The following is a 55,453-nucleotide window of genomic DNA, read 5'->3' on the forward strand; positions in this document are numbered from 1 at the left end:
GCGGCAGCGCGGGTGCGATCTCGGTTGGCGCTTTCGTTGGCGCCGCGGTTGCCGTCGGCGGTGACGGCGGACCGGGTCGTGACGCCATGGAGGTCGATGTCACCCACGCCGGCGACATCACGGTCAGCGGCATGGGCGCCAAGGGCATCATCGCGCAGGCCGTCGGCGGCGGCGGCGGCAATGGCGGCAAGGCTGTCGCCGGCGCCTTCAGCGCCGGTCTTTATGCTTCGGCGGCGGTTGCGGTCACGCTTGGCGGCGACGGTGGTAATGGCGGCTCGGGCGGTGTGGTCAGTCTCAAGGCCGACGGAAAGATCATCTCGCTGACGGCGGCCGACGGCTCAGGCGGCATCGTGGCGCAGTCTATCGGGGGCGGCGGCGGCAATGGCGGCCGCGCCACGTCAATCGCGGGCGCGGTCAGCGACGAAGTCACGATAAACCTCGGCGTTGCCGTTGGCGGCAGCGGCGGCAATGGCGGACAAGGCAAGACCGTTACCGTGGAGACCGGTCTCGTCAGTGGCGGGCAGATCGTGACCCATGGGTTCCAGGCGGTCGGCATCCTTGCGCAGTCGATCGGCGGCGGCGGCGGCAATGGCGGCGACACGTTTGGCGGCGCGGGCGGCTATGGCAACAGCGTTACAATCAGCGCCTCGGTGACGATCGGCGGCAAGGGTGGCGGCTGTATTGGCAATGACCCGACCCAGTGCAACAGCGCCGGCGACGTTCATGTCACCAATGCGATGACGGTCTCCACCGATGGGGATTCCTCGAGCGCTATCGTGGCGCAGTCGATCGGCGGCGGCGGCGGTAATGGCGGCACCAGCACCGGCGGGACCGCGAATGTCGGCGGCGGCGATGGCGTCAACATCGCGGCCAATTTCGCCATGGGCGGCGGCGGCGGCAAGGGCGGTTTCGGCAATACGGTCGACGTCATCAATTCGGGCAACCTGACCACGACCGGCGCTTTCTCCTCGGGCATCATGGCCCAGTCGATCGGCGGCGGCGGCGGCATTGGCGGCTCCAGCACGGCAAAATCCTACAATATCGGCGGCACCAGCCAGACGAGCGTCAGCGTCAATATGGGCCTGGGCGGCTCGGGCGGCGGCGCCGCCGACGCGATGAAGGTGACCGTCAACAACACCGGCATAATCATGACGTCGGGCTTCGGTTCTTCCGGCATCGTCGCCATGTCGGTCGGCGGCGGCGGCGGCGCGGCGGGTGCCGCATCGGCTTCCGATGAGGATGTCGGCGACAGCGGCGGCAGCGGCGCCGGCGACGATGGGGCCACGACGGTGTCGATCGGCGTCGCCTTGGCACTGCCGGGCGGCACGGCCGGCAATGGCGGTGCGGTATCGGTCACCAACAACAACTGGATCATCACCGACGGCGCCTTCTCCTATGGCATCAGTGCCAGCTCGATCGGCGGTGGCGGCGGCGTCGGCGGCTCGGCTTCAGCCGGCGCCAAGGCCGAATACGCCATTGGCGGCGGCATCGGCGGAGCCGGCGGCAGCGCCGGCAATGGCGCCCTGGTCGAAGTCACCAATGAAGGAAATGGCTTCATCTGGACCAAGCGCGAGAACTCCATCGGCATCTTCGCGCAGTCGGTCGGCGGCGGCGGCGGCTCCGGCGGCGCGGGCAAGAGCACGGGCAGCGATGGCGGCACCGTGGACGTCAAGTTCTCGATGGGTGGCCTGGGCGCCGGCGGCGGCAATGGTGGCGAGGTGCATGTCACCAATGACGGCGTTATCTGGACGGACATGGCCAATTCGCATGGCATCATGGCGCAATCGATCGGCGGCAGCGGCGGCGTCGGTGGCGCGGCCGCATCCACGTCCGCGGACGCCAAGGTCTCTATCTCGGCAGCTCTTGGCGGACTGGGCGGCGATGGTGGCTACGGACAGTTCGTCCATGTCACGAACAACCTGACCGGAAGCATCATCACCAAGGGCGACAATTCGTACGGCATCTTCGCCCAGTCGATCGGCGGCGGCGGCGGCGCGGCCGGCAGCGGCTCGACCGAAACTGGCAAGGCCGAGGATGTCGCTGTCAATCTATCGATCGGCGGCATAGGCGGCTCGGGCAATCGCGGCGGCGATGTGACGGTGGACAATCACGGCGAGATCACGACCTACGGCTATCTGTCGCACGGCATCTTCGCCCAGTCGGTCGGCGGCGGCGGCGGCGCTTCTGGCGCCGCGGCAAGCGCTTCAGAGGCCGACATGAGTATCGGCGGCGCCGTGTCGGCCCCGGCCGGCGATGGCGCCAATGGCGGTCATGTCATCGTCAACAATGACGGCAAGATCATAACCAACAAGGACGGTGCGATCGGCATCTTCGCGCAGTCGATCGGCGGCGGCGGCGGCTATGGCGGCACGGTCTCGGCCGATACCGCCGGAGACAGCTCCTTTGCGCTGCAGATCGGCGGATTTGGCGGCAGGGGCGGCAATGGCGGCGACGTCGACGTCACCGTGTCCGGTTCGATCGAGACGTTCGGAGCGCGCGCGCATGGCGTCGTGGCGCAATCGATCGGCGGCGGCGGCGGTTATGGCGGCGACGCCAGCGGCAAGACGTCGAACGCCCTGGCCATTGGCGGCCTCGGCGGCAATGGCGGCGATGGCGGCAATGTCACGGTCATCCGTACGGGGACGATCACGACGCACGGCAAGGATTCCATCGCCATCTTTGCACAATCGATCGGCGGCGGCGGCGGTTTCGGCGGCGCGGGTTTCGGCCGCTTCGGCGCCGATGATGACGGCGGCGGCCCGAATGCGATCGGCTTCAACACGCCCGGCGGAACGAAGGGCACGGGCGGCATCGTCAAGATCGTCCAGTCCGGCGCCATCGAAACAGATGGCGACCGCGCGCACGGTATCGTCGCCCAGGCGGTGGGCGGCGGCGGCGGTGCCGGCGGCACCGACTCGCTGACCATGGGCAGTTCGGCGGCCGGTTCGCAGGGCGGCATCGGCGACGCCGACGCGGCGTCGGCAAGCACCGACAGCCAGGTCTGGGTCAAGGGCGCAAGCTCCTACGCCATGTTCGGCCAGAGCGCGACCGGCGACGGCAACGCGCATGCGGTCGATCTGACGGCGGGCGACAGCCTGTTCGCGCAGGGCGCGGATTCGGTGGCCGTCTACGGCGAAAGCACGGCCGAGCACGGCAAAGGCAACATCACCATCGACCTCAATGGCAAGTATACGATCGGCGGGTCCGGAACAGGCGTGGCCGCCATGCTGGTCGGCGGCGCGGACAATACGCTGACCAACCACAGCCTGCTCTACGCGATGGGAGCGAATCCGACATTCCAGATCCAGGCGTCGCAGTTCCAGGCGTTCCAGGCCTTCCTGCTGGCGCCGGGGCCGGTGGTGCCGACGAACGCGATCCTGGAATCGCTGCTGGACCAGTTCAGTCCGTTTGCCATCACCGGCACGTCGGGCGACGATCATGTCGACAATTCGCCGACCGCCGATACGCTCGGCCGAGTCATCGGCAACATCGACCTCGGCGGCGGCAACAACAGCTTCCACAATTTCGCTGATTCCTCGATGGTCGCGCTCAAGACCATCGACCTCGGCGGGGGGCTGTTCACCAATGACGGTCTTTACACCAACCAGGGCATCGGCGTGGTCGCGACAGTGAACCTGACCGGCGGCTTTACCTAGGACAATACCGGCAAGTTCGTTACCGATATCGATCTCAACAATCAGATCACCGACCAGTTGATCTTGACTGGCGCGGGCAATTTCAATGGCACGGCGCCGCTCAATTTCCTGTCCATCGACAAGTTGTTCACGCAATATGTGCTGGCGACGGGTTCCTCGATGGTCGACAATTATCTGGCGCCGACGACGCTGCATCCCTATGTCGGCTTCAATTTCCTGACCAAGGTCGACGGCAAGGACCTCGTCCTCTACACCGACAACAAGACCTTCCTCCAGCTGGCGCAGGATCCAGGTTCCGGCACCACTGATCCCGGCGTGTTTCAGATGGCGCAGTATCTCGACGACGTCGAGGCTTCGTCCACTCCGGACAATCCGATGGCTCGCCTGATCAACATGTTGCGCTTCCTGCCGAACGAACAGGAATTGGGCGCGGCATTGACACGGCTGACACCGCACTACGCCGTCCACACGTTCGACATGATCAACCGTGAGGCGGACATGATGCTGGACGCGGCGCGTGAATGCACTGGCGTGCCGGCCTACAAGAACCCCGACGGCCGCTGCATCTGGGCCTCGATCAACCCGCAGGCCGAGTACAGCCGCGACGCGGGCGCGGGAACGACAAGCCGAGACGACGTCCTGAAGACGATGTCGCTCGGCGGCATCAGCGAGATCGGCCAGAACTGGTCGCTCGGCGCGACGATCGGCCGGACCGAGTTCGATTCGACGATCGCGTTCAACGGCGCTCAGCTTTCTGAAACGACAGGCGAGGCCTGGCAGGCCTATGCGCTGGCGAAATACGCCGACAAGAATTATTTCGTCGATTTCGCGCTCGGCGGCGGCACCGGCTCGTTCAAGGGCGAGCGCGACACGCATATCGATCAGGTCGGCTTCATCCCGGGCGAAACGCTCGTCGGCGACTACCTTGACGAAGAACTTCTGCCCGGCATCGGCAACAGCGTCACCTATTCGCAGAAGACGGCAATGTTCGGCGGTTCGGCCCGTCTTGGCTTCACTCAGGAGATGGGGGCGTTCTACCTGCAGCCGACACTGCAACTCGATGCCCGCTGGCTGCGTGTTTCCGGCCAGGAGGAAGGCTCGGTCGCAGCCTTCACCTTCAATGGAAGCGCCAACACCTATTATTCGGCGACGCCTGCTCTCGAGGCTGGCGCCGACATCGCGCTCAGCGACATCGCCAGTCTCCGCGTCTACGGAAAGGCGGGGGTGGAGTTCTCGAACAAGGAGTGGGAGATCGAAGGTCAGTTCACCGCGGCGCAGAATTTACCCGGCAACCCGGCATTGCACTTGACGGAGGCGGTCGATTCGCCGCTCTATCGGGTTGGCGCCGGGCTTGAGTTGAATGGCGTCAACGGCGTCGGCCTGTCGGTCAGGTACAACGGCGCCTTCGGCGAAACGGTAAAACAGAACGCAGTCAGCGCGTCGCTCAAGGTCAGTTTCTAGCTGGCTCGAGGCGGAGCCGGGCGGGAGGGGTCTTGATGAGGAAGTACGTGTATTTCGCGGCGATGCTGGGTGCGGCCTGCATCGCAGGGTTGCCGGCTGTTGCCGCGCAGACCAAGGGCGACAAGGTGGCGGCAACGCCTCCGGCCGCGGCGGACGCTCCACAACTGCCCGGCGGCGCATCGGCCTTGTCCGAAACCCATGGCGACTGGACGGTCAATTGCCAGATATCGGGCACGGCCAAGGTCTGCAGCCTGTCGCATCAGCAATTCAACAAGCAGAACAACCAGCGCCTGCTGGCAATCGAGCTGTCGAGCAAGACCGGCGAGGATGCCAGTGGAACGCTTGCCCTGCCGTTCGGGCTTGCTCTCGCCAAGGGTGTCACCCTGACGATCGACGACCAGAAGCTCGACGGCAGCCTGCCGTTCAACACCTGCCAGGTCGTCGGCTGCCTGGTGCCGGTGGCCTTCGACGCGAATGTCACGCCTTTGCTCAAGGCGGGCACGACCCTGAAGATCGATGCCTTCGCGGCGGATACGGGGCAGCAGGTGAGCTTTTCCATTCCGCTCAACGGCTTCAGCGGCGCGCTCACCCGTACCGCCGAGCTGTTGGCCAACTGACCGGCAAGCCACCGGATTTCTGAAAATGGGTAGCGCCTGCCCGATGGAATGGCAGGCGCTACGCTCCTTCAAACGCAGCCTGGAGCTGCGTCGAGATGTCAGACGACGGTTGTCTTGAGCCGCTCGGCAATGAGCGCGGCAAGCCGCGTCGCGACCTCGTCCTTGGTCATTTCGGGCCATTCCTCGACGCCGGCCTTCGACACGATCCGCACCCGGTTGCGATCGCCGCCCATCACGCCCGAAGGACCGATGCCACTCTCGTGCGAGACATCGTTGGCGACGATGAGATCGGCGCCTTTCTTAATCAGTTTCGCTTCGGCGTTGCGCAGAAGATCCTGCGTCTCGGCGGCAAAGCCGACCACGAGGCTGGGCCGCTGCCTGTGATGGCCGACCCCGGCGAGGATGTCGGGATTCTCGACCATCCGAAGCGTCGGCGGACCTTCGCCGGCCACCTTCTTGATCTTCTCCCCGGCTGAAGTCTCGCTGCGCCAGTCGGCGACGGCGGCAACGAAGACCGCCGCGTCGGCGGGCAGGAGCTGCTCGACCGCGTCGCGCATCTGGCGCGCGCTTTCGACATGGACGGTTGTCACGCCGGCGGGATCGACGATGGTCACCGGTCCGGAAACCAGGTGCACATCGGCGCCGAGCCGCGCCAGGGCGGCCGCAATGGCATGCCCCTGCTTGCCGGACGAGCGGTTGGCGATATAGCGCACGGGATCGATCGGCTCGTGTGTCGGGCCGGAGGTGACGATGATCCTGCGGCCCGACAGCGGTTTGGGGCCGGCATCGAGCAACGCTCCGATGGCTGCAACGATCTCCAGCGGTTCGGCCATGCGGCCTTCGCCGGCCTCGTTGCTTTCGGCCATCTCGCCCTTGGTCGGACCGACGAAGGTGACGCCATCCTTGCCCAGCGTCGCGCGGTTGCGGCGCGTCGCCGGATGGATCCACATGCTGGGGTTCATGGCAGGCGCCATCAGCACCGGCTTGTTCGTTGCCAGGAGCACCGCCGAGGCGAGGTCATTGGCGTGGCCGTTGGCGGCCTTTGCCATGAGGTCGGCGGTGGCGGGAGCGACGACGAGCAAATCGGCCTCGCGCGACAGCCTGATATGGCCGACATCGTGCTCGTCATTGCGATCGAACAGTTCGGTAAAGACATGGTCGGCCGAAAGCGCGCCGGCCGACAGGGGGGTGATGAACTCGCGGGCGCCGGCCGTCATCACCACGCGCACCGCCGCACCGCGCTCGCGCAGCCGGCGGATCAGGTCGAGCGCCTTGTAGGCGGCGATGCCGCCGCCGATGATGAGCAGGATGCGCTTGCCGGAGAGGCTCATGCCTGAGACCTGTTCTTGTCCAGTGTCATGCCGGCTTCAGCGCCGGTTCGATATCGGTATGGATGAAATCATCGCCCTTGAAAAGCAGCGGCACGTTTCGGGTCTTGGCCAAGGCGTAGGCGAAACAATCGCCCATGTTGAGGTCAGCACGATGGCTGGACCCACGACCATATCGAGAGTAGGCGAGCCGCGCGGCTTCCAGCTGCGCCAAGTCAAAAGGGACCACCGTCAGCTCGAGACGGTCGATGAGCGTTTGGAACTCGCCAGCGTTGACACCACCGCTCGACCTGGTGGCGACACAGTGCGCCTCCAGCAAGGTGGCAGTGCTTATCAGTGCGGCGGGTGAGGTGCCGAAAACATCGACGAATGCAGCTGCATCCGGTTCTGCACCTAGGATTGCGATCAACGCCGAGGTGTCGACTGCGACTGTCACAGCAGTCCCTCGTCCCACATGTGATCGGTGATCGCCTTGAGATCAAACGGACGCTCCAGCTTCCGTCCGAGAGCCAGGATTTCTTCGCGGGATGCCTTCAGCCGCCACGCCCCGTTCTCAAGCCTGGTTCTTGGCATCGCCATCTCACGCAAGGAATCCCGCACTTCCTGCTCCATGGAGACGCCGCGCGCGGCGGCGCGTTCGCGAAGCACCTGCTTCACGCTGTCATCAAGATTACGGATCGTTATCGTGCTCATGGCCTCGCTCCTTGCCTCATAATATAGGCCAGAGGTTGAGTGACTGCAATGACAGCACTGCTGTCATTGCAGTCACTCAGAGCAACTTCCACGCGATGTACACCAGCGTCAGTGCGATCACCCACAGCGCCACGCGACCGGAGCGGCTGTAGCGTGCCTCGGCCTTGCCGATGGCCCGCGCCGTGGTCTCGTCGAAGCGCAGGCCGTGCTCGGCCATCAGGTCGATCTCTCGCGACAGCCGGTCGGTGCGCGCGGCAAGCTCGGGCGCCTGGCGGGCAAGCGTCAAAAGCGCCTTGGCGCCATCGCGTGCGTCCAGCATCATGCCGCGCGGGCCGAGGTTTCCGGCGATCCAGCCGCCGACCACGGGTTCGGCGGTCTTCCACATGTTGAAGGCAGGATCGAGCGTGCGCGCCACGCCCTCGACCACGACCATGGTCTTCTGCAACAGGATCAGTTCAGGGCGCGTCGCCATGTCGAAGAGTTCGGTCACCTCGAACAGCAGCGTCAGAAGCTTGGCCATCGAAATCGTCTCGGCCGGCTGGCCGTGGATCGGTTCGCCGATCGCCCGGATCGCCTGCGCGAAGGCCGCGACATTGTGCTGGCGGGGCACGTAGCCGGCCTCGAAATGCACCTCGGCGACACGCAGATAGTCGCGCTGGATGAAGCCGTAGAGAATCTCTGCCAGGAAGCGACGTTCCTTCTTGCCGAGCCGGCCGGCGATGCCGAGATCGACGGCGACGATGGTGCCGTTGGCCTCGACGAACAGATTGCCCGGATGCATGTCGGCATGGAAGAAGCCGTCGCGCAGCGTGTGGCGCAGGAACGACTGGATGAGGTTGGCGGCGATCGCCTTCAGGTCGTGGCCGGCGGCCTCGAGACCGGCGATGTTGTTCATCTTGACGCCGTCGACCCATTCCATGGTCAGCACGTCACGGCCGGTGCGCTCCCAGTCGACATAGGGCACGCGAAAGCCGGGATCGTCCCTGGTGTTCTCGCCAAGCTCGGAGAGTGCTGCCGCCTCGAGGCGCAGGTCCATCTCGATCTTGGTGGTCTGCGCCAGCGTCTCGGTCACCTCCACCGGCCGCAGCCGGCGCGAGGAGGGGATGTATTTCTCCTGCAGGCGGGCGGCCAGGAAATAGCTTTCGAGGTCCTGGAAGAAGCGGCGGCGTACGCCCGGCCGGATGACCTTGACCGCGACCTTGGTGGCGGCGCCGTCACGGACGGTTTCGGCTGCATGGACCTGGGCGATGGAAGCGGCGGCCACCGGGTCGCCGAATTGCGCATAGAGATCGCCGATCTTGCGCCCTAGCGAAGCCTCGATGGCGGCAACCGCCTCGGCCTTCGGGAAGGTGTGCATCTTGTCCTGCAGCATGGCGAGATCGAGCGCCATGTCGTTGCCGACGACGTCGGGCCGTGTCGCCAGGAACTGGCCAAGCTTGACATAGGACGGGCCGAGCCGGACCACCGCCTTGGCCAGCCGGTCGCTGCGCTCATAGGCGAGCGCGCGGCGGCGGGTGAACAGCCGCGCCAGCCGCCAGCCGAATTTCGGCAGGCCGGACAGTTCCTCGCCTGGCAGGGCTGCAACGACGCCCTCGCGCACCAGCACCCAGCCGGCGCGCACAAGCCGGAATCCCGCGCTGACCGTGCTCATGGCCAGGCCCGCCCTGCCAGCTCGTTGAGGCGGCACAGGTCATGGCGAGGACAGGAAATGCGGCGCAGCCTCAAAGCTTCCAGCCCGAATGAAGCGCGGCAATACCGCCGGAATAGTTGCGGAAGGAAACGCGCCCGAAGCCGGCGCGGGAAATCATCGCCGCGAAATTCTGCTGATTGGGGAATTTCGCGATCGACTCGACGAGATAGGAATAGGGCTCGCCGTCGCCGGTGACCATCTTGCCGATCCTGGGGATGGCGCTGAATGACCAGGCCTCGTAGGCCTTGTCGAGCAGCGGCATTTCAACCTCGGAAAACTCCAGGCACAGGAACCGCCCGCCGGGCTTCAGCACGCGGAAGGCTTCGCCGAGTGCGACATCGATGCGCGGCACGTTTCGGATGCCGAAGGCGATCGTATAGGCGTCGAAAATGCCGTCGGCGAAAGGCAGTTCCTCGGCATTGGCCTCGACGAAGTCGGTGTTGCCGGCCAGCCCCTTCTTTTCAGCCCTGTCGCGGCCGACAGCAAGCATCGAACCATTGATGTCGAGCACCGTGGCATGGGCCTGGCCATGGCTGGCCTCGACGATGCGGAAGGCGATGTCGCCGGTTCCGCCAGCCACGTCCAGCACCTTCCAGCCCGCGCGTTTGGGCGGGTTGAGCCAGGCGACCATGGCATCCTTCCACAGCCGGTGCATGCCGGCCGACATGAGATCGTTCATCAGGTCGTAGCGGTTGGCGACCTTATGGAAAACATCGTTGACCAGGGGCTGCTTCTCGCCTTCCCCCACACGCTTGAAACCATAGGAGGTTTCCATGCCGCCGGCGGCCGTGGTTCTCTCAACTGACATTTTTTTGATCCGTCATAAAACCGGCGGGACCATAGCCGATCGATGGTGCGGGCGCTATTGTTTAAGGCGCGGTGTTCAGCCGCGCTTCCAGGTGGTGGGTTTTTGAAGACCTGGACTGACCGACGGGATGTTTGAATGCCTTTGAAAGCGGAATTGCACTGCCACATTGAGGGGGCAGCGGCGCCCGAGCTCGTCATCCGCCAGGCGCAGAAATATGGCAAGGATGCCTCGCCCTATATCCAGAACGGCTCCTTCGTCTGGCACGATTTCACCTCGTTCCTCGCGGCTTACGATTTTTCCGCCGACCTGTTTCGCACGGAGGAGGATTACGCGCGGCTGGCCGACCACTATCTGACCAGCCTTGCGCGCGACGGAGCGATCTATTCGGAGGTGTTCACCTCGCCGGACCATGCGACGAAGGCCGGCCTGTCGCCCAAGGCCTATACCGACGCGCTCGGTGAAGGCATGGCCCGCGCCAAGGCCAAGACCGGCATCGAGGGGCGCATGATCGTCACCGGGGTGCGCCATGTCGGCGTGGAATCGATCGAACAGGCGGCGCGTTTCGCGGCGCGCTGCGGGCATCCGCTGGTCACCGGCTTCGGCGTTGCCGGCGACGAGCGCATGGGCGAGATGGAAGACTATGTCAGGGCGTTCGAGATCGCGCGCGAGGCCGGGCTCGGCATCACCGTCCATGCCGGCGAACTGACGGGTTGGGAGACGGTCCAGGCCGCTCTCGACCATATCCGTCCCTCGCGCATCGGCCATGGCGTGCGCGCCATCGAAAATCCCGACCTTGTCAGGCGCATCGCGGATGAGGGCGTGGTGCTGGAATGCTGCCCTGGCTCCAACATCGCGCTCAAGGTGTTTGATAGTTTTGCGGACCATCCGTTTCCGGCGCTGCAGGCGGCTGGCTGCAAGGTGACCCTCAATTCCGACGATCCGCCCTATTTCTGGACCTCGCTGAAGCGCGAATATGACATCGCCGCCGAGCATTTCTCGATGAACGAGAAGGCGCTTGCCGCTGTCACCAGGACGGCTATCGAGGCCGCCTTTGTCGACAGGAAGACCAAGACAGCCCTTCTCGCCCGGCTTAACGGTGCGGCGCGCTGATTTCTCCCGACAAAACTGTGGTCGGTGCCGGCCAGGCGGTTCCTTGGCCGGTCCATTGCCGCTAGGGTTCGCGCAAGCAGCTTGAAGTGCGCCAGGTCCGAAAGGATCCATGCGCACAGTTTCGGGCGACACGCATCAGGAGAAGATCATGAAGGGCGTCACCGTCGTCGACCATCCGCTTGTCCAGCACAAGCTGACCATCATGCGCAAGAAGGAGACGTCGACGGCCGGCTTCCGGCGCCTGCTGCGCGAGATATCGCTGCTGCTCGGCTATGAGGTCACGCGCAACCTGGAACTGACCACCACCACCATCGAAACGCCGATCGAGGAGATGGAAGCGCCGACGCTGGAGGGCAAGAAGCTGGTCTTCGCTTCGGTGCTGCGCGCCGGCAACGGCCTGCTCGAGGGCCTGCTCGACCTGGTGCCGGCGGCGCGTGTCGCCCATATCGGCCTCTACCGCGACCATGAGACGCTGGAGGCGGTCGAGTATTTCTTCAAGGCGCCGAGCGATCTCGCCGACCGCCTGATCATCGTCGTCGATCCGATGCTGGCGACGGCCAATTCGGCGATCGCGGCGATCGACAAGCTCAAGGGGCGCGGCGCCACCAACATCCGGTTCCTGTGCCTGCTGGCGGCGCCCGAGGGCATCGAGCGCTTCACCAAGGCGCATCCCGACGTGCCGGTGTTCACGGCGTCCATCGACCGCCAGCTCAACGAGAAGGGCTACATCATGCCCGGCCTTGGCGACGCGGGCGACCGCATGTACGGGACGAAGTAACAGCAGGCAAAGGCGGCTGGCACGATTTACCGAATGTTTACGCAACGGCGGGGTTTTCGAACCCGTTAAAGCGGCAAACACCATGTGGCGCTAAAGGATCGGCACACACAAAGGCCGATCCATGCTGCGCAAACTTCTCATCCTCAGCGTTTTTGCCGGTGCATCGGCATCGATCCCGGTTGTCTACCAGTCGAACCCTGAAGTCTTCGAGCACTTGCTGAAAACGGCGGTGACGGCCAAGCCCGAGGCCGACACCCAACCGCAGATCAACCTGGCCTCCGTTCCAGAAAAGCCCGCGGCGCCGTTGCCCACCGGCCGCAAGGTGGTGGTTGCCGCGGACGGGCGCGGGCATTTCTCGTCGACCTTCAAGCTCAATGGCCGGCAGATCGACGGAATGATCGACACCGGGGCGACGCTGGTCGCCATCAACAGCTCGACGGCGCGCAGGATCGGATTGTCTTTGAATGCGTCCGATTTCAGCCGCGAGGTTAGCACCGCCAACGGCACGATCAAGGCGGCCGTGGCGATGATCGATCGTCTCCAGATCGGCAGCATCACCGTCAACGACGTCCAGGCCATGGTGCTCGACGACAGGGCCCTGCAAACCAACCTGATCGGCATGAGCTTCCTCAGCCGGCTCGGCAAATACCAGGTCGAGAACGGGACATTGCTGCTCGTCCAGTAATTTGAGCATTTCCGGCGTTTCTAGAGCCGTTCAGCGTCTCACGGAATCCACACTTTTCCTGGAATTGCCCTAGCCGCGCGGCAGGATGCGCCGGATGACGGTCTTGTCCGCCGGAGGTTTCGAACCGCCGATCGCATAGGCCGAAAGCACAGTCGCGGCCGCTGCCTCGGCGTCCAGTGGCGACCGGGCGTGTATCAGCGCCAGCGCATCTCCTGCCTGTACTTCCGCCCCGATCGGCAGCAGCCTGGTGATGCCGACGGCCGGGTCGACCTTGTCGTCGGGCCGGGTGCGTCCGCCGCCCAGGCCAACCACGGCAAGGCCAATATCGCGGGTGGCGATGCCGGTGACGAAGCCGTCCGCAGGGGCCTTGACCGCGACCTCCGTCGCCGCCCGAGGCAGATATTTTTCCGGCCGCTCGACAAAATCCGTGGGGCCGCCGAGCACCGCCACCATGCGTGCGAAGGTGGCGGCGGCGCGGCCACTGGCAAGCGTTTCCGTTGCGCGCCGCATGCCGTCCTGGTTGGATGACACCAGGCCGGCCGACTGCAGCATTTCGGCGGCCAGCGCCAGCGTCACATCTTCCAGCCGCCGGTCGCGCAGGCGGCCGGTCAGGAAATCGACGGCGTTGCGCACCTCGACGGCATTGCCGGCGGCGGATGCCAGCGGTTCACTCATGCCGGTGATCAGCGCCGAGACCTTCAGTCCCGCACCGCTCGCGACCTCGACCAGGCTGTTGGCGAGCGCGGTCGCGTCACGCGACTTCTCCATGAAGGCGCCATTGCCGACCTTGACGTCCAGCACAAGCGACTGGAGGCCCGCCGCGAGTTTCTTGGACAGGATCGAGGCGGTGATCAGCGGCACCGATTCCACGGTTCCGGTCACATCGCGAATGCCATAGAGCCGGCGGTCGGCCGGCGCCAGATCGGCGGTCTGGCCGATGATGGCGCAGCCGGTTTCCAGCACCGCCTTGCGGAACAGGGCGATGTCGGGCTGGCTGGCATAGCCTGGTATGGCGTCCATCTTGTCCAGCGTGCCGCCCGTGTGGCCAAGGCCACGGCCCGAGATCATCGGCACGTAGGCGCCACAGGCGGCGACGATCGGGGCCAGCATCAGCGAGACATTGTCGCCGACGCCGCCCGTCGAATGCTTGTCGGTGACCGGACCCGGCAAATCCGACCAGTCGAGCACGTCGCCGGAATCGCGCATGGCCAGCGTCATCGCCACGGCCTCGTCGCGGTTCATGCCGTTGAAGAACACCGCCATGGCGAAAGCCGCGACCTGGCCATCGGTGACGGCACCCGACGTCACGCCCTCGATGAAGGCCGCGATTTCAAAAGCAGGCAGCCTCTGGCCGTCGCGCTTGTGGCGGATGATCTCCTGGGGAAGCATCAGCTTTCCAGCAGCTTGTCGCGGAACACATGCTGCAGGACGGTCGCCAGCCGTGAACCACCCACCGGCGCCATGTCCTTGGTCTCCTGGTGCGAAAGCTCGGCTCCGGTCATGCCGGCCGCCAGATTGGTGATGACCGAGCAGGCGGCGACGCGCAGGCCGAGGAAACGGGCCAGGATGACTTCCGGCACGGTCGACATGCCGACGGCATTGGCACCCATGATGCGCGCCATCCGGATTTCGGCCGGCGTCTCGAAACACGGGCCGGAAAACCACATGTAGACGCCCTTGTGCAGCGCCGTGCCGGTCGCCTTGGCGGCGCGCTCGATCGCCTGGCGGATGCCGGCGTCATAGGCTTCGGTCAGGCCGACGAAGCGCCGGTCGCTAGGCTCACCGATCAGCGGATTGGTGCCGGAAAAATTGATGTGGTCCGTGATCAGCATCACCGAGCCCGGCGGCATCTCGGGATCGACCGAACCTGCGGCATTGGTGAGGATCAGCTTGGTGATGCCGATGCCGGCAAGCACTTCCAGCACCGGGCGCATGGCGGCCGCGTCACCATGCTCATAGTAATGGGCGCGGCCAGACAGCATCAGAACCGGCGTGCCGGAAAACAGGCCGGCCACCACCTCGCCGGCATGGCCGCTGACGCCGCTGCTCGGGAAACCAGGCAGGTCGGCATAGGAGACACGGACGGGATTCTCGATCCGGTCGACCAGGCCGCCGAGCCCTGATCCCAGCACCATCGCGGTCGACGGCGCCAGGCCGTCCAGCCTTTCGATCAGATGGTCAACGGTCTTTTCCGTCATTTCAGCTGCTCTCTATTTGAGAATGTCGCCACGGAACCCGTAGGGCAGCATATCGCCCATTGTCACGGTCTCGGCGACTCCGGTGTTGTCGCAGAGATAGAGTTTTGTGTCGGGGCGGCAGAATTCGGCCAGGCGCTGGCGGCAACCGCCGCAGGGCGAACATTTGGCCATGCGTTCGGCAAGGACCGCGATCTCCACGATCCGGCCGCCGCCGCCCATGATGTAGTGGCCAAGCGCTGTCGTTTCAGCGCACCAGCCTTCGGGGTAAGAAGCGACCTCGATGTTGGCGCCGGTGAAGACGCGTCCGTCCTCGGTGCGCAAAGCGGCGCCGACCGGAAACTTCGAATAGGGCGCATAGGCCTTGGCCATGGCAGCCTTGGCGGCTTCGAACAGATCATGCGACATTCAGCAGTTCTCTCCGATGATCATGTCCAAAACCCGGCGCTCGGTAGTGCCGGATCGAGCATGTCAGCGTTCCTTGACATAGGGCACGCCGCCGGCGCGCGGCGGGATCGCCTTGCCGATGAAACCGGCGAGCAGGATGACGGTGAGCACATAGGGCAGGGCCTGCATGAACTGCGCCGGCACCTTGCCGATGACGGGCAGCGGCGAGCCCTGCAGGCGGATCGAGGCGGCGTCGAGGAAGCCGAACAGCAGGCAGGCGAACATGGCGTTGACCGGTTTCCATTTGGCGAAGATCAGCGCCGCCAGCGCGATATAGCCCTTGCCAGCGGTCATGTCCTTCACGAAGCCGCCATTCTGCACCATCGACAGATAGGCGCCGGCGACGCCGGTCAGGATGCCGGTGCAGATCAGCGCGCGATAGCGCAGCCAGGTGACGGAAATGCCGGCGGTGTCGACGGCGGCCGGATTTTCGCCGACCGCGCGCAGCCGGAGGCCGAAGCGGGTGCGAAACAGCACCCACCAGGTGAACGGCACCATGGCGAAGGCGAAGTAGACGAGGACGGAATGACCCAGCACGAGCTCAGCGAATATCGGGCCGAAGCCGGGAATCCTTGCAAGGGCATCGAACAGCAGCGCCGGAAGATAGAGGATGAGCCCGCGTATCGAGACCAGCAGATCGGCGACGCTTGCGGTGCTGAAACTGTAGGTGGCAAGGAAGTTCGAGATCACGTCCGCCGTTATCGACTCGAACCTTTCGCCCGGCTGCAGTGCCGGCGTGCGCCCGCCCTGCTGGAACCAGGCCTGGCCGAGGATGATGGTGGAGCCGGCGGCGATGAAGTTGATGGCGACGCCGGAGACGATCTGGTTGCCGCGATGGGTGATCGAAGCAAAGCCGTGCACCATGGCGAAGGCGACCGAGATCAGGATGGCCATACCGAGGCCGATGAAGGCGGAATGGAAGACCGAGGCCGCGGCCGCGCCGGCAAAGGCGCCGACCAGCATCTTGCCTTCGAGACCGATGTCGAAGATGCCGGAGCGCTCGGAATAGAGCCCGGCAAGGCAGGCGAGCAGGAGCGGCACCGAGAGGCGGATGGTGGAGTCCAGGACCTGGACGATGGCATTGAGGGTATCCATCTCAGGCGCCCTTTCCCTTGACCGCTTCCATGCCGACGGACCTTGGACTGAAGGAGGCGAACAGCGCCTGGATGTAAGGCCTGAACATGTGTTCGAGCGCGCCCGCGAACAGGATGACCAATCCTTGAATGATGACGATCATGTCGCGGCTGATCGCCGGCATCTCGAAGGCGAGTTCGGCGCCGCCCTGGTAGAGCATCCCGAACAGGATCGCCGCCAGCACGATGCCGACAGGGTGCAAACGACCCATCAGGGCCACGGCGATGCCGACGAAGCCGGCGCCCGAGACAAAGTCGATCGCCACATTGTGCTGGTCGCCCATGACCGGGTTGAGCGCCATCATGCCGGCGAGAGCACCCGATATCATCATCGCGGTGATGATGATGCGGGTTTCGGAAATGCCAGCATAGCGCGCCGCCTTCGGGCTGTGGCCATAGGTGCGCATCTCGTAGCCGAGCCTGGTGCGCCAGATCAGCAGCCAGACCAGGAATGCCATGACCAGCGCCAGCAGGAAGGTGATGTTGAGCGGCGCCGAACGGATCTTGGCACCGAACAGTTCCAGTATCCAGTTGAGCTTCGGCAATTCCGCGCCGGCGAGAAAGTTGCGGGTCTGCGGCGCCTGCGAGGCCGCGGGCTTCAACGGGCCGACCAGCAGGTAGACCATGAGCGAGGCGGCGATGAAGTTGAACATGATGGTGGTGATGACGATGTGCGAGCCGCGCCTGGCCTGGAGATAGGCCGGGATGAGCGCCCAAAGCGCGCCAACCGCCGCCGCCGCGACGATGGCCAGCGGAAAGTTGACCCACCAGGGCAGCACGCTGTCGAAGGACAGGCAGACGATGGCGATGCCTAGGCCGGCAATATAGGCCTGTCCCTCCGTGCCGATGTTGAACAGGCCGCAATGCGCGGCCACCGCCACGGAAAGACCGGTGAAGATGAAAGTGGTGGCATAGAACAGCGTGAAGGCGATGCCGGTGCCCTTGCCGAAGGCGCCCTCGACCAGGATGACGGCGGCGCGCAGCGGGTTTTCGCCCACCAGCATCACGACGAAGCCGGCAACGATGAAGGCCACGGACAGATTGATCAGCGGGATCAGCCCATAGTCGGCCCAGGCCGGCAGTTTGGCGTATGGGGTGCTCATGCCGCGGCCTCCTGCTCGATGCCGGCCATCAGCAGGCCAAGCTCGCCTTCGGTCGCGTCCGGGCCGCGCTCACCGACAATGCGGCCGGCGAACATCACCAGGATGCGGTCGGAGAGCGAACGGATCTCGTCGAGCTCGACCGACACGACAAGCACGGCCTTGCCCTGGTCGCGCATGGCGATCAGGCGCTTGTGGATGAATTCGATGGCGCCCACGTCGACGCCGCGCGTCGGCTGGCCGACGATGAGCACGCCGGGGTCCTGTTCGATTTCGCGGGCCAGCACGATCTTCTGCTGGTTGCCGCCGGAGAAATTGGCGGTCTTGAGCCGCGGATTGCCGGGGCGGATGTCGTATTTCTCGATCTTGTCCGTGGCATCGGCCATGATGGCATCGATGTTGAGGAATGGGCCTTTGAGATAACGCGGGTCGTCATGATAGCCGAGGATCGAGTTCTCGTTCTCCTCGAAGGCCAGCACCAGCCCGACATGGTGACGGTCCTCCGGCACATGCGCCAGCCCGCGGTCGCGCAACTCACCGGGGTCGGCGGCGCCTGTCAGGTCGATCGGCTTGCCGTCGAGCATGACCGAGCCGGAGACGGCACGCCTGATGCCCGATATCGCCTCGAGCAGTTCCGACTGGCCGTTGCCGGCGACGCCGGCGATGCCGACGATCTCGCCGGCACGCAGATCGAACGAAATATCGTCGACCATGGTGACGCCACGGGAATCCTTCACCGTCAGGTTCTTCACCGCAAGCTTGACCGCACCAGCCGCCGCCTCGCCCTTCTCGACCCTTAGAAGCACGCGGCGCCCGACCATCAGTTCGGCCAGTTCCTCGACGGTGGTCTTGCTGGTCTCGCGGGTCGCCACCATCGTGCCCTGGCGCATCACCGACACGGTATCGGTGATGGCCATGATCTCGCGCAGCTTGTGGGTGATCAGCACCACCGTCTTTCCCTGCTCCTTCAACTGCCTGAGGATGCGGAACAGGTGGTCGGCCTCGGCCGGCGTCAGAACGCCCGTCGGCTCGTCGAGGATGAGAATCTCGGCGCCGCGATAGAGCGCCTTGAGGATTTCGACACGCTGCTGCAGGCCGACCGGCAGCTCCTCGATGATCGCGTCGGGATCGACCTCCAGCCCGTACTCGCGCTCCAGGCGGTCGAGTTCGGAACGCGCCTTGGCGATGCTGCTCTTCAAGAGCGCGTTGGTCTCGGCGCCGAGGATGATGTTTTCCAGCACCGTGAAGTTGTCGACCAGCATGAAATGCTGATGCACCATGCCGATGCCGAGCGCGATCGCATCGTTGGATGTCTTGATCGATGCCGGCTTGCCGCCAACGCGGATTTCGCCGCTGTCGGCCTGGTAGAAGCCGTAGAGGATCGACATCAGCGTCGACTTGCCGGCGCCGTTCTCGCCGACGATGCCATGGATGGTGCCGCGCGCGATTTCGAGGTTGATGTCGCGGTTGGCGCGGACGGCGCCAAAACTCTTGTTGATGCCGACCAGTTCGATTGCGGCTTGCGCCATGCAGCCTGTCCCACTCTTATTTTTTTATCGCTTGGTCAAAATGCCTAGCATGACGCTCCGCCCGTGCCAATTGGCCGGAGCGGCCTTCACTCTCGGCAAATCCCGGTGTGCTTGTCAATTTCGAACGTGGCCGAAGCCTTCATATTCGCTAATATGGCCAGGCCGGATGGGTGTTCGGCACAAGACAGGGACCTTCGCATGAGCATGCCCGCCGACCGGTTGACGACGCTGGAAATCCGCGCCGCGGAGCAGGAAAAGACCATTGAGGAGCTGTCCGGCCAGATCGCCGAACAGTGGACGGTGATCGAGCGCATGCAGCGCAAGCTCGACGCGCTGACCGACCGTTTCCTGGCGCTGGAAGAGCAGGCGGCGTCAGACGTGCCGGTGACCAAGCCGCCGCATTGGTGAGGGAAGGGTGCCATGGCCAGTGAAAGCGATCGTATTGCTCGGGCCGGCGACTATGTGCTCGGCCTGATGAACGATGCCGAACGCGAGCGGGCCGAGCGCGACCTGGAAATCGATCCCGCCTTCCGCGACGCGGTGGTGCGGCTCGCGGAACGCATGCATGTTTTCGACCGCGCCGGAAAGCCGGCCGGCCTGCCCGACGAACACTGGAAGCTGGTCACGCAGCGCCTTGGGGAATTGCCGCAGATGCGCAGCGTTGGTCTGGAGGATGCCCGACCAGCGCCCGCTATCCGGAGCCTGTCCCGGCGGCCGCATGTCGTCGGCCTGCATGCACTTGGCGGCCGACGGGGATTTGCCATCGCCCTCGGGCTGATCATTGCCTTTGCGCTGGGCTATCTCACGGCACGGTTGTAGCTCAAAGCAAAACCGCCGGGCTTTCGCCCGGCGGTTCGCAAATGGTGTTGCCGATCAATACGGGCAGGCGTTGTCAGCCGTATAGTCGTGCACCTCGATCTTGCCGGCGATGATGTCGGCCTTGGCCTTTTCGACGGCGGCCTTCATCTCGTCCGTCACCAGCGCCTTGTTGTTGTCGTCCATGGCGTAGTCGACGCCGCCTTCCTTGAGGCCGAGGTTCTGCACGCCGCCCTTGAAGGTGCCGTTCTTGCCGTCCATGAAGGCATTGTAGACGGCAACGTCGACGCGCTTCATCATCGAGGTCAGCACCTTGCCGGGCTGCAGGCCGTTCTGGTTGGAATCGACGCCGATGCCGAGCTTGCCGGCATCCGCCGCAGCCTGCAGCACGCCGACGCCGGTGCCGCCGGCCGCGGCATAGACCACGTCGGAACCCTGGTCGATCTGCGTCTTGGCGATCTCGCCGCCCTTGGCCGGGTCGTTCCAGGCGGCCGGCGTGTCACCGGTCATGTTCTGGATGACTTCGGTCGCACCGGCGGCCTTGGCGCCGCCGACATAGCCGCATTCGAACTTGCGGATCAGCGGGATGTCCATGCCGCCGACGAAGGAAACCTTCTTCGACTTGGAGGCCATCGCGGCCATGATGCCGACGAGGTAGGAGCCTTCGTTTTCCTTGAAGACCAGCGAGCGGACATTGGGCAGGTCGACGGCATCGTCGATGATGGCGAAGTTGAGGTCGGGATATTCGGCAGCGACCTTCTTCAGCGCATCTTCCCAGGCAAAGCCGGCCATGACGATCGGGTTGCGGCCGTCCTCGGCGAAGCGGCGCAGGGCCTGCTCGCGCTGCGAGGCGTTGGACACTTCGAACTCGACATAGGCGACGCCGGTCTCGGTCTTGAATTTCTCGGCGCCGTGATAGGCCGCTTCGTTGAAGGATTTGTCGAACTTGCCGCCCAGATCGTAGAGGATGGCGGGCTGCACATCCGCGGCGAAAGCCGGAAGAACCATGGCGGTTGCGGCCAGGAGGCCGAGAACGATACGTTTCATGTGATCCACACCCTGTCGGTTATTTTTTCCGTTACGCCCCGCCTGCTTGCCCGGTTCTGCGGCAGGCACGCGAGATCAGCCAGGAGCGTATTCCCCTCCCGCTCGGCGGCAATCTGGCACGGCCCGAAACAAAATTCACGCGGAATTTTGACCTTTTGGAAAAGCATGCCACGGCAAGGCCGCGCGGCGATTGCGGCGTGGCGCAAATGTCCGCTTTGCGAGCGGCAGGCGGGCGCCGATCAGGTCGCCGCAAATTTTCCCGCGCGCGGCTGGCGCCGGTAGCCGATCGCATAGAGCAGGAAGGCCAGCACCGCGAAAACGGCAAAGCCGGGCTGGTTCAGAACCCAGGCGATGGCGCCGTCCCACAGCAGCGGGCCGGCCTTGGCGCGGACGAAGGTTTCGAAAGCGGCCCGCGTATCCGGCGAGACGGCAAGCCAGCTGGCGTTGAGCGGGGTCAGCACAAGCGCCGAGGCGGCCACCGTGCGGGTGGTGTCGAGCACCGCCATGATGACGGAAACCGACAGCGCGACCATTGCCGCCAGGCGAAAGATGAAACGCAGCATCAAGGCTCTCCCCGGCGGATCCCGCATGCAGCGGATCCGTGGCACATATCCCGGGACCAGAAATAGAATGGGCGCGGCCTGACCGCAATCGCGATCCGTGAATTTGAGCGCGTGTCCTTCGTCGCCCTATGCGGCTGGCTTACGGCCGCGCCGGTGCACAAGCCACACGGCAAGGATGCCGCCGGCAATGGCGCCCACCACCAGGCCCGCCAAGCCGATGAAGGCGGCGAAATAGCCGCAGCCGCCCTCGAAGCAGCTCACCTGGGCGACGTCGGCGATGACGGAGCCGGCGAGAAAACCGCCAACGGCGCCGACGACGGCGCCAAGGATGATGCCGAGCAGGGCGGCGACGATGGAGACATAAACCGGCGGCGCTTCGGCTTGCGGCTTGGCATAGACATTTTCGGCGCCGGAGCCCCGGCGCAGCAGGTAGATGCAGAGCAGGCCGATGGCGACCTCGGCGCCGCCTATGAGCAGGCTCCTGGGCGTGAAGACGAAGGGTGGCACGGCAAGCACATAGACCTGTCTCGCCAGCACCCAGACGATGAATGCGACCTGCCAGATGATGAACTGGCGCGGGAAGCGCGTGGAGCGGCCCAGGGCGAGGCCGAGCAGATACAGCCCCCATGCGACGATGATGACATTGGCGAAGAGCCCGGCAAGGAAGAAGTAGAAGATCGCGTCGGGCAGGCCGGAATCCCCGAACAGCCAGGAGGCAGACGCCAGTCCGTAGAGCGACCATGCCATGACGAAAATGAGCCAGCCCACGGGGACATAGGACAAGCCGCTGTCGGGCCGTCCGGCCGGTGTTTGCCCAGTGCCTGTCGTCATTGTGCGACGATGCTCCCCCGCAAAGTCCGCCGATCGCTCGGTCACAGGCACTCGACCGCCGTGCCGGGGTGAAGTCAAGCACGCCTGGCCGCCCGGTCCCGGCTTTGCACATCATTCGGCGGCAAAGCTTGCAAAAACGCCACGCCGGCCGGTCAACCGGACCCGGTTCGACAGCTATGTGGAATAGACCGCCGTTATGGCTTGGCATTCGGCGCGGGATCGACTAGATGAGCCCCGCGCCTGTTGCTTCGACGGCTCAGGTGCTGGGAAGGACGTCCGCTGGTTGGACGGCGTCCATGGCGCGGAAATTCCGCATCGCAACCCCAAGGAGATGCATCTCCCCAACCCGCGCGGCGAAACCGGCCGGCGCGAAGGCAAGGACGGAGAGGTGGCCGAGTGGTTGAAGGCGCACGCCTGGAAAGTGTGTTTACGGGAGACCGTAACGCGGGTTCGAATCCCGCTCTCTCCGCCAGTCCCCAATACTCACCACTTCGTGTCCGTCCAGGCAGTTCGTGACGGCAGTTTTCCAGCTATGCTGCGGGCGAGGGGGAAATCATGCCGGAGGTCAGCCGAAGCAAACCCGTGTCCTGGGCGCCTTTCCGGGTGCTGGTGGCCTTGCTCATACTGCCTTTCGTCTGGCGGCTCTGTATTCCGGGCGGCGAATTCGCCAGCCGAGGTGTGGTGTGGCTGGATATCATCCTCAATCTGGGGCTGATTGCCGGCCTCTACGGCACCCGCAAGGCCTTGATGGCAGCCGCCCCGGCCGACGAGCGCTGGAAGGTCGGCGCGCCGCTCTACTGGGCGGCGATGATATCGGGTTTCGGCATGCTGGTCATCCGCATGACCAGCAGCCATGGCTGGTGGACGGGGCACTTGGCGTAGGCGTTCGCGTCATCCCGACGGGCAATTGAAGATCTGTGGAACCTCCCGTCGCGCGGTGCGTTTCCTCGCGTCGAAATCGTGAACCCGCCAGTATCCATCCAGCCTGATATCCATCCGAACCCGCGCCAACAGGAGCCTGCCTCATGCACGACAAGGTGTTTCACTCACCCGTTTGGTTGACCGTCGGCCTCGGCTTCAAGCGCGAGATCTCGTCGCTGGCCGAAATGCACGATTTCCTGACCGACTGGACGACGTCCCGCCGTGGCCCGCTCTACCGCAACGCGGTGGAGGCGTGCGGCCTCGCGCTGGAAGGCTGCATCACAAGGGACGAGGCGCGGCATGCCATGGTCGAGTTCGCCGATGCCACCGGCATCCTCTGGCCGGATATCGAGCCGGTCATCGTGGCGCGGGCCGTCGCGCGCGGCTATGGCGGCTACGCAGCCTGACCAACGTCCTGCCATCGTGGTGACTATCCGTCAGAGTCATCACCGGAAGCCCGGCTCCGCCCTCCCGAGCCGGGCTTTCCCATTTTCAACGGGTTGCCGGCGCGCAACGACGGCTCGATTTCGAGTAAATTGTTCAAAAAGTCGTGGAACCGACTTTCCCGGACGGCGTTAGAGGCCAAATGTGCCACAGCTACGGCATCTTCCTGGGGATTTGCAGACCAGCATGCATCAACCGTCCCGCCGCTTCCTGTTGAGGGAGCGCACATCAGAAGCGCACCGCCGTGTCGACGAACGCGTCGGAAGTTTCGACACCGTCGAATCCTATGGCCACTATCTCACGGGCCTCTACCGGTTCCGGCTTCCCATCGAAAGGGCGCTAGGGAGGGCTTCCCTGCCGGAAAGCCTCTCCAGCTGGCGGCCGACGCTTGTCGGCCCTGACCTGCTCGCGGACATCCTGGCCCTGGGATTGCGCGCGGACGACGTTCCCGATTGGCCAGCCGGCCTGCTGGCGGACGGTTCTTCGCTGTTCGGTTGCCTTTATGTCCTGGAAGGGTCGGCGTTCGGGGCGCGCATCCTGCTCAAGCGGGCGCTCGCCCTCGGGCTGGATCGCGCGCATGGGGCCAGCCACCTCTCGCGTCAGGCTTCGTCCGACAGCTGGAACGAGTTCGTTTCCGCACTCGAAAACGCCGACGGGCTGGACATGGAGCGCGTCGTGTCGGCGGCGATAGACACGTTCGCCGCGGCGGAAAAGGGATTCTCAAGGCTTGAAGATGTTGAATAAGCCGGCAGTGGACCTGACCAATTGCGATCGGGAGCCTATCCATATTCCTGGAAGCATACAGCCGCATGGCTGCCTGATCGCCTGCGATACGAACGCCGCCACGTGCCTGCGCCATTCAGCCAACGCCAACGAGACGCTTGGCTGGAGCGGCGAGATCAATGGCGCGCCCCTGGAAACGATCCTCGGCGACAGGGCCGCCCATGATCTTCGCAACACGCTGGCGACGGTCGGATCAGGATCCCGTCCCGCGCTGCAATTCGGCGTCGAACTGCCATCCGGCAAGGCATTCGACATCGCCGTGCATCGCCACAAATCGAGCACGATCATCGAACTCGAGCCCGCCAGCAGGGAAGCCGAGCAGCCGCTGTCGCTTGCCCGCTCGCTGATTGGCCGCCTCGGCGACATCGCGGACGTCGACCGCCTGATCAATCAGGCGGCGCGGCTTGTACGCGGCCTGCTGAACTACGACAGGGTGATGGTCTATCGCTTCGAGGCGGATGGGGCCGGCAAGGTGGTCAGCGAGGTCAAGCGCGCCGATCTGGAGAGCTTTCTCGGTCAGTATTTCCCGGCCAGCGACATTCCCCAGCAGGCGCGCAGCCTTTACCTGCGCAACACGATCAGGATCATTTCCGACGCCAGCGGCGAGCGGGTGCCGGTCGTTCCGGAACTGGACCCTTCCGGCGAACCGCTGGATCTGTCGTTCGCGCATCTCAGAAGCGTCTCGCCCATCCATTGCGAGTATCTGCGCAACATGGGCGTCGCGGCGTCCATGTCGATATCCGTCATCGTCGATGGCGCGCTCTGGGGACTGATCGCCTGTCATCACTACAGCCCGCGCTCCCTGCCGATGGCGAAGCGGGTCGCCGCCGAGATGTTTGGCGAGTTTTTCTCGCTGCACCTGCAGGCCCTGAAGCAGAAACGGACGCTCGAAACCGCCAGGATCGCGCGCCAGGCCATCGACGGCTTCCTGAAGCTCGCCTCAAGGACCGCCGACCTGGACGCGCTGTTGCGCGACAATCTGCCGGAACTGGCCAAGCTCATGCCATGTGACGGGGTCGGCCTGTGGAAGGACGAGAAATGGACCGCGGTGGGCTCGGCGCCCGCCGGGGATTACCTGCCCGACCTCGCGCGCTTTGTCGGGGTCATGGCCGACGGCAAGGTATGGGCCACGCATTCGCTTTCCCAAGGCTTCGCGGACGCCGAGGATTTCAGCCGCGACGCAGCCGGGGTGCTGGCGGTGCCGCTGTCGCAACGCCCGAGGGACTATCTCTTCTTTTTCCGGAAGGAGTTGGTGCAGACGCTCAATTGGGCCGGAAATCCCGACAAGGTCTATGAGGTCGGTCCGCTCGGAGACCGGCTCACGCCGCGCAAGAGCTTCGCCATCTGGAAAGAAACCGTCCACATGCAGTCGCAGCCTTGGACCGAGGCCGATCGCGAGATTGCCGAAGCCGCGCGCATGGCGCTGGTCGAGATCGTGCTCCATCACAACGAGCTCGTCGCCGAGGAGCGCGACAAAGCCGATGTGCGGCAGCGCATGCTGAACGAGGAACTCAATCACCGCGTCAAGAACATCCTCGCCGTCATCAAATCGCTCGTTGGCCATCCCGTGCAGGAAGGCCGCGGACTGAGCGATTACGTAGAGGCTCTCAAAGGCCGGATCCAGGCGCTTTCCTTCGCGCACGACCAGGTGGTGCGCGGCGACGGCGGAGGCGCGCTTGCCGACCTGCTCAATGCCGAGCTCTCTCCCTATCGCACGCCATCGTCGACACTCGAACTGACCGGGCCAGCCGTCTGGCTCGACGCACGCGCCTTTTCCGTGATGGCGTTGGTGTTGCACGAGATGTCCACCAACGCCGCCAAATATGGCGCCCTGTCGAAGGCGGGAGGCACGGTGAGCATCACCTGGAAGCTGCTCGAAGGCGGCGACTGCGAATTGCTCTGGAGCGAGGCGGGCGGCCCGCGGGTTTCGCCGCCGATGCGGTTCGGATTCGGCACCGCTCTCGTGGACCGCAGCATTCCATACGACCTCGGCGGCGAGAGCCGGGTTGACTACAAGCCGGACGGCATCAATGCCCGGTTCCTGCTTCCTGCCAGACATGTGGCCGCGCCAGCCGAGACAAGGAGACACGAAGACACCGCCGGGCAAGCCTCCTTCGCCAAGGAGACGCCCTTCGCCGACGATCTGCGCGTCCTGCTCGTCGAGGATCAGATGCTGATCGCCATGGACGCGGAAAACATGCTGGCCGACCAGGGAATTTCCAACGTCGCCGTCGCCGCCTCCGCGGCGGATGCCTTGCAGAAACTACGTGCCGGCGCGCCGCATCTGGCGGTCCTCGACATCAATCTGGGGGAGGGAACGTCGCTGCCGGTTGCCGAGGAACTTTCGCGGCGCGGCATTCCGTTCGTGTTCGCCACGGGGTACGGCGACAAGTCGTTGATCCCCTCGGCCTTCGCTGACGTGGCGGTGGTGCGCAAGCCCTACAATGCCGATGCCCTGCGGCGCGCCCTGACAACCGCTCTCCAGTCACGGAACCCGCACATCACGATCTGACTCCGGATTTTCAAGACGTTCCAGATATTGTCACGGGCCGACGTTCACCGCGTGATCGAGATTTCGTGTTTGGCCTGACGGCGGCTTTCCTTTCGCCTCACCGGGCGACGATGATAGCGTCACGGCTCTCACGGGCAGGGGGAAATCATGAAGAAAGTCGCATATTCTATACTGGTGGGTCTCTTTTGCGTCGCACAGGCCAACGCAGGCCAGCAAATCCTGCGCCACGAACCAGGCGCCGGACAATTGCGTACAGGGGAGACTGTCCTTGTTGACGACGGCTCCTGCCCGAAAGGCCAGATCAAGGAGGTCAAGGCCGGGAGCGACCGCAGCGTCAAGACCGGCAACAAAGTGGCCGGACACAAGCGCATCTATCGTTGCATACGGCATCCCTGATCCAGCTGCGCGGGCAGGTCAGTCGCTGGAGGGTGATTTGTGAGGAGCCGTCCCTGGACTGGCCGGAGCGGGTCGGTCAGCCGTTTGCGCGGACAGCCGCAATGCCCTCAGCCTGGCGGTCTTCGCTTCCCGGGCCGCCCGCTCTGCCGCGATGACGATCTCGGATTCCCGCTTGGCGCGCTCGTCGCGCTGCGTATCCACTTTCGCCCGGGTCATTCGTCGCTTCTCCGTTTCATGCACATTTCTACAGAAGTTGCCGAGCCTCTGAGCCATCTGCCTACGAGGCAGGATGCCGGGACAGTTCGGCGCTGACGATTACAAATGATGGTCATTGCCGACTTTCGCGCGGTGCCAGCCGTCAAGCTCGCCATTTAAGGCATATGACCAGGGATGCCTCGAGGACATGGCTTCCGGCCTCGTCGCGGACCTTGACGGCAATGGCAGCGCGATCGTCCTCCAGCATTTCGTCGCGAAGGATGTCCGGCAGGATTCGAACCGCTTCGCGGCGCAGGCGGTCGCGGCTCTCGAAAACCTGGCCTTCCTCGTCCACCGTGAGGCCGTCACTACTGTATAGGTCCAGGTAATATCGCGGCATTTTGCAACTGAATCCGGTTCGCGGCGTTGGCCGAAGATGAATCGTCAATTCCCGGAGTGAGGTGTTGTTCCATCCGTCAGGCATTTGCCGGCGAATAAGCGCCTTCTAACAAATGTTAATGCCCGGCATCGGCCAAGGACATAGTGCTTTCCCAGCCGCCCGATGCTTCCCACCGAACTGTTGGCGATCCGCTCTAAGCCCTTCGCTGGAGGTAGTGGTGCTTGAATCCCTTTATCTGAACCTCGGCCAGCATGATGCGCTATCGGATGCCGAAAAGGCGCTGCTGGTCGGCGCCATGACGTTCGAGAGGCATTTTGCGACCGGCCAGGATATTGTCGCCTCCGGATCGCGGCCGACGTACTCGACGTTGATCCTGGATGGGCTGGCGGCACGCTACAAGGTGCTGGAGAACGGCGGCCGGCAGTTCACCTCGCTTCAGGTGCCCGGCGATTTTGTCGATCTCCATGCCTTTCTTCTGAAGACCATGGACCACGGCATCGTCGCGCTTTCGCCCTGCCATGTCGTCTTCGCCGACCACAGCCGGCTTCGCGCCATAACCGAGGAGGCGCCGCATCTCACCCGCCTGCTCTGGCTGGACACGCTGGTCGACGGCGCCATTCACAGGGAATGGATCGTCGCCATGGGACGCCGCTCCAAGACCTCGCATCTTGCCCATCTGGTCTGCGAACTTTTCGTGCGTTTGCAGGTGGTGCAGCGGACAAACGGCATGAGCTTCCATCTGCCGTTGTCGCAAGCCGAACTCGCCGATGTGATCGGCCTGTCCGTCGTGCACATGAACCGGGTGATCGGCGCCCTGCGCAAGATCGGTGTCGTCAGTTGGGCAAACCACACGGTCACCATCCTGGACTGGCACAAGCTTCAGGAAATCTCCGAGTTCGACCCGACCTACCTCAGCATGGCGCGGGAGCCGCGCTAGACGGGACGCTTCCGGCACGACGCTGTTCCTGATCCGCCAGCCTGCCGGCCCTTCGAGCGATTGGTGCCGATGATCAGCGCCTCCGCAGCCGCCGGCGCAAAACCTTTATAAAATTCCTATTTCTTTCCACTTCGCCCCGTCTCGAACCTTTATGGCGATCGGGTCCATATTCCCTGGGAAAAGATTTCACGCGGCCGCCAATGCGCACGGTCAGCGAAGTCATCGTATTGTTTTGCCCAAGCGATGCAAAACGGCGAAAAACAGACAGGGAAAATTTAACATGGACATCATTGTTGTCGGGATTGGCGTTTTGTTTTTCGCTCTTTCCCTTGCTTACATCAAAGTCTGTGACCGGATTTGATAGGGAGGATCAGACCATGCTTGTCGATTACATCCTCGGTGGCGGCGTGACCTTGTTCCTGCTCGTCTACCTGACCTACGCGCTGGTTCGTCCAGAACGCTTCTGAAGGCACGGAAAGCCATAGCCATGACAATGAACGGTTGGATACAGATCCTGGTCTTTTGCGGGATCGTCATTTTGCTGGTGAAGCCGCTTGGCGGCTACATGCACCGCGTCTTCAGCGGCGACCGCACGCCGCTCTCGCTGATCTTCGGCCCGCTCGAACGCGGGCTCTATCGCATTTGCGGAACCAGCGACCGCGAGGAACAGCACTGGACAAGCTATGCGGTGGCGATGCTGCTCTTCAATCTTGCCGGCTTCCTGGTGCTCTATGTCCTCCAGCGCCTGCAAGGCGGGCTGCCCTACAATCCGGCCAGCATGAGCGCGGTCGATGCAGCCCTTGCCTTCAACACCGCCGCGAGCTTCATGACCAACACCAACTGGCAGAATTATGCCGGCGAAGGCACGATGTCCTACCTCGTGCAGATGGCGGGCCTGACCGTGCAGAACTTCGTTTCGGCCGCCACGGGCATTGCCATCGCCATGGCGCTGATCCGCGGCTTCGCCCGCGCCTCCGGCAAGTCCATCGGCAATTTCTGGGTCGATATGACCCGCGCCACGCTTTATGTGCTCCTGCCGCTCTGTGTCGTGCTGACGCTGGTCTATGTCTGGCTCGGCATGCCGCAGACGCTCGGGCCTTACGTGGATGCCACGACGCTCGAAGGCGCAAAGCAGACGATCGCGCTTGGCCCGGTCGCCTCGCAGGTTGCCATCAAGATGCTCGGCACCAATGGCGGCGGCTTCTTCAACGCCAATGCGGCGCATCCTTTCGAGAATCCCGACGCCATTTCCAACCTGATCCAGATGGTGTCGATCTTCGCCATCGGCGCCGCCTTGACCAACGTCTTCGGCCGCATGGTCGGCAACCAGCGTCAGGGCTGGGCGATCCTCGCCTCCATGGGCGTGCTGTTCATCGCCGGCGTCGCCGTCTGCTACTGGGCGGAAGCCGCGGGCAACCCGCTGGTCCATGCGCTGGGTATCGACGGTGGCAACATGGAGGGCAAGGAGACACGCTTCGGCATCGCCGCGTCGGCGCTGTTCGCGGTCATCACCACGGCCGCTTCCTGCGGGGCGGTCAATGCCATGCATGACAGCTTCACCGCGCTTGGCGGCATGATCCCGCTCATCAACATGCAGCTCGGCGAAGTCATCGTCGGCGGCGTCGGCGCCGGCTTTTACGGCATCCTGATGTTCATCCTGATCGCCGTCTTCGTGGCCGGACTGATGGTCGGCCGCACGCCCGAATATCTGGGCAAGAAGATCGAGGCCAAGGAGGTCAAGATGGCGATGCTGGCGATCCTGTGCCTGCCGCTGGCCATGCTCGTCTTCACGGCGATCTCCGTGGTGCTGCCGAGCGCCGTCGCCTCGATCGGCAATAGCGGCCCGCACGGCTTTTCCGAAATCCTCTACGCCTACACGTCGGCGGCGGCCAACAATGGCTCGGCCTTCGGCGGTCTCAGCGGCAACACGCCCTGGTACAACATCACCATCGGCATCGGCATGCTCATGGGCCGCTTCCTGGTCATCATCCCGGCGCTGGCCATCGCCGGCGCGCTGGCGGCCAAGAAAACCGTGCCCGCCTCGGCCGGCACCTTCCCGACCGACGGTCCGCTGTTCGTCGGTCTGCTGGTCGGCGTCATCATCATCGTCGGTGGCCTGACCTTCTTCCCGGCGCTCGCCGTCGGCCCGATCGTCGAGCACCTGGCGATGATCCATGGACAAACCTTCTGAGACGGCCATGCCCTGGTTCAGCCCCATGCGCCGCAAGGCCCGGCCGCCTGCTGGAGGCGAGGGGGAGTCAAGACCTCCTCCCTTCCCGAGCGTGTCCACGTTCCTGGGCCTTGCCGCGGTCATGATCGTGATCTGGCTGCTGGTCTACGGCCCGCCCTTTTCGGCATCCGTTTCGACGGTGCCGTCCAACAACACTGAAGCCGGAGCTCCAAAATGAGCCATTCAAAATCAGCCAGCATCATGGATGCTGGCATTCTTTGGCCCGCCATGGGCGGTGCCTTCCGCAAGCTCGATCCGCGCACGCTGGTCAGGAACCCGGTGATGTTCGTCGTCGCCATCGTCTCGGCGCTGACCACGGTGCTGTTCATCAGGGACCTCATTACCGGCGGCGGCGACCTGCGCTTCACCCTGCAGATCATCATCTGGCTGTGGTTCACCGTGCTGTTCGCCAACTTCGCCGAAGCCGTCGCCGAGGGGCGCGGCAAGGCGCAGGCCGACTCGTTGCGCAAGGCACGCACCGAGACCCAGGCCAAGCTGCTCGCCGGCGACGACCGGACGAAGTTCAAGCTGGTGCCCGGCACCAGCCTGAAGGTCGGTGACATCGTTCTCGTTGAAGCGGGTGACATCATCCCGTCCGACGGCGAAGTGGTCGAAGGCGTGGCCTCCGTCAACGAAGCGGCGATCACGGGCGAATCCGCGCCGGTCATCCGCGAATCCGGCGGCGACCGTTCGGCGGTCACCGGCGGCACGCAGGTGCTGTCGGACTGGATCCGCGTGCGCATCACCGCCGCTTCCGGCCAGACCTTCCTCGACCGCATGATATCGCTGGTCGAAGGCGCGGAGCGCCAGAAGACCCCGAACGAGATCGCGCTCAACATTCTGCTGGTCGGTATGACGCTGATCTTCGTGCTGGCCACCGCGACCATACCGAGCTTCGCTTCCTATTCCGGCGGCTACATCTCGGTGACCGTGCTCGTCGCCCTGTTCGTGACGCTGATCCCGACCACCATCGGCGCGCTGCTGTCGGCCATCGGCATTGCCGGCATGGACCGCCTGGTGCGCTTCAATGTGCTGGCCATGTCGGGCCGAGCCGTCGAGGCCGCGGGCGACGTCGACACGCTTCTGCTCGACAAGACCGGCACAATCACGCTCGGCAATCGCCAGGCCACCGAGTTCCGGCCGGTCAAGGGCGTCAGCGAGCAGGAACTGGCCGACGCGGCGCAGCTTGCCTCGCTTGCCGACGAGACGCCGGAAGGCCGCTCGATCGTCGTCCTGGCCAAGGAGAAATACGCGATCCGCGCCCGCGACATGGCAACCCTGCACGCCAGTTTCGTGCCGTTCACGGCGCAGACCCGCATGAGCGGTGTCGACATCGACGGCTCGTCGATCCGCAAGGGCGCTGTCGATTCGGTTCTGGCCCATGTCAATCAGTCGACCGTCGCCGGCGGCGGCGCGCGGCCTGGCAGCGATACGGTCCGCGACCTGCAGGCAATCGCCGACAGCATCGCGAAGTCGGGCGGCACGCCGCTTGCCGTCGAGCGTGACGGGCGCCTGCTCGGCGTCGTCCACCTCAAGGATATCGTCAAGGGCGGCATCCGCGAGCGTTTCGCGGAACTGCGCAAGATGGGCATCCGCACGGTGATGATCACCGGCGACAATCCGATGACGGCGGCGGCGATCGCCGCTGAAGCCGGCGTCGACGATTTCCTTGCCCAGGCGACACCCGAGGACAAGCTTAAGCTGATCCGCGACGAGCAGGCCAAGGGCAAGCTGGTCGCCATGTGCGGCGACGGCACCAATGACGCGCCGGCGCTTGCGCAAGCCGATGTCGGCGTGGCCATGAACACCGGCACGGTCGCGGCCCGCGAGGCCGGCAACATGGTCGACCTCGACAGCGACCCGACCAAGCTGATCGAGATCGTCGAGATCGGCAAGGCGCTGCTGATGACGCGCGGCTCGCTGACGACCTTCTCGATCGCCAACGACGTGGCCAAGTATTTCGCCATCATCCCGGCAATGTTCGCCGTCTTCTACGTCGCGCCGGGACAGACCACTGGTCCGCTGCAGGCGCTCAACATCATGCACCTGGCGACCCCGCAGAGCGCCATCCTGTCGGCGATCATCTTCAACGCGCTCATCATCATCGCGCTGATCCCGCTGTCGCTGCGCGGCGTCAAATACCGGGCGATCGGCGCCGGCGCGCTGCTCAGCCGCAACCTTCTCGTCTATGGCCTTGGCGGCATCGTCGTGCCGTTCGTCGGCATCAAGCTGATCGACATGGCCGTCACGGCCCTTGGCCTTGCATAAGGATCATTCCAATGCTCAAGCAAATCAGACCCGCGATCATCATGATCGTCTTCTTCACCGTGCTGACCGGCCTCGTCTATCCCCTGGGCATGACCGGCATCGCCCAGGCGCTATTCCCCAGGCAGGCCAATGGCAGCCTTGTCGAGAAGGATGGCAAGGTGGTTGGCTCCGCACTGATCGGCCAGGCTTTTGCCAGTGACAGATATTTCCACGGCCGTCCTTCCGCCGCCGGCAACGGCTACGACGCTGGCGCTTCCAGCGGCTCCAACCTCGGTCCGACCAACCCCAAGCTCATCGACCGCATCAAGGGCGACGCTGAAAAGTTGAAGGCCGAGAATCCCGGCCAACCGGTTCCGATGGACCTTGTCACGACGTCGGGCAGTGGGCTCGATCCGCACATCAGTCCGGACGCCGCCTACTTCCAGGTTCCCCGCGTGGCGAAGGCGAGAGGGATCGACGAAGCCAGGATCAAGACACTGGTCGATGCCCAGGTCGAGAACCGGGAACTGGGCGTGCTTGGCGAGCCGGTGGTCAATGTGCTGGCGCTGAACATGGCGCTCGATGCCGCGAAACAGTGAACAGCGGGGGTCGGGGATCGACAGCATCCCCGACCCCCTTCATGATCGGTTCTGATGCCGGACGACAGAAACAACGAAAAGAGACCTTCCCCCGACGCACTGCTCGAACATGCCGAGCGGGAGGGGCGCGGTCGTCTGCGCATCTTCCTCGGCGCGGCGCCCGGTGTCGGCAAGACCTATGAGATGCTGATGGCGGGCCGCGCACGCCTGGCCGACGGTAACGATGTCGTCATCGGCGTCGTCGAGACGCATGGGCGCAAGGAAACGCTGGCGCTGGTCGAAGGCTACGAGGTCATTGCGCGCCGGCCGGTCGAATACAGAGGCCGGGTCCTCGACGAGATGGATCTGGACGCCATTCTGAAACGGCGGCCGGCACTGGTCCTGGTCGACGAACTCGCCCACACCAACGCGCCGGGCAGCCGCCATCCCAAGCGCTATCTCGACGTCCAGGAAATCCTGACGCGCGGCATCGATGTCTACACGACCCTCAACATCCAGCATGTCGAAAGCCTGAACGATGTCGTCGCCCAGATCACCAGGGTCAGGGTCCGCGAGACGGTTCCGGATTCCATCATCGACCAGGCCGACGACATCGAGATCATCGATCTCACTCCTGACGACCTGATCAAGCGGTTGCAGGAAGGGAAGGTCTATTTTCCCAACACGGCCCAGCGCGCCATCGAGAACTATTTCTCGCCCGGCAATCTGACGGCGCTGCGCGAACTGGCGCTGCGCCGCACCGCCCAGCGCGTCGACGAGCAACTGCTCAACCACATGCAATCCCACGCCATTGAAGGCCCGTGGGCGGCGGGAGAAAGGGTGCTTGTCTGCCTCGATGCAAGGCCCGGCGGCGCGGCGCGGGTGCGCTATGCGCGCCGTCTGGCCGACCGGCTGCGGGCGCCCTGGACGGCGCTCCATGTCGATACGCCCCGGTCGGCCGGCATGTCCGAGGAGGACAAGGACCGGCTGGCGACCCATATGCGCCTTGCCGAACAGCTCGGCGCCGAGGTGACGACCATCCCGGGCCAGAATGTGGCGCAGGATATCGTGCGTCACGCGACGGCGAACAATTTCACCCACATCGTGGTCGGGCGGCCGACACGCTCGCGCTGGCGCGAATTGATCGAAGGATCGCTCACCTACGATCTCATCCGCAATGCCGGCGACATCAGCGTGCATGTCATTTCAGGCACCGAGCGCTCCACCGACGCGCCTTCGAGGGCCGTCAGCGCGGCGGCCGAGCGCAGGCAGTTCCAGATCTGGCCCTATCTGTTCGCCACCGGCTTCGTCGCGGGTTCCTTGGCGGTCAGCACGGTTCTCGACCAGTTTCTCGACGTTCGCAATCTGGCGATCGTGCTTCTGCTGGCGGTGCTGACATCGGCCGTGACGTTCGGATTGTGGCCGGCGCTCTATGCCTGTTTCCTGAGCGCCCTTGCCTTCAACTATTTCTTCCTCGAGCCACGCTACACGCTGACCATCCGGGATCCGGAAAGCATCGTGGCGTTCGCCGTCTTTCTCGTCGTCGCCATCATCGCCAGCAACCTGACGGCGCGCGTGCAGCGCCAGGCCGCCGCGGCCCGCTCGCGGGCAAGGGCCACGGAAGACATCTATCTCTTCTCCAAGAAGCTCGCCGGCGCCGGCACGCTCGATGACGTTCTGTGGGCCACCGCCTTCCAGATCGCCTCGATGCTGAAGCTGCGCGTGGTGCTGCTGCTGCCCGAAGACGGCACCATCACGGTCAAGGCCGGCTATCCGCCCGACGACACGCTGGCCGAGGCCGACATCGCCGCCGCCCGCTGGGCGTGGGAGCACAACCGCGCCGCGGGCCGTGGGGCTGACACGCTTCCCGGCGCCAAGCGGCTCTATCTTCCCTTGCGCACCGGGCGGACGGCGATCGGGGTCGTCGGTCTCGACAATGACAAGCAAGGTCCGCTTTTGACGCCCGAGCAGCAGCGCCTGCTCGATGCGCTGGCAGACCAGGCGGCGGTGGCGATCGAACGCATCCAGCTCGTCGCGGATGTCGACCGCGCCAAGCTCGCGGCCGAGGCCGACCGGCTGCGCTCGGCGCTCCTGACCTCCATCTCCCATGACCTGAAAACGCCGCTCTCGGCCATCATGGGGGCGGCGGGCACGCTGAAGGAATTCGCGCCCGATCTGCCCGAGCAGGGCAGGGTGGAGTTGCTGGCGACGGTGATCGACGAATCCGAACGGCTGAACCGCTTCATCGCCAATTTGCTGGACATGACCAAGATCGAATCCGGGGCGATGGAACCCAACTACGCCCTGCACTATGCCGGCGATATCGTCGGCTCGGCGCTCGGCCGCGCCCGCAAGATCACCAGCGAGCACAGGATCGAGGTCGACATCCCATCCGACCTGCCGATGCTGAAGCTCGATCCGGTCCTGTTCGAGCAGGTGCTGTTCAATCTTCTGGACAATGCGGCGAAATATTCGCCGCCGGGTTCGACCATCCGCCTGCAGGGCTGGAGGGACAATGGCAGCGTCATCCTGCAGATCATGGATGAAGGGCCGGGCATTCCGCCACAGGACCTGGAACGCGTCTTCGATACCTTCTACCGGGTGCGCAAGGGCGACCAGGTGCGTGCCGGAACCGGGCTCGGCCTGTCGATCTGCCGCGGCTTCATCGAAGCGATGAGCGGCACGATCCTGGCCGCCAACCGGACCGATCGCCCGGGCGCTGTTTTCACGATCAGGATGCCGGTGCCGGCGGAAGTCCCCGGGACCGGCAATCGCAACGGCCAGGAGCCTGGCGGGGAGCGCCTCCCATGACCAATTCGAATGTCAGGATACTGGTTGTCGACGACGAGCCACCAATCCGCAAGCTGCTTCGCGTCGGCCTTTCCAGCCAGGGCTACGCGGTCGCCGAGGCGCCGAACGCCAAGGTGGCGATCGAACTGATGGAGCAGGAAAAGCCGGATCTGGTGCTGCTCGATCTCGGCCTGCCCGGCATGGGCGGCCATGAGCTCCTGCGCCAATGGCGCGACGGCGGGCTCGACATCCCGGTGGTCATTCTTTCCAGCCGCACCGACGAGGCCGGCATCGTCGGTGCGCTTGAACTCGGTGCCGATGACTATGTCACCAAGCCGTTCGGCATGAACGAACTGGTGGCGCGGATCCGCGTCGCGCTGAGGCACAAATTCCAGCAGCAAGGCGAAAAGCCCGTCTTCGTGAGCGGCGACCTCAGCGTCGATCTGGTCAAGCGGATCGTCAAGGTCGAGGGCAGAGAGGTGAAGCTCTCGCCGAAGGAGTACGACATATTGCGCATCCTGGTGCAGCACGCCGGCAAGGTGCTGACCCACCATTTCATCCTCAAGCAGATCTGGGGCGACACGACCGACGTGCAATATCTCAGGGTCTATGTGCGCCAGCTCAGGCAGAAGATCGAGAAAACCCCCGACCAGCCGCGCTACATCACCACCGAGACCGGCGTCGGCTATCGGCTGCGTGTCGAGTGAAACAGGCTGTCCCGATCGAACCTTGATCAGCCGGCGGCCTCGATCGGCCGATTGGCCGCCGCTGATATCCGCAAGGCGGCCAGGCAACCGAGAATGCCGAGCGGCACAAAGGCGAGGAAGAGCCAGCTCGCGACCGCCGCGGCCGCATCGTGGTTCAGACCTTGCGAAAACCCGCTGGCATTGGCGACGATGCCGGCAAGCGCGGCCCCCACGGCATAGCCGATGCGCTGCATGGTCGGCACCGCCGAAGAGGCGATGGTTTGTTCGTCGGCGGGCGCCGAGGCGACGATGACGCGGGTCACGAACGGCCAGGCAATGCCGAAGCCGCCGCCTTGCAGCAGCGCGCAAAACAGGATCAGCGGGATCGAGCCCTGGGGTATCGTATAGGCAAAGCCGGCGATGCCGGCCGCGATCATCAGCGCGCCTGCGACGATGATCAGCCGCTCGCGCTGCGGCGGTGCGTTGGCGACGAGGATCGACAGGATCGACCAGGCGATCGATTCGGCGGCGATGATGTAGCCTGTGGTCAGGAGCGGAATGTCGTGCAGGCTGGTCAGGAGCAGCGGTCCGTAGACGCCGAAGGAGCAGGTCGCGACGGAGAAGGCCGCGATCATGGTCATGCCGGCGCCGACGGGCGTGCGCCAGGAGAACAGCCGCGCCGGGAAAAGCCGCGAGCGGGGCTTCAGCCCGTCGATGGTGAAGAACAATGCCAGGCCGGCGAGGCCGAGCACGATCAGCAATGAGGAGCGCAGCAAGGCGATGTCGACGCCGGCGGAGGCGATCAGCACCACGGCGACGGCAAGGCAGCCCAGCGCGATGAACGGGAAAGGCGGCGCCTTGCCCGCGCTCGTGCTCGGTCGCCTTGCTTCCGGCGTGTCGAGCACGAGGAAGCTCGCCAGTGCCATGGCGGCGCCGCCGAAAGTGAAGACACCGAAGGCCCAGCGCCATGACAGAAATTCGGTCATGATCGCGCCGAGCAGCGGGCCGCTGAACGCGGCGACGCCCCAGATGGCCGACATGATGCCGAAGAGCTGCGGCCAGATGGCGCGCGAGAACAGCCGCTCGACCGACACATAGGCAAGCGACACCAGCGCCCCGCCGCCAAGTCCCTCGACGAGGCGGCCGGCAAGGAACAACTGCATGGAAGGCGCGGTCGCGCAGAGGAGCGCCCCGGCCGCGTAGAAGAGGGCGGCAACCACCATGTTGGTGCGCAGCGCGACATAGCTCACGAGCCGTCCCGCCGCCGCGCCCGCGACGATGGCGCCGAGCTCGTAGATCGCCAGCGACCAGCCGACCAGCTGGACGCCGGCCAGCTCGCCGACCATGGCGGGCATGACGGTCGCCACCATCGTCTCATTGGTGGCGTGCAGCAGGATACCGAGACTGATGAAGCAGAAGCGTGCCAAGTCGCCGCTCGCCCACAATGCGCGCCAGTCGACCCTGTTCGTGCCGAATTCAGTCATCTTCACCCCCCGCCTTTTGCACATAGCTCGACGGCGACGCGCGCGACCAGAAGCCAGAAAGGAGCTTCCGGCAGGACCATGCGCGCCTGATCGGCGTACTGCTGGATGGGGTGGGCTTGTAGAACCTCAACCGCGGTTGAGTTCAAGCGGGTTTTTCGCGGCTTCGTTGTCCACGGGCGGGGCGGTAGCGCAGACCCGGGGATCCATGCGGCGATCTTGGCGAAGAGTGCAGCAGATCAGAATTCTGCACCGTGGCGGCGCTCGGGAGTCCCGGAATGGATCCTGGGGTCTGCGCCGCGTCGCTTCGCTCCTTGCTACGCCCCAGGATGACGAAGCGGCAAGCGGTTCCCCTCGACGCGGTCAGTTGTCGATGCTTCGCAACTGGAACTGGCTGACGCCGATGGCAAGGTTGACGCCGGTCTGGGTCTGCACGCTGAGCGGCTGCAAGGTGAAGGCTTCCGAGGAGCCGCCGACCAGCAGATTGGCGCCGGCGCCGACGGCCGCCGTCACTTCGGCGCTGGCGCCGATATAGTCGCCCGCCAGCGCGCCCGGCGCGTAGATGTTCTTCAGCGGCGTCAGCACCAGCCATCGCATCACCGCCTGCCTGGTGGTGCCGATGTCGAGACCGTATTTGTTGACGGCGCCGAAATAGGCTTCCGGCGCGAAGGTCTTGTCGGCCGGGGTGAAGGTGCAGCTCAGGTCCTTGCTGGAGCCGAAGATGAAGCCTGTGCCGCCCGATATCGCGCATTCAAGGGTGCCAAGCTCGACACCTCGGTCCTGCGCCCGCGCGGCGCCGGCGAGCATGGTTGCCAGCATGGCGGCGGCAATGACTGGCTTCGGCATGCTGTCCCCCAAAACAAACGGCGCGGAACCATCCTATCCGGTTCCGCGCCGCGGGGTAGAGGGGTCTTGCAGCCGGAGGCCGCAGGCCGATTATTTCAGCGAGTGGATCAGCTCGAGCGAGGTGACGGCCACGGCGAGATTGACGCCAGTCTGGGCCTGGACGCTGAGCGGCTCGAGCATGAAGGCGCTGTCGAAGCCGCCGACCAGCAGGTTGGCGCCGCCGCCAGTCACGACACTCGCTTCGGCGTTGACGCCATAATAGCTGCCGGCGAGGTCGCCGGCGTCACGGTCGCGGGTCGCGGCGAAAACCGCCCAGACGAGTTGGCCCTGATGCGTCTGTCCGAGATCGACGCCGAGCTTGGAGATGACGCCGGTGTAAATCTCCGACGGTCCATGATGATAGGGCCGGAAAACGCAGGACACACCCTTGTTGGAGCCGACGACGAAGGATGTGCCCCCGTCGATGGTGCAGTCGAGCGTGCCGAGCTGCAGCTTGCCGGCGCTGGCCGGGGCGGCGGCGAACGCCGTCGCGGCGAGAATGGCGGCACAGGCGAGTTTCTTGATCATGGGACGGTCCTTTCCTAATTGCCGCAAAACAACGGCTTGAATGGCCAGACCGTTCCGTCGAAAACTTGGCGCGAACAAGGCAGATGTTAACCTGGTGTAACCGGGGTTAACGCGTGGTTGCCGGATCGGCGGCGATCTTGCGCGCCGCGTGTCCTTTTGGTCACGCAAACAAGCCGTTATTGCCCGGCCGCCTCTGAAGCCGATGTCAGCTGGCGCTGGCGCCGACGCGGGACAGACCGTCCTTGGCCGGCTGGTAGCTGGGGTCGAGGCGCACGGCCTCGCGATAGGATTTCTGCGCCTTGGCCTTGTCGCCGCGCCGCTCGTAGATCAACGCCTGGTTGGCCCAGGCCTCGGCGTTCTTGCCGTCCAGCTTGATGGCCATGTTGAAGTCGGAGAAGGCGTTGTCCTCGTCGCCGGTCGCCAGGTAGGAGAGGCCACGGCCATTGTAAGGCTCGGCGGCGTCGGGCGCCAGCGAGATGGCGGTCGAGAAGTCCTCGATGGCGAATTTGTGCTGGCCCTGGCTCTGATAGATCAGGCCGCGATTGTGGTAGGCGCGCGCATCGGTCGTGTCGAGCTGGATCGCCTTCTGGAAGTCGTTGAAGGCATCCTGGGTGCGGCCCGCCTTGCGGTAGAGGTTGCCGCGGCCGATATAGGCGGCGTCATAGTTCGCATTGATCTGGATCGAACGGTTGTAGTCGGCCAGCGCTGCTTCCTGGTTGCCGAGGAAGCGCTGGATGAGAGCCCGGTTCGAATAGGCCTGGTAGAAATTCGGATTGAGCTGGATGGCCTGGTTGAAGTCCTTGAGCGCCGCCTGGTACTGGCCGCCCCGGCCATAGGCCGATCCGCGCACATTGTAGCCTTCCGGATCCTGCGGGTTGCGCTGGATCACCGCCGACAGCGAGGAGATGTTCTCGCTCGACCCCTGCGCCTTGTCGATGTTGTTGAACTCGCCGGTTGGGCCCGATGTCTGGCAGCCGGCAAGCGCCAGTCCGGAAAGCAGGGCTGCTGTCAGGGCAAAGCCACGAAATGTGGTTTTGCTCTCCACGCTGATTGCGTTCATGTCTGCCCTGTCCTCACTTGCGCCGCGTCAGGTCCGGGTCCCCCCTCCGGGCCGGGTCAAAGTTCTGTCGTAAAGTGCCGGAGCCCGCTCTGTTCCTCAAAGGGCGCCTGTCGCTCTAAACAAAAAGGTGGCGGCGATTCCGCATCGCGCCACCCTCAGTATCCTTCGAAAAGGACGAAATATTGGCGTATCAGCGCGGCGAACGCGGTGCGCCGGCAGCGCCGCCAGCAGCCACCGGGCGCGGCGTCATCGGCAGTAGGCCTTCGCGCTGTGCGCGCTTGCGGGCCAGCTTGCGGGCGCGGCGAACGGCCTCGGCCTTTTCACGGGCGCGCTTCTCGGAAGGCTTCTCGTAGTGACCGCGCATCTTCATTTCGCGGAAAATGCCTTCGCGCTGCATCTTCTTCTTGAGCGCGCGAAGCGCCTGATCAACGTTATTGTCGCGGACGAGTACCTGCACGGGCAATCCTGTCTTTCGGGTTTGATATCAACAGGCAAGCGGCCATAGCCACTAGCCTCCGCGGCGGTCGACACCACGAATTGTGGCGGCTGATAGCAGAATCGGGCCGCGCTGTCCACAGTCGAAATGAAGGACGGCTGCCAAATTGCCACGGTCGCCCCGAGATAGGGCGCCAACTAGGCCGTGGCCAGGTGCAGCCGCTCGAAATCCTCGAAGAACTCGCCGTAGTCGCAGGTGATCTCCTCGCCGGCGGCGATGTCGCGGGTCGCGGTCGCGCCGCCATACTGCGAAAAATCGGTGTTCGGCGTCGCCGAGTGGTTCATGAAACGGCCATTGTCGACCTCGTAGACCATGAAGCCGGGCTTGTCCGGGCTCGGATAGGCATAACGGTCGAGCAGTTCCTTCAGGGGCTGAGGTGCGGCCTCGTATTTGTCCATCGGGATCAGCCGGTCGAAATCCGGGTCGAGGCGCCAGATCGAGGCGCCTTTCCGGATCGGCTCGGCGGCGAACATGCCGACGCCCTCGATTGCGCTTTGCGCCACATAGGTTCGGATCAGCATCATGGTTTCAGGACCCGTTTCGACAGAAACGGAATCGCCAAATCGCGCGGAAAAAGCAAGACCGGTTGCCTGCGTCAAAGCGGCGAGCCGGCCTGTTCACCCGTAAAATCCTTCACGTCCGGTTGATCGAGACGCCCCCATCGGCAAACAGCGCTGTTCCGGTGGTGAAGCTCGAGGCGTCGGAGGCGAGATAAAGTGCCGAGCGGGCAATCTCTTCCGGCCGCGCCATCCGCTTCAGCGCATGGATGCCTTCGACGAAGGCGCGGGCTTCTGGCGTGGTCGTGGTCGCGCCGGGGGTATCGGTGCCGCCCGGCAGCAGTGCGTTGACACGCAGCCCCCTGGGTCCGTATTCGGCGGCCAGAACCTGCGTCAGGCCGATGAGGCCCGCCTTGGCGGCGGCGTAGGCGGCCATGCCCGGCATGCCGGCGGTGTAGCCGACAAAGCTCGACGTGAAGACCAGGGAGCCGCCGCCGCGCTCCAGCATGGCCGGTATCTGGTATTTGGCGCCGAGAAAGGCGCTGGTCAGGTTGATATCCATCGTCTCGCGCCATGTCGCCGGCATCATCTCGGGAAGCGGCGCCATCACGCCGACGGCGCCGGCATTGTTGAAGGCGACATCGAGACCGCCGAACCTTTCCACCGCCAGATCGACAAGAGCCTTTGCATAGGCCTCGTCCCTGACGTCGCCGGCAAGGGCGACGGCCGTGCCCTGCGCGTCGGATATCCCGGCGACGAGCGTATCGAGTTCGGTCTGACGGCGGGCGGAGACAACGAGCTTTGCGCCTTCCTCCGCGAAGAGTATTGCCGTGGCGCGGCCGATACCGGAACTGGCGCCGGTGACGATGGCGATCTTGTTGGCGAGTGCGAGCATTTTTTGCGTCCCTGTTTGGCGCCGGCCTTGCCGGCAATCGGGATGCTTGGTCGCAGACGGGGCAGGGAGGAGCCACCCGAAAGCTGAGAAGGTTGCGTCGACGTGCACTATTGCTTCAGCAGCCAAGCGAGCCGGTCGAGCGAAAATGCGTAGCTGATGGCGATGAGCAGGGCGACGATGATGCCTGTGGTGGTGTAGCCGGCAGTATAGAGCCCGGCAGCGCCGCCGAACAGGATGACGAGTTCGAGCGCCAGTCGTACCGTGCCGGGCACAGGCACCGGGGCGCGGCCTGACCGGCTTGGGTCGTTAAGCACCGCGAAGGTGCCCCAAAGCACGGCCGCAACGAGCGGCAAGGCCAAAGCGAGAACCCAGCGCCACCATCCGTGGGAGAAGTGCCAGGCGGCAATGCCGAGACCGAACAAGGCGGCGAGTTCCAGCAGGAAGCGCAACGTCAGATTCCACCAGGCATTGCCCACAGTCTTTCTCCTGAATCGCGCGACCGTCAGTGTGACTGAACGCCAGCTTGGGGGCCAGCTTGCATGGGTCTTTTTCATCGTGGCGCAAAACGGCAAGCGCCGTCGCAAACAGCGCAAGGGTGGAAGCGCTGTTTCGCTAGTGATACACCTCGCGTGCCGGGGCCGAGTGGACGCCCCGCGCCATTTGCGAGACCTTTTGGCGAGAGGCTGGGACGTTGAAAAAATATTCGGTATTCGCCATCGCCCGCGAGGCCATGCGCGGCCACAAGGGCTGGGAGGAGCAATGGTCCTCGCCGGAGCCCAAGAAGGAATACGACGTCATCATCGTCGGCGCCGGCGGCCATGGCCTGGCCACCGCCTACTATCTCGCCACCGTGCATGGCATCACCAATGTAGCGGTTCTCGAAAAGGGCTGGCTCGGCGGCGGCAATACGGGGCGCAACACCACCATCATCCGCTCCAACTATCTCTATGACGAGAGCGCCGGCATTTACGACCATGCGCTGAAGCTGTGGGACGGGCTCTCCCAGGAGCTCAACTACAACGTCATGTATTCGGCGCGCGGCGTCATGATGCTCGCCCACAATGTGCACGACATCCAGGTGCTGAAGCGCCATGTCCATGCCAACCGGCTGAACGGCATCGACAATGAATGGCTGTCGCCAGAGCAGGCCAAGGAATTCTGCCCGCCGCTCAACATCTCCAAAGATGCGCGCTATCCGGTCGTCGGCGCCGCGCTGCAGCGGCGCGGTGGCACGGCGCGCCACGACGCGGTCGCCTGGGGCTATGCGCGCGGCGCCTCGGCGCGCGGCGTGCACATCATCCAGAATTGCGAGGTTACCGGGGTCAAGCGCGCGGCCAATGGCGCGGTGATGGGTGTCGACACGACGCGCGGTTTCATCGGCGCCAGGAAGGTTGGCGTCGTTGCCGCCGGCCATTCCTCGGTCATCATGAACATGGCCGGCGTGCGCATGCCGCTGGAAAGCTATCCGCTGCAGGCGCTGGTGTCGGAGCCGATCAAGCCGGTGGTGCCTTGCGTGGTGATGTCCAACACCGTGCATGCCTATATCTCGCAGTCCGACAAGGGCGAACTGGTGATCGGCGCCGGCACCGACCAGTATGTCTCCTATTCGCAGACCGGTGGTCTCCACATCCTGCAGCACACGCTCGATGCCATCTGCGAGATGTTCCCGATCTTCACGCGCATGAAGATGCTGCGTTCCTGGGGCGGCATCGTCGATGTCACGCCCGATCGCTCGCCGATCCTTGCCAAGACGCCGGTGCCGGGCCTTTACGTCAATTGCGGCTGGGGCACCGGCGGCTTCAAGGCGACGCCCGGCTCGGGCCACGTCTTTGCCCACACCATCGCCAAGGACGACCCGCATCCGATCAACGCGCCCTTCACCATCGAGCGCTTCCGCACCGGCCGTCTGATCGACGAGGCCGCGGCGGCCGCCGTGGCGCACTGATGATGACCGAGCTGGCTGTCGCGATGCCGCTGATGCTGGCGGGGGAACAGGGCATGTTCCATGTGCCTTCGGCGCAGGAGGTGCGGCTGCAGCCGATCAGCCGCGCCGGCAACGAGACAGGCTGGCCGTTTTCAGTCGACGAGGGAATGCTGGCCTGCGTCTGGAGCGTGGGCCAGAAGGTGGTGATGTTCTTCGAAGACAGGCCGCACGGGCTTGACGAGGACGAGGATTTCAAACCGCGCGGCGTCATCCTGACCACGGATCCGCTGCAACTGACACTCGGCAATATGGCCAACCGTGACCTGTTTCGCGAGTCCGCCGATGTCGCGGACCGGCTGCGGCTCGTCGCGCCGTTCGTGACGATGGGCCAGAAGCTTTGCGACCAACCTCCCGGCGCGCGCGTCGGCCACGGCGAATTGTAGGAACAAACAGAATGCTTCTCATCCGCTGCCCCTATTGCGAGGAAGAGCGCCCGGAACTCGAGTTTCGCAACGCCGGCGAGGCGCATATCGCGCGCTCGGCCAACATTGCTGGCGAGAGCGACGACGATTTCGAAAAGTTCTTCTTCATCCGCTCCAATCCCAAGGGCATCATCTATGAGCGCTGGCGGCATATCCACGGCTGCGCGCGCTTCTTCAACGCGGTGCGCGACACGGTCACCGACAAGTTCGTCATGACCTACAAGGCGGGCGAGCCGAAACCTTCCAAGCTCCCGGGAGCTGCAAAATGAGCGGCGCGTTCCGTATTCCCGCCGCCGGCCGCCTGAAGCAGGCCAAGACCGCCCGCTTCAGCTTCGATGGCCAGTCCTACGCCGGCATCGAAGGCGATACGCTGGCTTCCGCGCTGCTTGCCAATGGCGTGCATCTGGTCGGCCGCTCCTTCAAGTACCACCGCCCGCGCGGCATCCTGTCGGCCGGCGCGGAGGAGCCGAACGCGCTGGTGCAGATCGTGCGCGACGAGGCACGCAAGACGCCGAACGTGCGCGCCACCGTGCAGGAGCTCTACGACGGGCTCAGCGCCAATTCGCAGAACCGCTGGCCGTCGCTGGCCTTCGACGTCGGCGCGGTCAACGACCTGGCCTCGCCGATGTTTTCGGCCGGCTTCTACTACAAGACCTTCATGTGGCCGAAAGCGGCCTGGAAAAGCCTCTACGAGCCCAAGATCCGCGAGGCGGCCGGGCTCGGCGTTTCGCCCGACCGGCCCGATCCCGACCATTATTCCTCGCGCTACGCCCATTGCGACGTGCTGGTGCTGGGCGGCGGTGCTGCCGGCATCGCAGCGGCCCTGGCGGCGGCCGAGACCGGCGTGCGGGTCATTCTGGCCGACGAGCAGGCGGCGTTCGGCGGCAGCCTGCGCTTCGAGAGCGGCGCCAGGATCGACGGCCAGGACGGTTTCGCCTGGGCGCAAGCAGCGGTGGCAAAGCTCGCCGCCATGGACAATGTCCGCGTTTTGCCGCGCACGACGGCCTTCGGCTATTATGCGCAGAATTTCGTCGGCCTGGTCGAGAGGGTGAGCGATCACCTGAAAACTCCGGGCCATGACCTGCCGCGCGAGCGGCTGTGGCAGGTGAGGGCCAAGCGCGTGGTGCTCGCCTCCGGCGCCATCGAACGCCATATGGTGTTCGCCAACAACGATCGGCCTGGCGTCATGCTGGCGGGTGCGGCGCGCACTTTCCTCAACCACTACGGTGTCGCGGTCGGCAGGAATGTCGGTGTCTACACCGCCAACGATTCCGCTTACGCGGCCGCGATCGACCTGAAGAAGGCCGGCGTCAATGTCGCCGCGATCGTGGACCTGCGCGACAACCCGACCGGTCCGGTGATCGACGAGGCGAGGGCGCTCGGCATCGAGATCAATTTCGGCCGCGCTGTGATCCGCGCCGGCGGCAAATTGCGCGTGTCGTCGATGACCGTGCAGCCGAAGAATGGCGGCGGCGAGCGCACCATTCCGGTCGACGCGATCCTGATGTCGGCCGGCTGGACGCCGTCGGTGCACCTGTTCTCGCAGTCGCGCGGCAAGGTCGCCTTCAACGACGAGACCAGGCGCTTCGTGCCGGGCACCTATGCGCAGGACTGCGTCTCGGTCGGCGCCTGCAACGGAACCGACGGCCTGTCGGCGACAGTGGACGAGGCCTACGCGGCAGGTGCCAAGGCGGCGAAGGATTCCGGGGCGAAGGCGGCGAAGGGCGCCAAGCCCAAGGTCGACGCCTCGGAAAGCTGGTCGCGCGGCATGCTGGGCGCGGCGCCAGGCGCCGGTCCGGACACGACCGTTAAAGCGTTCGTCGATTTCCAGAACGACGTCACCGCCAAGGATATCCGCCAGGCGGTGCATGAAGGCATGCGTTCGATCGAGCACGTCAAGCGCTTCACCACCAACGGCATGGCGACCGACCAGGGCAAGACCTCGAACATGCATGGCCTGGCGATCGCCGCCGAGACGCTGGGCAAGCCGATCCCCGAGGTCGGCCTCACCACCTTCCGTGCGCCCTATACGCCCGTCACCTTCGGCTCGATCGTCAGCCATGCGCGCGGGCCGCTGTTCGACCCGACACGCAGGACCGCGATCCATCCCTGGGCTGAGGCCCAAGGCGCCGTTTTCGAGGATGTCGGCCAGTGGAAGCGCGCCTGGTACTTCCCCAAGGGCGGCGAGGACATGCATGCGGCGGTCGACCGCGAATGCGTCGACGTGCGCACCAAGGCCGGCCTGTTCGATGCTTCGACGCTGGGCAAGATCGAGGTGGTCGGGCCTGATGCGGCAAAGTTCATGGAACTGCTCTACACCAATCCGTGGGAGAAGCTGGAGCCTGGCCGCTGCCGCTACGGCATCATGCTGCGCGAGGATGGCTTCATCTATGATGACGGCGTCGTCGGACGCCTGGCGCCGGACCGGTTCCATGTGACGACGACGACCGGCGGTGCGCCGCGCGTCATGAACCACATGGAGGATTATCTCCAGACCGAGTTCCCGCATCTCAATGTCTGGCTGACCTCGATCACCGAGCAGTGGGCGGTCATTGCCGTTCAAGGGCCGAAGTCGCGCGACATCATCGCGCCGCTGGTCGACGGCATCGACATGTCGGATGAGGCGCTGCCGCATATGTCCGTGCGCGAAGGCAAGATCTGCGGCGTGCCGACAAGGCTGTTCCGCATGTCGTTCACCGGCGAGCGCGGCTTCGAGGTCAACGTGCCGGCCGATTACGGCCAGGCGGTCTGGGAAGCGCTGTGGGCCGAGGGCCAGAAGCATGGCGCCACCGCCTATGGCACCGAGGCGATGCACGTGCTGCGCGCCGAAAAGGGTTACATCATCGTCGGCCAGGACACGGACGGCACGGTGACGCCTGATGATGCCGGTCTCGACTGGGCGGTCGGCAAGAAGAAGACCGATTTCGTCGGCATCCGCGGCTTGAAGCGGCCGGACCTGGTTGCCAAGGGCCGCAAGCAACTCGTCGGCCTCAAGACCAAGGATCCGAAGGTTGTGCTGGAGGAAGGCGCGCAGATCGTCGAGGATCCCAAACAGGCGATCCCGATGAAGATGATCGGCCATGTCACGTCGAGCTACTGGTCGCAGAATTGCGGCCGTTCCATCGCGCTGGCGCTGATCGCCGGCGGTCGCGACAGGATGGGCGACACGCTCTATGTGCCGATGCCTGATGGGGTGATCGAAGTGGAGGTTACCGGGATGGTGTTCTTCGACGAAACGGGAGGGCGCCTCAATGGCTAAGGCCGCTGCAAAGACCACGGCTTCGCCTTCGGCGGAACGCCGCCCGGCACTGGCGGGGCGCTCGACGTCCGCGACCGGCGTCAAGGTCGACGTGCTTGCGCCGGCGGAGCGCATGTCGTTGCGCGCGCCGGAAGCTTCGCTCGCGGCCCTGTCGAAGGCGCTCGGCGTAACCTTGCCGAAGCAGCCGAAGACATCGGCGACAAAGGGCGGCCGCACCGTGCTGTGGCTCGGCCCGGACGAATGGCTTGTCATCGACGAGGCCGGCAACGATCCGCTCGCCGACTGCGCCAAGGTCACGGCCCTGCATTCGGCGGTCGGCATCTCGCACCGCAACATCGGCATTTCGGTCGCCGGTCCGGCGGCCGAAGCCACGATCAATTCGGGCTGCCCGCAGGATCTGTCGCTCGACGCCTTTCCGGTGGGTGCCGCCTCGCGCACCATTCTGGGCAAGGTCGAGATCGTGCTGTTGCGCACGGGAGAAGAGGCGTTCCGGGTCGAGTGCTGGCGTTCCTTCTCGGACTATGTCTTTACTTTCCTGTCCGAGGGCGCCCGCGACGCCGCTGGCTGATCCCGGAACGTTTGCCGCGCGCATCCGTTGTGCGGCGACAGGTCGAGGGAGAATGCCGATGCCGTCGAAGTCCGCGCCGAAGCCGCCCACAAAGAGGACAGCGAAAACCGCGGCGGTCCGATCGCTCGAGCATGAGCGGCATCACGAGGCCGATGCCGAGGAGGAACTCGAAGAGGGCCTCGAGGATACCTTTCCCGCCAGCGATCCGGTGTCCATCACCGGTTCGGCCATTCCCGGCGCGCCGGCCAAGCCCGGCAAGGCCAAGACCGTGCCCGGGCGGAAGACCCGCAAGCCCTGATCCGCTGAAATTTTGATCGGAAGGCATCTTCCCAAGGTCTCGCCTGTTGGGGTATTCAAAGCGCTTTGGAGAGGAAAAATGACTGTCAAAGCCGTCGTCTGGGGCGAGAACGTCCATGAGCAGACCAATGCCGCCGTACGCGATCTCTATCCCCTGACCATGCATGGCACGATTGCCGCGGCGCTGAACCAGGACAAGGGCATCGAGGCGACCACCGCCACCTTGCAGGAGCCCGAACATGGCCTGAGCGAAAGCCGCCTGGCCGCCACCGATGTCCTGCTATGGTGGGGCCATGCCGCACATGGCGAGGTCAAGGACGAGATCGTCGAGCGCGTGCAGAAGCGGGTCTGGGAGGGCATGGGTCTCATCGTCCTCCATTCCGGCCATTATTCGAAAATCTTCAAACGGCTGATGGGCACGCCCTGTTCGCTGAAATGGCGCGAGGCCGGCGAGCGCGAGCGGGTCTGGGCGATCAACCGCAGCCATCCGATCGCGCAAGGCATCGGCGAATGCCTCGAGATCGGTGAGACGGAAATGTATGGCGAACCCTTCGCGGTGCCGGAGCCGCTGGAGACGGTGTTCATCTCCTGGTACGAGGGCGGCGAGGTATTCCGTTCGGGGCTGACCTACCAGCGCGGCGCCGGCCGCATCTTCTATTTCTCGCCGGGCCACGAGACCTATCCGATCTACCACAATGAGGGCGTGCAGCAGGTGCTGCGCAACGCGGTGCACTGGGCGCACAACCCGGCGCCGGCGTGGTCCGGCATCACCAACGCGCCGAACGTGCCGACCGACAAGGCGAAGGAAAAGATCGTGCAGAAGGGCCTGCGCCTGCATGCCGATGGCGACAAGGGCTTGAGCTGAGAGGGGCTCGAATTGAGCCGAGCCTGGTTTGAGAAGGATTTGGGTTGATGGCGCACCGTCTGCTTCTGCTCGGCACCGGCGGCATTGCCGGGCACCATGTCGAGGAATTCGCCGCGATTTCGAATTGCGGCATCGTGGCCTGCGTCGATCAGGTTCCGGGCCGGGCGGCAACGTTCGCCGCCGAAAACAGGATCGGCGCTTCCTTCGAGAGCCTCGAGGCGGCGCTTGGCTGGGGCCAGTTCGACGCCGCCATCAACGCGACGCCGGACGGGGTGCACAAGGCAACGACGCTGGCCCTGATCGCGGCCAAGAAGCATGTTTTCTGCGAAAAGCCGCTGGCGCCGAACCACGCCGACGCACTTGCCATGACCGAGGCCGCGGAAGCTGCCGGCGTCGTCAACATGGTCAACCTGACCTACCGCAACTCGCCCGCCATCCAGGAAGCGCGGCGCATGGTGCAGGCCGGCGAGATCGGCGACTTGCGCCATGTCGAGGCGAGCTACCGGCAGAGCTGGCTGGTCAGCAAGTCCTGGGGCGACTGGCGGGTCGAGGACAAATGGCTGTGGCGGCTGTCGAGCCGGCACGGTTCGACGGGAGTGTTGGGCGATGTCGGCATCCACATCCTCGATTTCGCCACCTATGGCGCCGCGCAGGATATCGTCAGCCTGCATGCCGACCTGGTGACGTTTCCGAAGGCCGAGGGCGAGCGGATCGGCGACTATGTGCTTGATGCCAACGACAGCGTGGCGATGACGGCTCGGCTGAAGTCAGGCGCATTGGCGACGATCATGGCCAGCCGCTTCACGACAGGCCATGCCAATGATCTGTCGCTGGCGCTGCACGGCACCAGGGGCGCCATCAAAGTAGAGACCGACGGCAAGGCGTCGCATCTGTCCGCTTGTCTTGGCGAGGATGTCGACCAGCAGCGCTGGCACACGATCACGCCGCCGGATGTCAAGCGCAATGCCCGGCGTTTTGCCGATGCGCTGGATGCGGGGCGGAACGGCGATCCGTCCTTCCGCCGCGCCGCCGACATGCAGAAGCTGATCGACGCTGCCTTCGAAAGCTCGGCGGCAAGGCTGCCGGTTTCGATCGGCTAGAATCCGTCACCTGGCCGGCCAAGCAGGTTCGCCATTTCATGGAAACGGCGGACCTCTCTATTTGAAATTGCTCCGGTGCCGGCCGGAAAAGTGCTGCCGTCTTAGAACGTGCTCGGCACGATCCACGGGTTGATGCTGATGCCCAGGCGCGGGCCCTTGCCCTCAGCCGTGTTTTCCGTGGCGCCCTTCTTCTCGACCGAACCGGTCGAGGTGCAATCGAGCTTCACATTGCTTTTGGTGTCGACGCAAGCCGCGGCAGCCGGATGCTTGACCGGCTGGGTGGTGCTGGCGGCAAAAGCCGAGCCGGAAAGGGCCACAACGGCGGCGAGGGCGAGGAGGGTCTTTTTCATGGTCAGTCTCCAGTTCGATCGTTGAATTTATTTCGTACATGTACGATGTGACGTACACATACGGCTGGAGATGGCGATTTTCAAGATAAAAATCGTACATGTACGATGATTTTTTTGAACGCTGAAAATTGCGGCGTGCCGGCATCGTCGCGCGGGCAATCCGACAGGGTCGTCAGCTGGAATTGTAGATATCGTTCAGCAGTTGACCGGTTTATCGGTCAGCGGAGGCACGTCCTTGGTGCTCAGCGTGGCAAGCGTGAAATCGCACATCCGCTTCACGAAGGCCTGCGGGTCACCGAAAGGGTAGAATGGAAAGGTGATCAGCAGCGAGATCGTGCCGTGGCCGACCGCCCATAGCATCGTGGCGATGGCCCGCGGATCGCCATGCAGCTTGCCGGCGGCGACACAGGCCTCGACCCGTTTGATGAGCACTTTCATCGCCGGGTTGCCTTCCTCCATGTCTTCATAGCTCCTGCCTTCCGGCAGTCTGGTCTTTTCGGTCATGAAGACGGTGCGGTATTCATTGGGATTGCCGAGGCCAAAGGCGGCGTATTCGGTCATCACCGCCTGCAAGGCTTCGATCGGATCGTCGGAGGGATGCTCCTCAATGCGCCGGGCCAGCGTCTCGAAGGCGTCCTCGGCAAGAGCGAACAGGATGTCCTGCTTGTCGGCGAAGTAGGAATAGACCGACATCGGCGCATAGCCGACCCGCTTGGCGAGCTTGCGGATGGTCAGGCCCTCATAGCCCTCTTCCTGGACGAGCCTGTGTGCGGCCTCGACAAGCTCGGTGCGCAGTTCGGCCTTCTGTTTCTCGCGGCGTTTCTGGACGCTCAGCGGCAATTCGGGTGCCTCTGTTTCTCGTGGTGCCTGACTAAATTATATACGCTGTACGGAAACGAACAAGGGCGCCTTCAGGTTCCCGAACGGCAGGCATCAGATGGCGCCGATGCCGCCGTCGATGGCCAGCGCGTGGCCGGTCATGAAGGAATTGGCCGGGTCGGCGGCGAACAGGATGGCTGTGGTGATTTCATCGACCTCCGCCACCCGCTTCATCGGCACGCCGCGCGTCAGTTCGGCCAGGGCTTCCGCTTCCGGCGCGCCGGAAATGCGCACGAAACTGTCCACCATCGCCGTCCTGGTGTGGGCGGGGCAGATGGCGTTGATGCGCAGGCCCCTGCCTGCATATTCGATCGCGGCCGAACGGGTCAGGCCGATGACGCCATGCTTGGCGGCGGCATAAACCGAGAGCTTCGGCGCGCCGGACAGGCCCGCGGCCGAGGCGATGTTGACGATCGAGCCACCCTTGCCCGTCGCCTTGAACTGGCGCTCCATCTGCGGGATCTGGTGCTTCATGGCATGGAAGACGCCGAGCAGGTCGATCTCCAGCACCCGGCGCGCCTCGTCGGAAGGAACCTGCGGAAGTCGCACGAAACTCTGGACGATGCCGGCATTGTTGACGGCAACATCCAGCCGGCCGAATTTCTCGACCGCCAGCCCGACGAGGTTCTCTGACAGGCTTTCGTCGGCTATGTCGCCGGCAAGGATCGCGGACTCGACCGCGAGCGTGCCGGCAAGATCGGCGAGCGCCCTCTCATCGATGTCGGATAGAACCAGCCGCGCGCCCTCCGCGGCAAAACCTCTCGCCGCGCCTTTGCCCAGACCGCCCGTGGCGCCCGTGATCAGCACTGTCATCCCGTCGAAGCGGCCCATCGCGTCCCCGTCATGTCTGCTTGTCGATCAGCCCGGCCGCGAGATGCGAGAGCAGTTTCACCGCCTCGCCATAGGTTTTCGCCTTGTCGGGGTTGGAGGCATTGCCGTCCAGCGCCCGCTTGTAGACACCCTGGCAGATCGCGGCCAGCCGGAAAAAGGAGAAGGCAAGGAAGAAGGTCCAGTTGCCGATGCCCGTGAGCCCGCGCCGCCGGCAATAGGCGGCGACATAGTCCTCTTCGGCAGGCAGGCCGAGTGAACGGCGGTCGATGCCGCCCAGGCCGCGAAAGCCGGATGCATGCGGCAGGCGCCATTGCATGCATTGATAGGCGATATCAGCGAAAGGGTGGCCAATGGTCGACAATTCCCAGTCGAGCACCGCCAGCACCTCTGCCCGGTCCGGCGCGAAGATCAGATTGTCCAGCCGGTAGTCGCCATGCACCAGCGAAACGAGCCCGTCATCGGCCGGCAAATGTGTCTCGAGCCAGGCGATCAGCCTGTCCATGTCGGCAATGGCGCCGGTTTCCGAGGCGCGGTACTGGCTGGTCCAGCGGGTCAGCTGCCGCTCGAAATAATTGCCGGGACGGCCGAAATCACCGAGCCCGACGGCTTCGACATCGACGCCGTGCAAGGCCGCGAGCGTGCCGTTCATGGCGTCGTAGATCGCCGCGCGTTCGTCATTGCCGCGCGCCTCGGGCAGCGCTGGATCCCAGAAGATACGGCCCTCGACGAATTCCATGACGTAGAACATGCGGCCGATCGGCGAGGTCTCTGCCGACAGGTGCAGCATCCGCGGCACCGGCACGGCGGTGCCGGCGAGCGCCGTCATGACAGTGAATTCGCGATCGACCTGATGTGCCGACTTCAGCAATTGTCCCGGCGGCTTGGCGCGCAGCACGTAGCGGCCGCTCGCCGCCGTGATGAGATAGGTCGGGTTAGACTGGCCGGACTTGAATTTCTCGACGGCCTGAAGCCCGGAAAAGCCGGGGATATGCGCCTCGAGGTAGGGCGCGAGCGCCGCCTGATCGAGCGCGTTCGGGTCGCTCATGCGGTCTCTGGCTGGCGTTCGATCAGGGTCAGCGTCAGCCAGCGCGCGGTAAGCGCCGGTTTTTTCGACCCCTCGATCTCGATCGTCACGTCATGCGCCGTCTGCACCCAGCCGGACGGCCTGACCTTGACATCGGCCAGCACGAAATGGGTGCGGATGCGCGAACCGGTCTTCACCGGCGCCAGGAAGCGCAGCGAATCGAAGCCATGATTGACGCCCATCTTGCTGTTTTCCAGCGGCGGCATGGTCTCGAACGTCATTGCCGACAGCAGCGACAGCGACAGGAAGCCATGCGCGATCGTGCCGCCGAACGGCGTCTCGCGCTTGGCCCGTTCCGGATCGCAGTGGATGAACTGGTGATCGTCGGTGGCGTCGGCGAACTGGTCGATCATGCGTTGCGTCACC

The 55,453-nt window shown here is 64.6% G+C and carries 58 protein-coding genes and 1 tRNA gene (2 of these 59 running past the window's edge); 30 read left to right on the forward strand and 29 right to left on the reverse strand.

All coding sequences use genetic code 11. The features are described from left to right. The 3 genes from FFS37_RS36475 to FFS37_RS20715 all read left to right on the forward strand — a co-directional run. Positions 1–3,656: the 3' portion of a beta strand repeat-containing protein gene (locus tag FFS37_RS36475; RefSeq protein WP_269750914.1), read on the forward strand. 2,971 nt of this gene lie to the left of the window's left edge; only the last 3,656 of its 6,627 coding nucleotides appear in the window; the start codon falls outside the window, past its left edge; it ends in the stop codon at positions 3,654–3,656. 63 nt (positions 3,657–3,719) lie between these two features. After that, positions 3,720–5,117: an autotransporter outer membrane beta-barrel domain-containing protein gene (locus FFS37_RS36200; protein ID WP_232375726.1), complete on the forward strand. Its 1,398-nt coding sequence runs from the start codon at positions 3,720–3,722 to the stop codon at positions 5,115–5,117. 35 nt (positions 5,118–5,152) lie between these two features. After that, positions 5,153–5,734, forward strand: coding sequence for an invasion associated locus B family protein (locus FFS37_RS20715; RefSeq protein ID WP_137932831.1), 582 nt, complete (start codon positions 5,153–5,155; stop codon positions 5,732–5,734). 98 nt (positions 5,735–5,832) lie between these two features. Here FFS37_RS20715 and coaBC read toward each other — a convergent pair whose 3' ends face one another. The 5 genes from coaBC to ubiE form a co-directional block, all read right to left on the reverse strand. Beyond that, positions 5,833–7,065: a bifunctional phosphopantothenoylcysteine decarboxylase/phosphopantothenate--cysteine ligase CoaBC gene (gene coaBC / locus FFS37_RS20720; protein ID WP_137932832.1), complete on the reverse strand. Its 1,233-nt coding sequence runs from the start codon at positions 7,063–7,065 to the stop codon at positions 5,833–5,835. Between the two features lie 25 nt (positions 7,066–7,090). Beyond that, positions 7,091–7,498 (reverse strand): type II toxin-antitoxin system VapC family toxin, encoded by a 408-nt coding sequence (locus FFS37_RS20725; protein WP_137932833.1) that lies wholly within the window; start codon positions 7,496–7,498, stop codon positions 7,091–7,093. Next, positions 7,495–7,755, reverse strand: a complete 261-nt coding sequence (locus tag FFS37_RS20730) for a FitA-like ribbon-helix-helix domain-containing protein (protein WP_137932834.1) — start codon at positions 7,753–7,755, stop codon at positions 7,495–7,497. The genes FFS37_RS20725 and FFS37_RS20730 overlap by 4 nt, the downstream gene beginning before the upstream one ends. A 76-nt stretch (positions 7,756–7,831) precedes the next feature. Then, positions 7,832–9,406 carry a 2-polyprenylphenol 6-hydroxylase gene (gene ubiB, locus FFS37_RS20735; protein ID WP_137932835.1) on the reverse strand — a complete coding sequence of 525 codons (1,575 nt, stop codon included), beginning with the start codon at positions 9,404–9,406 and terminating at the stop codon, positions 7,832–7,834. 70 nt (positions 9,407–9,476) lie between these two features. Next, complete coding sequence (gene ubiE / locus FFS37_RS20740) at positions 9,477–10,253, reverse strand: bifunctional demethylmenaquinone methyltransferase/2-methoxy-6-polyprenyl-1,4-benzoquinol methylase UbiE (protein WP_137932836.1); 777 nt, start codon at positions 10,251–10,253, stop codon at positions 9,477–9,479. A gap of 135 nt (positions 10,254–10,388) precedes the next feature. On the opposite strand from ubiE, the gene FFS37_RS20745 reads away from it, so the two are divergent. The 3 genes from FFS37_RS20745 to FFS37_RS20755 all read left to right on the forward strand — a co-directional run bounded on the left by FFS37_RS20745 (position 10,389) and on the right by FFS37_RS20755 (position 12,826). Next, complete coding sequence (locus FFS37_RS20745; protein ID WP_137932837.1) at positions 10,389–11,363, forward strand: adenosine deaminase; 975 nt, start codon at positions 10,389–10,391, stop codon at positions 11,361–11,363. Between the two features lie 148 nt (positions 11,364–11,511). Continuing rightward, entirely contained in the window at positions 11,512–12,141 is a 630-nt protein-coding gene (gene upp, locus FFS37_RS20750) for a uracil phosphoribosyltransferase (protein ID WP_137932929.1), read from the forward strand. Positions 12,142–12,262: 121 nt separating this feature from the next. Further along, positions 12,263–12,826: a TIGR02281 family clan AA aspartic protease gene (locus FFS37_RS20755; protein WP_137932838.1), complete on the forward strand. Its 564-nt coding sequence runs from the start codon at positions 12,263–12,265 to the stop codon at positions 12,824–12,826. A gap of 69 nt (positions 12,827–12,895) precedes the next feature. On the opposite strand, the gene deoA is transcribed toward FFS37_RS20755, so the two are convergent. From deoA to FFS37_RS20785, 6 genes are all read right to left on the reverse strand, one after another. Beyond that, on the reverse strand, positions 12,896–14,215 hold the full coding sequence (gene deoA / locus FFS37_RS20760; protein WP_137932839.1) for a thymidine phosphorylase: 1,320 nt from the start codon (positions 14,213–14,215) through the stop codon (positions 12,896–12,898). After that, positions 14,215–15,024 carry a purine-nucleoside phosphorylase gene (locus tag FFS37_RS20765; protein WP_137932840.1) on the reverse strand — a complete coding sequence of 270 codons (810 nt, stop codon included), beginning with the start codon at positions 15,022–15,024 and terminating at the stop codon, positions 14,215–14,217. Before FFS37_RS20765 ends, deoA begins: the two co-directional genes overlap by 1 nt. Before the next feature lie 12 nt (positions 15,025–15,036). Continuing rightward, on the reverse strand, positions 15,037–15,429 hold the full coding sequence (gene cdd, locus FFS37_RS20770; RefSeq protein ID WP_137932841.1) for a cytidine deaminase: 393 nt from the start codon (positions 15,427–15,429) through the stop codon (positions 15,037–15,039). 63 nt (positions 15,430–15,492) lie between these two features. Further along, positions 15,493–16,563, reverse strand: coding sequence for an ABC transporter permease (locus tag FFS37_RS20775; protein ID WP_137932842.1), 1,071 nt, complete (start codon positions 16,561–16,563; stop codon positions 15,493–15,495). 1 nt (position 16,564) lies between these two features. Next, the gene (locus FFS37_RS20780) at positions 16,565–17,704 is read right to left on the reverse strand and encodes an ABC transporter permease (RefSeq protein ID WP_137932843.1); all 1,140 of its coding nucleotides are present in this window, start codon (positions 17,702–17,704) and stop codon (positions 16,565–16,567) included. Further along, positions 17,701–19,230 carry an ABC transporter ATP-binding protein gene (locus FFS37_RS20785; protein ID WP_137932844.1) on the reverse strand — a complete coding sequence of 510 codons (1,530 nt, stop codon included), beginning with the start codon at positions 19,228–19,230 and terminating at the stop codon, positions 17,701–17,703. Before FFS37_RS20785 ends, FFS37_RS20780 begins: the two co-directional genes overlap by 4 nt. Positions 19,231–19,428: 198 nt before the next feature. Between FFS37_RS20785 and FFS37_RS20790 the strand changes: the two genes are divergently transcribed. Both FFS37_RS20790 and FFS37_RS20795 read left to right on the forward strand, forming a co-directional pair. Next, the gene (locus FFS37_RS20790) at positions 19,429–19,638 is read left to right on the forward strand and encodes a SlyX family protein (RefSeq protein ID WP_137932845.1); all 210 of its coding nucleotides are present in this window, start codon (positions 19,429–19,431) and stop codon (positions 19,636–19,638) included. 12 nt (positions 19,639–19,650) lie between these two features. Then, positions 19,651–20,049 carry a hypothetical protein gene (locus FFS37_RS20795; RefSeq protein ID WP_137932846.1) on the forward strand — a complete coding sequence of 133 codons (399 nt, stop codon included), beginning with the start codon at positions 19,651–19,653 and terminating at the stop codon, positions 20,047–20,049. Positions 20,050–20,103: 54 nt separating this feature from the next. On the opposite strand, the gene FFS37_RS20800 is transcribed toward FFS37_RS20795, so the two are convergent. The 3 genes from FFS37_RS20800 to FFS37_RS20810 form a co-directional block, all read right to left on the reverse strand. Then, a complete protein-coding gene (locus FFS37_RS20800) occupies positions 20,104–21,093 on the reverse strand; it encodes a BMP family lipoprotein (protein ID WP_137932847.1) in 990 nt (329 codons plus the stop codon). 239 nt (positions 21,094–21,332) lie between these two features. Continuing rightward, on the reverse strand, positions 21,333–21,656 hold the full coding sequence (locus FFS37_RS20805; protein WP_137932848.1) for a hypothetical protein: 324 nt from the start codon (positions 21,654–21,656) through the stop codon (positions 21,333–21,335). Between the two features lie 126 nt (positions 21,657–21,782). Further along, positions 21,783–22,487 (reverse strand): hypothetical protein, encoded by a 705-nt coding sequence (locus FFS37_RS20810; protein WP_137932849.1) that lies wholly within the window; start codon positions 22,485–22,487, stop codon positions 21,783–21,785. A 382-nt stretch (positions 22,488–22,869) separates the two neighbouring features. Here FFS37_RS20810 and FFS37_RS20815 point away from each other — a divergent pair. From FFS37_RS20815 to FFS37_RS20840, 6 genes are all read left to right on the forward strand, one after another. Further along, a tRNA-Ser gene (locus FFS37_RS20815) sits at positions 22,870–22,959 on the forward strand. Positions 22,960–23,042: 83 nt separating this feature from the next. Further along, positions 23,043–23,369, forward strand: a complete 327-nt coding sequence (locus FFS37_RS20820; protein WP_137932850.1) for a hypothetical protein — start codon at positions 23,043–23,045, stop codon at positions 23,367–23,369. Between the two features lie 143 nt (positions 23,370–23,512). After that, positions 23,513–23,815 carry a DUF982 domain-containing protein gene (locus FFS37_RS20825; protein ID WP_137932851.1) on the forward strand — a complete coding sequence of 101 codons (303 nt, stop codon included), beginning with the start codon at positions 23,513–23,515 and terminating at the stop codon, positions 23,813–23,815. A 223-nt stretch (positions 23,816–24,038) separates the two neighbouring features. Next, positions 24,039–24,596, forward strand: coding sequence for a biliverdin-producing heme oxygenase (locus tag FFS37_RS20830; RefSeq protein WP_137932852.1), 558 nt, complete (start codon positions 24,039–24,041; stop codon positions 24,594–24,596). Continuing rightward, positions 24,586–27,147: an HWE histidine kinase domain-containing protein gene (locus FFS37_RS20835; protein ID WP_137932930.1), complete on the forward strand. Its 2,562-nt coding sequence runs from the start codon at positions 24,586–24,588 to the stop codon at positions 27,145–27,147. Before FFS37_RS20830 ends, FFS37_RS20835 begins: the two co-directional genes overlap by 11 nt. Positions 27,148–27,294: 147 nt before the next feature. Beyond that, positions 27,295–27,543, forward strand: coding sequence for a DUF6719 family protein (locus FFS37_RS20840; protein WP_137932853.1), 249 nt, complete (start codon positions 27,295–27,297; stop codon positions 27,541–27,543). 18 nt (positions 27,544–27,561) lie between these two features. Here the strand turns inward: FFS37_RS20840 and FFS37_RS20845 are convergent, their stop codons facing one another. After that, the gene (locus FFS37_RS20845) at positions 27,562–27,759 is read right to left on the reverse strand and encodes a hypothetical protein (RefSeq protein ID WP_137932854.1); all 198 of its coding nucleotides are present in this window, start codon (positions 27,757–27,759) and stop codon (positions 27,562–27,564) included. Positions 27,760–27,901: 142 nt separating this feature from the next. After that, complete coding sequence (locus FFS37_RS36620; protein ID WP_408631443.1) at positions 27,902–28,222, reverse strand: DUF6894 family protein; 321 nt, start codon at positions 28,220–28,222, stop codon at positions 27,902–27,904. Positions 28,223–28,355: 133 nt separating this feature from the next. Here FFS37_RS36620 and FFS37_RS20855 point away from each other — a divergent pair, with 133 nt between their 5' ends. The 8 genes from FFS37_RS20855 to FFS37_RS20895 all read left to right on the forward strand — a co-directional run bounded on the left by FFS37_RS20855 (position 28,356) and on the right by FFS37_RS20895 (position 37,627). Beyond that, entirely contained in the window at positions 28,356–29,075 is a 720-nt protein-coding gene (locus FFS37_RS20855) for a Crp/Fnr family transcriptional regulator (RefSeq protein WP_137932856.1), read from the forward strand. Between the two features lie 377 nt (positions 29,076–29,452). Then, positions 29,453–29,542: a K(+)-transporting ATPase subunit F gene (locus FFS37_RS20865; protein WP_023669708.1), complete on the forward strand. Its 90-nt coding sequence runs from the start codon at positions 29,453–29,455 to the stop codon at positions 29,540–29,542. Between the two features lie 20 nt (positions 29,543–29,562). Then, a complete protein-coding gene (kdpA, locus tag FFS37_RS20870) occupies positions 29,563–31,266 on the forward strand; it encodes a potassium-transporting ATPase subunit KdpA (protein ID WP_137932858.1) in 1,704 nt (567 codons plus the stop codon). Next, entirely contained in the window at positions 31,250–31,483 is a 234-nt protein-coding gene (locus FFS37_RS20875; RefSeq protein ID WP_137932859.1) for a hypothetical protein, read from the forward strand. Before kdpA ends, FFS37_RS20875 begins: the two co-directional genes overlap by 17 nt. Continuing rightward, a complete protein-coding gene (gene kdpB, locus FFS37_RS20880) occupies positions 31,480–33,573 on the forward strand; it encodes a potassium-transporting ATPase subunit KdpB (RefSeq protein ID WP_137932860.1) in 2,094 nt (697 codons plus the stop codon). The genes FFS37_RS20875 and kdpB overlap by 4 nt, the downstream gene beginning before the upstream one ends. Before the next feature lie 11 nt (positions 33,574–33,584). Beyond that, on the forward strand, positions 33,585–34,151 hold the full coding sequence (kdpC, locus tag FFS37_RS20885; RefSeq protein ID WP_137932861.1) for a potassium-transporting ATPase subunit KdpC: 567 nt from the start codon (positions 33,585–33,587) through the stop codon (positions 34,149–34,151). Between the two features lie 54 nt (positions 34,152–34,205). After that, a complete protein-coding gene (locus FFS37_RS20890) occupies positions 34,206–36,941 on the forward strand; it encodes a sensor histidine kinase (RefSeq protein WP_137932862.1) in 2,736 nt (911 codons plus the stop codon). Then, on the forward strand, positions 36,938–37,627 hold the full coding sequence (locus FFS37_RS20895; RefSeq protein WP_137932863.1) for a response regulator transcription factor: 690 nt from the start codon (positions 36,938–36,940) through the stop codon (positions 37,625–37,627). Before FFS37_RS20890 ends, FFS37_RS20895 begins: the two co-directional genes overlap by 4 nt. A gap of 26 nt (positions 37,628–37,653) precedes the next feature. On the opposite strand, the gene FFS37_RS20900 is transcribed toward FFS37_RS20895, so the two are convergent. From FFS37_RS20900 to FFS37_RS20935, 8 genes are all read right to left on the reverse strand, one after another. Beyond that, positions 37,654–39,090, reverse strand: a complete 1,437-nt coding sequence (locus FFS37_RS20900; RefSeq protein ID WP_137932864.1) for an MFS transporter — start codon at positions 39,088–39,090, stop codon at positions 37,654–37,656. A gap of 360 nt (positions 39,091–39,450) precedes the next feature. After that, complete coding sequence (locus FFS37_RS20905; protein ID WP_137932865.1) at positions 39,451–39,933, reverse strand: DUF992 domain-containing protein; 483 nt, start codon at positions 39,931–39,933, stop codon at positions 39,451–39,453. Positions 39,934–40,023: 90 nt separating this feature from the next. Continuing rightward, on the reverse strand, positions 40,024–40,500 hold the full coding sequence (locus FFS37_RS20910; protein ID WP_137932866.1) for a DUF992 domain-containing protein: 477 nt from the start codon (positions 40,498–40,500) through the stop codon (positions 40,024–40,026). Between the two features lie 205 nt (positions 40,501–40,705). After that, the gene (locus FFS37_RS20915) at positions 40,706–41,560 is read right to left on the reverse strand and encodes a tetratricopeptide repeat protein (protein WP_137932867.1); all 855 of its coding nucleotides are present in this window, start codon (positions 41,558–41,560) and stop codon (positions 40,706–40,708) included. Positions 41,561–41,750: 190 nt separating this feature from the next. Then, on the reverse strand, positions 41,751–42,017 hold the full coding sequence (rpsU, locus tag FFS37_RS20920; protein ID WP_137932868.1) for a 30S ribosomal protein S21: 267 nt from the start codon (positions 42,015–42,017) through the stop codon (positions 41,751–41,753). Positions 42,018–42,193: 176 nt separating this feature from the next. After that, positions 42,194–42,580 carry an SET domain-containing protein gene (locus tag FFS37_RS20925; protein ID WP_137932869.1) on the reverse strand — a complete coding sequence of 129 codons (387 nt, stop codon included), beginning with the start codon at positions 42,578–42,580 and terminating at the stop codon, positions 42,194–42,196. Between the two features lie 109 nt (positions 42,581–42,689). After that, a complete protein-coding gene (locus FFS37_RS20930; protein ID WP_137932870.1) occupies positions 42,690–43,448 on the reverse strand; it encodes an SDR family oxidoreductase in 759 nt (252 codons plus the stop codon). A gap of 107 nt (positions 43,449–43,555) precedes the next feature. Next, positions 43,556–43,924, reverse strand: a complete 369-nt coding sequence (locus FFS37_RS20935) for a YrdB family protein (RefSeq protein WP_137932871.1) — start codon at positions 43,922–43,924, stop codon at positions 43,556–43,558. A 215-nt stretch (positions 43,925–44,139) separates the two neighbouring features. On the opposite strand from FFS37_RS20935, the gene FFS37_RS20940 reads away from it, so the two are divergent. From FFS37_RS20940 to FFS37_RS20975, 8 genes are all read left to right on the forward strand, one after another. Further along, positions 44,140–45,393, forward strand: coding sequence for a sarcosine oxidase subunit beta (locus FFS37_RS20940; RefSeq protein WP_137932872.1), 1,254 nt, complete (start codon positions 44,140–44,142; stop codon positions 45,391–45,393). After that, a complete protein-coding gene (locus FFS37_RS20945) occupies positions 45,393–45,815 on the forward strand; it encodes a hypothetical protein (RefSeq protein ID WP_137932873.1) in 423 nt (140 codons plus the stop codon). The genes FFS37_RS20940 and FFS37_RS20945 overlap by 1 nt, the downstream gene beginning before the upstream one ends. An 11-nt stretch (positions 45,816–45,826) precedes the next feature. After that, a complete protein-coding gene (locus tag FFS37_RS20950) occupies positions 45,827–46,123 on the forward strand; it encodes a sarcosine oxidase subunit delta (protein WP_137932874.1) in 297 nt (98 codons plus the stop codon). After that, on the forward strand, positions 46,120–49,113 hold the full coding sequence (locus FFS37_RS20955; RefSeq protein ID WP_137932875.1) for a sarcosine oxidase subunit alpha: 2,994 nt from the start codon (positions 46,120–46,122) through the stop codon (positions 49,111–49,113). The genes FFS37_RS20950 and FFS37_RS20955 overlap by 4 nt, the downstream gene beginning before the upstream one ends. Next, entirely contained in the window at positions 49,106–49,681 is a 576-nt protein-coding gene (locus FFS37_RS20960) for a sarcosine oxidase subunit gamma (protein ID WP_137932876.1), read from the forward strand. The genes FFS37_RS20955 and FFS37_RS20960 overlap by 8 nt, the downstream gene beginning before the upstream one ends. A 58-nt stretch (positions 49,682–49,739) precedes the next feature. Next, positions 49,740–49,979, forward strand: coding sequence for a hypothetical protein (locus FFS37_RS20965; RefSeq protein ID WP_137932877.1), 240 nt, complete (start codon positions 49,740–49,742; stop codon positions 49,977–49,979). 78 nt (positions 49,980–50,057) lie between these two features. After that, on the forward strand, positions 50,058–50,843 hold the full coding sequence (locus FFS37_RS20970; RefSeq protein ID WP_137932878.1) for a ThuA domain-containing protein: 786 nt from the start codon (positions 50,058–50,060) through the stop codon (positions 50,841–50,843). A 47-nt stretch (positions 50,844–50,890) separates the two neighbouring features. Further along, the gene (locus tag FFS37_RS20975) at positions 50,891–51,943 is read left to right on the forward strand and encodes a Gfo/Idh/MocA family protein (protein ID WP_137932879.1); all 1,053 of its coding nucleotides are present in this window, start codon (positions 50,891–50,893) and stop codon (positions 51,941–51,943) included. A gap of 101 nt (positions 51,944–52,044) precedes the next feature. Here FFS37_RS20975 and FFS37_RS20980 read toward each other — a convergent pair whose 3' ends face one another. From FFS37_RS20980 to FFS37_RS21000, 5 genes are all read right to left on the reverse strand, one after another. Next, positions 52,045–52,293: a DUF680 domain-containing protein gene (locus tag FFS37_RS20980; protein WP_137932880.1), complete on the reverse strand. Its 249-nt coding sequence runs from the start codon at positions 52,291–52,293 to the stop codon at positions 52,045–52,047. A 195-nt stretch (positions 52,294–52,488) separates the two neighbouring features. Beyond that, positions 52,489–53,133, reverse strand: a complete 645-nt coding sequence (locus FFS37_RS20985) for a TetR/AcrR family transcriptional regulator (protein WP_137932881.1) — start codon at positions 53,131–53,133, stop codon at positions 52,489–52,491. Positions 53,134–53,226: 93 nt separating this feature from the next. Further along, entirely contained in the window at positions 53,227–54,003 is a 777-nt protein-coding gene (locus FFS37_RS20990) for an SDR family NAD(P)-dependent oxidoreductase (protein WP_137932882.1), read from the reverse strand. Positions 54,004–54,013: 10 nt separating this feature from the next. Next, positions 54,014–55,048: a phosphotransferase family protein gene (locus tag FFS37_RS20995; protein WP_137932883.1), complete on the reverse strand. Its 1,035-nt coding sequence runs from the start codon at positions 55,046–55,048 to the stop codon at positions 54,014–54,016. Further along, on the reverse strand, positions 55,045–55,453 hold the 3' portion of the coding sequence (locus tag FFS37_RS21000; RefSeq protein ID WP_269750916.1) for a MaoC family dehydratase. The gene runs 77 nt beyond the window's last position; the window shows 409 of its 486 coding nt (coding positions 78–486); its start codon lies off the right edge, out of view; it ends in the stop codon at positions 55,045–55,047. The genes FFS37_RS20995 and FFS37_RS21000 overlap by 4 nt, the downstream gene beginning before the upstream one ends.

The sequence above is a fragment of the Mesorhizobium comanense genome (assembly GCF_005503535.1).
Taxonomy (GTDB): Bacteria; Pseudomonadota; Alphaproteobacteria; order Rhizobiales; family Rhizobiaceae; genus Mesorhizobium; species Mesorhizobium comanense.

Coding starts and splice junctions, on each gene's coding strand:
- kdpC (WP_137932861.1), top strand. CDS start 33,585: ATGCTCAAGCAAATCAGACCCGCGATCATCATGATCGTCTTCTTCACC.
- FFS37_RS20755 (WP_137932838.1), top strand. CDS start 12,263: ATGCTGCGCAAACTTCTCATCCTCAGCGTTTTTGCCGGTGCATCGGCA.
- FFS37_RS20945 (WP_137932873.1), top strand. CDS start 45,393: ATGATGACCGAGCTGGCTGTCGCGATGCCGCTGATGCTGGCGGGGGAA.
- FFS37_RS20900 (WP_137932864.1), bottom strand. CDS start 39,090: ATGACTGAATTCGGCACGAACAGGGTCGACTGGCGCGCATTGTGGGCG.
- FFS37_RS20810 (WP_137932849.1), bottom strand. CDS start 22,487: ATGACGACAGGCACTGGGCAAACACCGGCCGGACGGCCCGACAGCGGC.
- FFS37_RS20875 (WP_137932859.1), top strand. CDS start 31,250: ATGGACAAACCTTCTGAGACGGCCATGCCCTGGTTCAGCCCCATGCGC.
- ubiE (WP_137932836.1), bottom strand. CDS start 10,253: ATGTCAGTTGAGAGAACCACGGCCGCCGGCGGCATGGAAACCTCCTAT.
- FFS37_RS20925 (WP_137932869.1), bottom strand. CDS start 42,580: ATGATGCTGATCCGAACCTATGTGGCGCAAAGCGCAATCGAGGGCGTC.
- FFS37_RS20785 (WP_137932844.1), bottom strand. CDS start 19,230: ATGGCGCAAGCCGCAATCGAACTGGTCGGCATCAACAAGAGTTTTGGC.
- FFS37_RS20830 (WP_137932852.1), top strand. CDS start 24,039: ATGCATCAACCGTCCCGCCGCTTCCTGTTGAGGGAGCGCACATCAGAA.
- FFS37_RS20795 (WP_137932846.1), top strand. CDS start 19,651: ATGGCCAGTGAAAGCGATCGTATTGCTCGGGCCGGCGACTATGTGCTC.
- FFS37_RS20890 (WP_137932862.1), top strand. CDS start 34,206: ATGCCGGACGACAGAAACAACGAAAAGAGACCTTCCCCCGACGCACTG.
- FFS37_RS36620 (WP_408631443.1), bottom strand. CDS start 28,222: ATGCCTGACGGATGGAACAACACCTCACTCCGGGAATTGACGATTCAT.
- FFS37_RS20775 (WP_137932842.1), bottom strand. CDS start 16,563: ATGGATACCCTCAATGCCATCGTCCAGGTCCTGGACTCCACCATCCGC.
- FFS37_RS20765 (WP_137932840.1), bottom strand. CDS start 15,024: ATGACGGAAAAGACCGTTGACCATCTGATCGAAAGGCTGGACGGCCTG.
- FFS37_RS20835 (WP_137932930.1), top strand. CDS start 24,586: ATGTTGAATAAGCCGGCAGTGGACCTGACCAATTGCGATCGGGAGCCT.
- FFS37_RS20840 (WP_137932853.1), top strand. CDS start 27,295: ATGAAGAAAGTCGCATATTCTATACTGGTGGGTCTCTTTTGCGTCGCA.
- FFS37_RS20865 (WP_023669708.1), top strand. CDS start 29,453: ATGCTTGTCGATTACATCCTCGGTGGCGGCGTGACCTTGTTCCTGCTC.
- upp (WP_137932929.1), top strand. CDS start 11,512: ATGAAGGGCGTCACCGTCGTCGACCATCCGCTTGTCCAGCACAAGCTG.
- coaBC (WP_137932832.1), bottom strand. CDS start 7,065: ATGAGCCTCTCCGGCAAGCGCATCCTGCTCATCATCGGCGGCGGCATC.
- kdpA (WP_137932858.1), top strand. CDS start 29,563: ATGACAATGAACGGTTGGATACAGATCCTGGTCTTTTGCGGGATCGTC.
- ubiB (WP_137932835.1), bottom strand. CDS start 9,406: ATGAGCACGGTCAGCGCGGGATTCCGGCTTGTGCGCGCCGGCTGGGTG.
- FFS37_RS20790 (WP_137932845.1), top strand. CDS start 19,429: ATGAGCATGCCCGCCGACCGGTTGACGACGCTGGAAATCCGCGCCGCG.
- FFS37_RS20970 (WP_137932878.1), top strand. CDS start 50,058: ATGACTGTCAAAGCCGTCGTCTGGGGCGAGAACGTCCATGAGCAGACC.
- FFS37_RS20800 (WP_137932847.1), bottom strand. CDS start 21,093: ATGAAACGTATCGTTCTCGGCCTCCTGGCCGCAACCGCCATGGTTCTT.
- FFS37_RS20975 (WP_137932879.1), top strand. CDS start 50,891: ATGGCGCACCGTCTGCTTCTGCTCGGCACCGGCGGCATTGCCGGGCAC.
- FFS37_RS20715 (WP_137932831.1), top strand. CDS start 5,153: ATGAGGAAGTACGTGTATTTCGCGGCGATGCTGGGTGCGGCCTGCATC.
- FFS37_RS20805 (WP_137932848.1), bottom strand. CDS start 21,656: ATGCTGCGTTTCATCTTTCGCCTGGCGGCAATGGTCGCGCTGTCGGTT.
- FFS37_RS20895 (WP_137932863.1), top strand. CDS start 36,938: ATGACCAATTCGAATGTCAGGATACTGGTTGTCGACGACGAGCCACCA.
- FFS37_RS20910 (WP_137932866.1), bottom strand. CDS start 40,500: ATGATCAAGAAACTCGCCTGTGCCGCCATTCTCGCCGCGACGGCGTTC.
- FFS37_RS20990 (WP_137932882.1), bottom strand. CDS start 54,003: ATGGGCCGCTTCGACGGGATGACAGTGCTGATCACGGGCGCCACGGGC.
- FFS37_RS20950 (WP_137932874.1), top strand. CDS start 45,827: ATGCTTCTCATCCGCTGCCCCTATTGCGAGGAAGAGCGCCCGGAACTC.
- kdpB (WP_137932860.1), top strand. CDS start 31,480: ATGAGCCATTCAAAATCAGCCAGCATCATGGATGCTGGCATTCTTTGG.
- cdd (WP_137932841.1), bottom strand. CDS start 15,429: ATGTCGCATGATCTGTTCGAAGCCGCCAAGGCTGCCATGGCCAAGGCC.
- FFS37_RS20955 (WP_137932875.1), top strand. CDS start 46,120: ATGAGCGGCGCGTTCCGTATTCCCGCCGCCGGCCGCCTGAAGCAGGCC.
- FFS37_RS20820 (WP_137932850.1), top strand. CDS start 23,043: ATGCCGGAGGTCAGCCGAAGCAAACCCGTGTCCTGGGCGCCTTTCCGG.
- FFS37_RS20915 (WP_137932867.1), bottom strand. CDS start 41,560: ATGAACGCAATCAGCGTGGAGAGCAAAACCACATTTCGTGGCTTTGCC.
- FFS37_RS20825 (WP_137932851.1), top strand. CDS start 23,513: ATGCACGACAAGGTGTTTCACTCACCCGTTTGGTTGACCGTCGGCCTC.
- FFS37_RS20745 (WP_137932837.1), top strand. CDS start 10,389: ATGCCTTTGAAAGCGGAATTGCACTGCCACATTGAGGGGGCAGCGGCG.
- FFS37_RS20980 (WP_137932880.1), bottom strand. CDS start 52,293: ATGAAAAAGACCCTCCTCGCCCTCGCCGCCGTTGTGGCCCTTTCCGGC.
- FFS37_RS20905 (WP_137932865.1), bottom strand. CDS start 39,933: ATGCCGAAGCCAGTCATTGCCGCCGCCATGCTGGCAACCATGCTCGCC.
- FFS37_RS20930 (WP_137932870.1), bottom strand. CDS start 43,448: ATGCTCGCACTCGCCAACAAGATCGCCATCGTCACCGGCGCCAGTTCC.
- FFS37_RS20845 (WP_137932854.1), bottom strand. CDS start 27,759: ATGACCCGGGCGAAAGTGGATACGCAGCGCGACGAGCGCGCCAAGCGG.
- FFS37_RS20965 (WP_137932877.1), top strand. CDS start 49,740: ATGCCGTCGAAGTCCGCGCCGAAGCCGCCCACAAAGAGGACAGCGAAA.
- deoA (WP_137932839.1), bottom strand. CDS start 14,215: ATGCTTCCCCAGGAGATCATCCGCCACAAGCGCGACGGCCAGAGGCTG.
- FFS37_RS20995 (WP_137932883.1), bottom strand. CDS start 55,048: ATGAGCGACCCGAACGCGCTCGATCAGGCGGCGCTCGCGCCCTACCTC.
- FFS37_RS20730 (WP_137932834.1), bottom strand. CDS start 7,755: ATGAGCACGATAACGATCCGTAATCTTGATGACAGCGTGAAGCAGGTG.
- FFS37_RS20780 (WP_137932843.1), bottom strand. CDS start 17,704: ATGAGCACCCCATACGCCAAACTGCCGGCCTGGGCCGACTATGGGCTG.
- FFS37_RS20960 (WP_137932876.1), top strand. CDS start 49,106: ATGGCTAAGGCCGCTGCAAAGACCACGGCTTCGCCTTCGGCGGAACGC.